At 72.6% G+C, this 54,137-nt stretch carries 58 protein-coding genes and 1 tRNA gene (1 of these 59 only partly in view); 31 read left to right on the forward strand and 28 right to left on the reverse strand.

All coding sequences use genetic code 11. From position 1 onward, the window contains the following. Positions 1-539 precede the first annotated feature (539 nt). Together ACIRPX_RS37210 and ACIRPX_RS37215 are read left to right on the forward strand one after the other, a co-directional pair. A complete protein-coding gene (locus ACIRPX_RS37210) occupies positions 540-1,205 on the forward strand; it encodes a GAF and ANTAR domain-containing protein (protein WP_404203787.1) in 666 nt (221 codons plus the stop codon). A 229-nt stretch (positions 1,206-1,434) separates the two neighbouring features. After that, positions 1,435-1,944, forward strand: coding sequence for a cupin domain-containing protein (locus ACIRPX_RS37215; protein WP_404203673.1), 510 nt, complete (start codon positions 1,435-1,437; stop codon positions 1,942-1,944). A gap of 458 nt (positions 1,945-2,402) precedes the next feature. On the opposite strand, the gene ACIRPX_RS37220 is transcribed toward ACIRPX_RS37215, so the two are convergent. Continuing rightward, entirely contained in the window at positions 2,403-3,605 is a 1,203-nt protein-coding gene (locus ACIRPX_RS37220) for a flotillin family protein (protein ID WP_404203674.1), read from the reverse strand. 14 nt (positions 3,606-3,619) lie between these two features. After that, the gene (locus ACIRPX_RS37225) at positions 3,620-3,871 is read right to left on the reverse strand and encodes a hypothetical protein (protein WP_404203789.1); all 252 of its coding nucleotides are present in this window, start codon (positions 3,869-3,871) and stop codon (positions 3,620-3,622) included. 277 nt (positions 3,872-4,148) lie between these two features. Between ACIRPX_RS37225 and ACIRPX_RS37230 the strand changes: the two genes are divergently transcribed. Beyond that, the gene (locus ACIRPX_RS37230; protein ID WP_404203676.1) at positions 4,149-5,075 is read left to right on the forward strand and encodes an SGNH/GDSL hydrolase family protein; all 927 of its coding nucleotides are present in this window, start codon (positions 4,149-4,151) and stop codon (positions 5,073-5,075) included. A gap of 133 nt (positions 5,076-5,208) precedes the next feature. Then, on the forward strand, positions 5,209-6,357 hold the full coding sequence (locus ACIRPX_RS37235; RefSeq protein ID WP_404203679.1) for an acyltransferase family protein: 1,149 nt from the start codon (positions 5,209-5,211) through the stop codon (positions 6,355-6,357). A 27-nt stretch (positions 6,358-6,384) separates the two neighbouring features. On the opposite strand, the gene ACIRPX_RS37240 is transcribed toward ACIRPX_RS37235, so the two are convergent. Then, complete coding sequence (locus ACIRPX_RS37240; RefSeq protein ID WP_404203680.1) at positions 6,385-6,852, reverse strand: winged helix-turn-helix transcriptional regulator; 468 nt, start codon at positions 6,850-6,852, stop codon at positions 6,385-6,387. Positions 6,853-6,971: 119 nt separating this feature from the next. On the opposite strand from ACIRPX_RS37240, the gene ACIRPX_RS37245 reads away from it, so the two are divergent. Beyond that, a complete protein-coding gene (locus ACIRPX_RS37245; RefSeq protein ID WP_404203682.1) occupies positions 6,972-7,466 on the forward strand; it encodes a PaaI family thioesterase in 495 nt (164 codons plus the stop codon). Positions 7,467-7,525: 59 nt separating this feature from the next. Here the strand turns inward: ACIRPX_RS37245 and ACIRPX_RS37250 are convergent, their stop codons facing one another. Then, positions 7,526-8,305: a maleylpyruvate isomerase family mycothiol-dependent enzyme gene (locus ACIRPX_RS37250; protein WP_404203684.1), complete on the reverse strand. Its 780-nt coding sequence runs from the start codon at positions 8,303-8,305 to the stop codon at positions 7,526-7,528. Between the two features lie 65 nt (positions 8,306-8,370). On the opposite strand from ACIRPX_RS37250, the gene ACIRPX_RS37255 reads away from it, so the two are divergent. From ACIRPX_RS37255 to ACIRPX_RS37275, 5 genes are all read left to right on the forward strand, one after another. Further along, entirely contained in the window at positions 8,371-8,859 is a 489-nt protein-coding gene (locus ACIRPX_RS37255) for an HIT family protein (protein ID WP_404203686.1), read from the forward strand. A gap of 98 nt (positions 8,860-8,957) precedes the next feature. Next, entirely contained in the window at positions 8,958-11,690 is a 2,733-nt protein-coding gene (locus ACIRPX_RS37260; protein ID WP_404203688.1) for an MGH1-like glycoside hydrolase domain-containing protein, read from the forward strand. Then, a complete protein-coding gene (locus ACIRPX_RS37265) occupies positions 11,687-13,135 on the forward strand; it encodes an alpha-amylase family glycosyl hydrolase (RefSeq protein ID WP_404203690.1) in 1,449 nt (482 codons plus the stop codon). The genes ACIRPX_RS37260 and ACIRPX_RS37265 overlap by 4 nt, the downstream gene beginning before the upstream one ends. Before the next feature lie 69 nt (positions 13,136-13,204). After that, entirely contained in the window at positions 13,205-13,867 is a 663-nt protein-coding gene (locus ACIRPX_RS37270; protein WP_404203692.1) for an NUDIX domain-containing protein, read from the forward strand. Positions 13,868-13,966: 99 nt separating this feature from the next. Then, the gene (locus tag ACIRPX_RS37275; RefSeq protein ID WP_404203694.1) at positions 13,967-14,950 is read left to right on the forward strand and encodes an aldo/keto reductase; all 984 of its coding nucleotides are present in this window, start codon (positions 13,967-13,969) and stop codon (positions 14,948-14,950) included. Between the two features lie 42 nt (positions 14,951-14,992). Here the strand turns inward: ACIRPX_RS37275 and ACIRPX_RS37280 are convergent, their stop codons facing one another. Together ACIRPX_RS37280 and ACIRPX_RS37285 are read right to left on the reverse strand one after the other, a co-directional pair. After that, positions 14,993-15,550, reverse strand: a complete 558-nt coding sequence (locus tag ACIRPX_RS37280) for a dihydrofolate reductase family protein (protein WP_404203696.1) — start codon at positions 15,548-15,550, stop codon at positions 14,993-14,995. Positions 15,551-15,614: 64 nt separating this feature from the next. Continuing rightward, positions 15,615-16,616 (reverse strand): sigma-70 family RNA polymerase sigma factor, encoded by a 1,002-nt coding sequence (locus ACIRPX_RS37285; RefSeq protein WP_404203698.1) that lies wholly within the window; start codon positions 16,614-16,616, stop codon positions 15,615-15,617. Between ACIRPX_RS37285 and ACIRPX_RS37290 the strand changes: the two genes are divergently transcribed. Next, complete coding sequence (locus tag ACIRPX_RS37290; RefSeq protein WP_404203700.1) at positions 16,615-17,445, forward strand: DUF427 domain-containing protein; 831 nt, start codon at positions 16,615-16,617, stop codon at positions 17,443-17,445. The two genes, ACIRPX_RS37285 and ACIRPX_RS37290, sit on opposite strands and share 2 nt — an antisense overlap. Here ACIRPX_RS37290 and ACIRPX_RS37295 read toward each other — a convergent pair. From ACIRPX_RS37295 to ACIRPX_RS37315, 5 genes are all read right to left on the reverse strand, one after another. After that, on the reverse strand, positions 17,408-17,944 hold the full coding sequence (locus ACIRPX_RS37295; protein ID WP_404203702.1) for an NUDIX hydrolase family protein: 537 nt from the start codon (positions 17,942-17,944) through the stop codon (positions 17,408-17,410). The genes ACIRPX_RS37290 and ACIRPX_RS37295 overlap by 38 nt on opposite strands. Positions 17,945-17,959: 15 nt before the next feature. Then, entirely contained in the window at positions 17,960-19,087 is a 1,128-nt protein-coding gene (locus tag ACIRPX_RS37300) for an amidohydrolase family protein (RefSeq protein WP_404203704.1), read from the reverse strand. Between the two features lies 1 nt (position 19,088). Continuing rightward, a complete protein-coding gene (locus tag ACIRPX_RS37305) occupies positions 19,089-20,492 on the reverse strand; it encodes a glutamine synthetase (RefSeq protein ID WP_404203706.1) in 1,404 nt (467 codons plus the stop codon). Positions 20,493-20,531: 39 nt separating this feature from the next. Beyond that, on the reverse strand, positions 20,532-21,344 hold the full coding sequence (locus tag ACIRPX_RS37310) for an SAM-dependent methyltransferase (RefSeq protein ID WP_404203708.1): 813 nt from the start codon (positions 21,342-21,344) through the stop codon (positions 20,532-20,534). Between the two features lie 131 nt (positions 21,345-21,475). Further along, on the reverse strand, positions 21,476-22,345 hold the full coding sequence (locus ACIRPX_RS37315; RefSeq protein ID WP_404203711.1) for a hypothetical protein: 870 nt from the start codon (positions 22,343-22,345) through the stop codon (positions 21,476-21,478). A 190-nt stretch (positions 22,346-22,535) separates the two neighbouring features. Here ACIRPX_RS37315 and ACIRPX_RS37320 point away from each other — a divergent pair, with 190 nt between their 5' ends. The 9 genes from ACIRPX_RS37320 to ACIRPX_RS37360 all read left to right on the forward strand — a co-directional run bounded on the left by ACIRPX_RS37320 (position 22,536) and on the right by ACIRPX_RS37360 (position 31,027). Then, positions 22,536-23,003, forward strand: a complete 468-nt coding sequence (locus ACIRPX_RS37320; protein WP_404203791.1) for a potassium channel family protein — start codon at positions 22,536-22,538, stop codon at positions 23,001-23,003. Between the two features lie 143 nt (positions 23,004-23,146). After that, positions 23,147-24,007, forward strand: coding sequence for a Cof-type HAD-IIB family hydrolase (locus ACIRPX_RS37325; protein WP_404203713.1), 861 nt, complete (start codon positions 23,147-23,149; stop codon positions 24,005-24,007). Between the two features lie 90 nt (positions 24,008-24,097). Continuing rightward, positions 24,098-24,748 carry a helix-turn-helix domain-containing protein gene (locus ACIRPX_RS37330; RefSeq protein WP_404203715.1) on the forward strand — a complete coding sequence of 217 codons (651 nt, stop codon included), beginning with the start codon at positions 24,098-24,100 and terminating at the stop codon, positions 24,746-24,748. Positions 24,749-24,793: 45 nt separating this feature from the next. Next, positions 24,794-26,128: a M24 family metallopeptidase gene (locus tag ACIRPX_RS37335; protein WP_404203717.1), complete on the forward strand. Its 1,335-nt coding sequence runs from the start codon at positions 24,794-24,796 to the stop codon at positions 26,126-26,128. After that, positions 26,128-27,108 (forward strand): thiamine pyrophosphate-dependent dehydrogenase E1 component subunit alpha, encoded by a 981-nt coding sequence (locus tag ACIRPX_RS37340; RefSeq protein ID WP_404203719.1) that lies wholly within the window; start codon positions 26,128-26,130, stop codon positions 27,106-27,108. The genes ACIRPX_RS37335 and ACIRPX_RS37340 overlap by 1 nt, the downstream gene beginning before the upstream one ends. Further along, the gene (locus tag ACIRPX_RS37345) at positions 27,096-28,094 is read left to right on the forward strand and encodes an alpha-ketoacid dehydrogenase subunit beta (RefSeq protein WP_404203721.1); all 999 of its coding nucleotides are present in this window, start codon (positions 27,096-27,098) and stop codon (positions 28,092-28,094) included. Before ACIRPX_RS37340 ends, ACIRPX_RS37345 begins: the two co-directional genes overlap by 13 nt. A gap of 22 nt (positions 28,095-28,116) precedes the next feature. Then, positions 28,117-29,469, forward strand: a complete 1,353-nt coding sequence (locus tag ACIRPX_RS37350) for an amidohydrolase family protein (RefSeq protein ID WP_404203723.1) — start codon at positions 28,117-28,119, stop codon at positions 29,467-29,469. Next, positions 29,466-30,341, forward strand: coding sequence for a cupin domain-containing protein (locus ACIRPX_RS37355; RefSeq protein ID WP_404203726.1), 876 nt, complete (start codon positions 29,466-29,468; stop codon positions 30,339-30,341). Before ACIRPX_RS37350 ends, ACIRPX_RS37355 begins: the two co-directional genes overlap by 4 nt. Then, entirely contained in the window at positions 30,338-31,027 is a 690-nt protein-coding gene (locus ACIRPX_RS37360) for an SDR family NAD(P)-dependent oxidoreductase (protein WP_404203728.1), read from the forward strand. Before ACIRPX_RS37355 ends, ACIRPX_RS37360 begins: the two co-directional genes overlap by 4 nt. Positions 31,028-31,118: 91 nt before the next feature. On the opposite strand, the gene ACIRPX_RS37365 is transcribed toward ACIRPX_RS37360, so the two are convergent. The 4 genes from ACIRPX_RS37365 to ACIRPX_RS37380 form a co-directional block, all read right to left on the reverse strand. Further along, positions 31,119-31,766 carry an endonuclease gene (locus tag ACIRPX_RS37365; protein ID WP_404203730.1) on the reverse strand — a complete coding sequence of 216 codons (648 nt, stop codon included), beginning with the start codon at positions 31,764-31,766 and terminating at the stop codon, positions 31,119-31,121. Continuing rightward, complete coding sequence (locus ACIRPX_RS37370; RefSeq protein ID WP_404203732.1) at positions 31,763-32,095, reverse strand: DUF3140 domain-containing protein; 333 nt, start codon at positions 32,093-32,095, stop codon at positions 31,763-31,765. The genes ACIRPX_RS37365 and ACIRPX_RS37370 overlap by 4 nt, the downstream gene beginning before the upstream one ends. A 48-nt stretch (positions 32,096-32,143) precedes the next feature. Beyond that, on the reverse strand, positions 32,144-32,626 hold the full coding sequence (locus tag ACIRPX_RS37375) for a Dps family protein (protein WP_404203734.1): 483 nt from the start codon (positions 32,624-32,626) through the stop codon (positions 32,144-32,146). Between the two features lie 159 nt (positions 32,627-32,785). Beyond that, complete coding sequence (locus ACIRPX_RS37380; RefSeq protein WP_404203736.1) at positions 32,786-33,595, reverse strand: lysophospholipase; 810 nt, start codon at positions 33,593-33,595, stop codon at positions 32,786-32,788. A 145-nt stretch (positions 33,596-33,740) separates the two neighbouring features. Here ACIRPX_RS37380 and ACIRPX_RS37385 point away from each other — a divergent pair, with 145 nt between their 5' ends. The 4 genes from ACIRPX_RS37385 (at position 33,741) to ykgO (ending at position 35,232) form a co-directional block, all read left to right on the forward strand. Continuing rightward, a complete protein-coding gene (locus ACIRPX_RS37385; protein ID WP_404203737.1) occupies positions 33,741-34,514 on the forward strand; it encodes a sulfite exporter TauE/SafE family protein in 774 nt (257 codons plus the stop codon). Between the two features lie 114 nt (positions 34,515-34,628). After that, entirely contained in the window at positions 34,629-34,793 is a 165-nt protein-coding gene (gene rpmG / locus ACIRPX_RS37390; RefSeq protein ID WP_404203739.1) for a 50S ribosomal protein L33, read from the forward strand. A 46-nt stretch (positions 34,794-34,839) separates the two neighbouring features. Further along, positions 34,840-35,097, forward strand: coding sequence for a type B 50S ribosomal protein L31 (locus ACIRPX_RS37395; protein WP_404203741.1), 258 nt, complete (start codon positions 34,840-34,842; stop codon positions 35,095-35,097). A 12-nt stretch (positions 35,098-35,109) separates the two neighbouring features. Beyond that, complete coding sequence (gene ykgO, locus ACIRPX_RS37400; protein ID WP_265648257.1) at positions 35,110-35,232, forward strand: type B 50S ribosomal protein L36; 123 nt, start codon at positions 35,110-35,112, stop codon at positions 35,230-35,232. Positions 35,233-35,290: 58 nt separating this feature from the next. On the opposite strand, the gene ACIRPX_RS37405 is transcribed toward ykgO, so the two are convergent. Further along, positions 35,291-36,682 (reverse strand): hypothetical protein, encoded by a 1,392-nt coding sequence (locus ACIRPX_RS37405; protein WP_404203793.1) that lies wholly within the window; start codon positions 36,680-36,682, stop codon positions 35,291-35,293. A gap of 276 nt (positions 36,683-36,958) precedes the next feature. Between ACIRPX_RS37405 and ACIRPX_RS37410 the strand changes: the two genes are divergently transcribed. After that, positions 36,959-37,705 (forward strand): cobalt-precorrin-6A reductase, encoded by a 747-nt coding sequence (locus tag ACIRPX_RS37410; protein ID WP_404203743.1) that lies wholly within the window; start codon positions 36,959-36,961, stop codon positions 37,703-37,705. Positions 37,706-37,846: 141 nt separating this feature from the next. Here ACIRPX_RS37410 and cobF read toward each other — a convergent pair whose 3' ends face one another. Continuing rightward, positions 37,847-38,620 (reverse strand): precorrin-6A synthase (deacetylating), encoded by a 774-nt coding sequence (gene cobF, locus ACIRPX_RS37415; RefSeq protein ID WP_404203745.1) that lies wholly within the window; start codon positions 38,618-38,620, stop codon positions 37,847-37,849. A gap of 36 nt (positions 38,621-38,656) precedes the next feature. After that, positions 38,657-39,193 carry a DUF309 domain-containing protein gene (locus ACIRPX_RS37420; protein ID WP_404203747.1) on the reverse strand — a complete coding sequence of 179 codons (537 nt, stop codon included), beginning with the start codon at positions 39,191-39,193 and terminating at the stop codon, positions 38,657-38,659. A gap of 102 nt (positions 39,194-39,295) precedes the next feature. Here ACIRPX_RS37420 and ACIRPX_RS37425 point away from each other — a divergent pair. Then, a tRNA-Pro gene (locus ACIRPX_RS37425) sits at positions 39,296-39,372 on the forward strand. Here the strand turns inward: ACIRPX_RS37425 and ACIRPX_RS37430 are convergent. Continuing rightward, positions 39,335-40,336: a tyrosine-type recombinase/integrase gene (locus tag ACIRPX_RS37430; RefSeq protein WP_404203749.1), complete on the reverse strand. Its 1,002-nt coding sequence runs from the start codon at positions 40,334-40,336 to the stop codon at positions 39,335-39,337. The two genes, ACIRPX_RS37425 and ACIRPX_RS37430, sit on opposite strands and share 38 nt — an antisense overlap. Positions 40,337-40,811: 475 nt before the next feature. Here ACIRPX_RS37430 and ACIRPX_RS37435 point away from each other — a divergent pair, with 475 nt between their 5' ends. Both ACIRPX_RS37435 and ACIRPX_RS37440 read left to right on the forward strand, forming a co-directional pair. Further along, positions 40,812-41,030 carry a hypothetical protein gene (locus tag ACIRPX_RS37435; RefSeq protein ID WP_210589781.1) on the forward strand — a complete coding sequence of 73 codons (219 nt, stop codon included), beginning with the start codon at positions 40,812-40,814 and terminating at the stop codon, positions 41,028-41,030. Continuing rightward, complete coding sequence (locus tag ACIRPX_RS37440) at positions 41,027-41,428, forward strand: type II toxin-antitoxin system VapC family toxin (RefSeq protein WP_404203751.1); 402 nt, start codon at positions 41,027-41,029, stop codon at positions 41,426-41,428. Before ACIRPX_RS37435 ends, ACIRPX_RS37440 begins: the two co-directional genes overlap by 4 nt. 43 nt (positions 41,429-41,471) lie before the next feature. Here ACIRPX_RS37440 and ACIRPX_RS37445 read toward each other — a convergent pair whose 3' ends face one another. Then, the gene (locus tag ACIRPX_RS37445; protein WP_404203753.1) at positions 41,472-42,602 is read right to left on the reverse strand and encodes a hypothetical protein; all 1,131 of its coding nucleotides are present in this window, start codon (positions 42,600-42,602) and stop codon (positions 41,472-41,474) included. 345 nt (positions 42,603-42,947) lie between these two features. Between ACIRPX_RS37445 and ACIRPX_RS37450 the strand changes: the two genes are divergently transcribed. Further along, the gene (locus ACIRPX_RS37450; protein ID WP_404203755.1) at positions 42,948-43,652 is read left to right on the forward strand and encodes a UPF0158 family protein; all 705 of its coding nucleotides are present in this window, start codon (positions 42,948-42,950) and stop codon (positions 43,650-43,652) included. Here the strand turns inward: ACIRPX_RS37450 and ACIRPX_RS37455 are convergent. From ACIRPX_RS37455 to ACIRPX_RS37480, 6 genes are all read right to left on the reverse strand, one after another. Next, positions 43,622-43,978: a hypothetical protein gene (locus tag ACIRPX_RS37455; protein WP_404203757.1), complete on the reverse strand. Its 357-nt coding sequence runs from the start codon at positions 43,976-43,978 to the stop codon at positions 43,622-43,624. The two genes, ACIRPX_RS37450 and ACIRPX_RS37455, sit on opposite strands and share 31 nt — an antisense overlap. A 940-nt stretch (positions 43,979-44,918) precedes the next feature. Then, positions 44,919-46,790 carry an ABC transporter ATP-binding protein gene (locus ACIRPX_RS37460; protein ID WP_404203759.1) on the reverse strand — a complete coding sequence of 624 codons (1,872 nt, stop codon included), beginning with the start codon at positions 46,788-46,790 and terminating at the stop codon, positions 44,919-44,921. Further along, complete coding sequence (locus ACIRPX_RS37465) at positions 46,787-47,224, reverse strand: lasso peptide biosynthesis B2 protein (protein ID WP_404203761.1); 438 nt, start codon at positions 47,222-47,224, stop codon at positions 46,787-46,789. Before ACIRPX_RS37465 ends, ACIRPX_RS37460 begins: the two co-directional genes overlap by 4 nt. Beyond that, positions 47,221-47,475 carry a lasso peptide biosynthesis PqqD family chaperone gene (locus ACIRPX_RS37470; protein ID WP_404203763.1) on the reverse strand — a complete coding sequence of 85 codons (255 nt, stop codon included), beginning with the start codon at positions 47,473-47,475 and terminating at the stop codon, positions 47,221-47,223. Before ACIRPX_RS37470 ends, ACIRPX_RS37465 begins: the two co-directional genes overlap by 4 nt. 48 nt (positions 47,476-47,523) lie before the next feature. Further along, positions 47,524-49,374, reverse strand: coding sequence for a lasso peptide isopeptide bond-forming cyclase (locus ACIRPX_RS37475; RefSeq protein WP_404203765.1), 1,851 nt, complete (start codon positions 49,372-49,374; stop codon positions 47,524-47,526). 26 nt (positions 49,375-49,400) lie between these two features. Further along, a complete protein-coding gene (locus ACIRPX_RS37480) occupies positions 49,401-49,511 on the reverse strand; it encodes a keywimysin-related RiPP (protein WP_107047813.1) in 111 nt (36 codons plus the stop codon). Between the two features lie 859 nt (positions 49,512-50,370). Between ACIRPX_RS37480 and ACIRPX_RS37485 the strand changes: the two genes are divergently transcribed. Beyond that, a complete protein-coding gene (locus tag ACIRPX_RS37485) occupies positions 50,371-52,275 on the forward strand; it encodes an ABC transporter ATP-binding protein (RefSeq protein ID WP_404203767.1) in 1,905 nt (634 codons plus the stop codon). Between the two features lie 15 nt (positions 52,276-52,290). Here ACIRPX_RS37485 and ACIRPX_RS37490 read toward each other — a convergent pair whose 3' ends face one another. After that, entirely contained in the window at positions 52,291-52,830 is a 540-nt protein-coding gene (locus tag ACIRPX_RS37490) for a YceI family protein (RefSeq protein WP_404203768.1), read from the reverse strand. A gap of 117 nt (positions 52,831-52,947) precedes the next feature. Between ACIRPX_RS37490 and sigJ the strand changes: the two genes are divergently transcribed. Beyond that, a complete protein-coding gene (gene sigJ, locus ACIRPX_RS37495) occupies positions 52,948-53,886 on the forward strand; it encodes an RNA polymerase sigma factor SigJ (protein ID WP_404203770.1) in 939 nt (312 codons plus the stop codon). A gap of 151 nt (positions 53,887-54,037) precedes the next feature. On the opposite strand, the gene ACIRPX_RS37500 is transcribed toward sigJ, so the two are convergent. Continuing rightward, on the reverse strand, positions 54,038-54,137 hold the 3' portion of the coding sequence (locus ACIRPX_RS37500) for a GntR family transcriptional regulator (RefSeq protein ID WP_404203772.1). 683 nt of this gene lie beyond the right edge of the window; 100 of the gene's 783 nt are visible here — the last part of the coding sequence; its start codon lies beyond the right edge, outside the window; the stop codon is at positions 54,038-54,040.

Below are 54,137 nucleotides of genomic sequence, written 5' to 3' on the forward strand. Positions count from 1 at the left end.
GGTGGCCGTCGACGCGCGGCGGGCTGCCGTATCCCCGGTGAGGCTGCGCCCGGTGGCCGTCGACGCGCGGCGGGCTGCCGTATCCCCGGTGAGGCTGCGCCCGGTGGCCGTCGACGCGCGGCGGGCTGCCGTATCCCCGGTGAGGCCGCGCCCGGTGGCCGTCGACGCGCGGCGGGCCGCCGTATCCCCGGTGAGGCCGCGCCCCGCGCCCGTCCACGTGCGGCAGACGCCGGGGGGACGCCCGGGTACGTCTCGTGCGGGCGGCGCGGCGGCAGGAGGGTGTGGCCGCCGGGCGCCGCCCTGGGCGGCCCCGACGCGGTGGCGGCCGCGGACGCCGCGCGGCTCGGAGCGTGGCGGCGGGGCCGGCGGGCAGGTGCGGGCGGGCCGCTGCGGGCGGGCCGTACGGTGGCGCGCCCGGCGTGCTCGCCCGCACCTGCCCGCATCAGGTCCGCCAGGACGGGGCCGTCTCGGCTACGGTGGCGGCACAAGGGTGATCGAGGCAGGTGGTGGCTGTGGAGTGGCGTGAATACGCCGAGCAGATGGCGGTGCTCGCGCGGAAGCTGCTGGAACAGGAGTCGGTGCAGGCGACGCTCGACGAGATCGCGGCGGCGGCCGTGGAGCTCGTGGAGGGCTGTGACGCGGCCGGCATCCTCGCGGTGCGCAAGGGGCGGGCCGTCACCCTCGCCGCCTGCGGAAACATGGTCTCCGACTCCGACCGCCTGCAGGGCAAGCTGGGGGAGGGGCCCTGCTTCGACCTGGCCCGGCGCAAGGACGGCGCCCGCGTCTACCGCATCGCGGACATGACCCGGCCCCAGCCGACCTGGGAGCGCTTCGCGGCGGCGGCCCGCGAGCTGGGCGTCGGCAGCATGACCGGGGTGCTGCTCTACACCGACAACGACGACTTCGGGGCGCTGAACCTCTACTCGAGCCGCCGCGGCGCCTTCGGCGAGGACATAGAGACCGCCGGCTGGCTGCTGGCGTCCCATGCCGCCGTCGCCCTGGCCGACGCCCGCACCATCGACCAGCTCCAGCACGGCATGGAGACGCGGCACGCCATCGGCGAAGCCATGGGCATCCTCATGGAACGCCACGGCCTGAGCGAGGACGACGCGTTCGGCGTGCTCCGCCAGATCTCCCAGAACCACAACGTCAAGCTGCGCGACGTCGCCCAGCGGGTCCGCTCCGAGCACACCGGCCCGAGCTGATCCCCAGGACCGGCGACACGGCGGCGCAGGCGGCCGCCGCCGGGACTCGCCGACTGGTCCGGTGACGACCGCCTGGCTCCAACTTGGCCTGTTCCGGGGCGAGTTGACAAGAAGACCGGCCAGTTCCGTCGGGGTGCGCCACTGAGGCGCCGGTCAGGCACCCGTCCCTCTCCCCGGGCGGCGGCGCTCGCGTTGACATCCTCTTCGGCGTGGTTCTAGCGTCCCCGTCATGAGCGAGCCGCAGACCACCACCCCGGGTGAAGGTTTCCACCCCCGTCTCGCCGCCGCGGCCGAGGAGCCGGCGACTCCCCTGCGCACGCGACTTCACCACGTCCGCGCCGGGGCGCTCGACGCTGACACCGCCCAGTCCGGAGGCATGCGCCGGTTCGCCGCGATCAGCGGGAAGACGGTCGGGTCGGAGAAGCTGTGGATGGGCCAGACCCATGTCGCCCCCGCCACCTCCTCCTCCGACCACCACCACGGCGAGTCCGAGACCGCGATCCACGTCGTCAGCGGCCACCCCGAGTTCGTCTTCCTCGACGACTCGGGCTCCGGGGCGGAAGAGGTGCGGCTGCGCACCGGTCCCGGCGACTACGTCTTCGTCCCCCCGTTCGTGCCGCACCGCGAGGAGAACCCCGACCCCTCCGAGGAGGCGGTCGTCGTCATCGCCCGCAGCACCCAGGAGGCGATCGTGGTGAATCTCCCGCATCTGTACGTACTGGGCAAGCAGCACGACTGACCGGGTCCGCAGACGCACCCGCCGCAGGATCCACCCCGTTCCCGGGACACCCCCGGCCCCCCGCCCCGACCGCCACCGGCAGCCGGTCCCCGGCCGGGGTAGGTCCAGGAGCAGGGGGCAGACGCCCGGCCCCTGCCCGGCGCCACGGCGGCCATGTGTACGGTACGATTGATCACGAGCTGGTCGCCGCGACTGCGGATGGCTGGTGCTGCGTTGGTGGTCCAAGGAAAGACGCCCCGCTTCCTGCGGGGAAATGCAGGTGCAAGGCCTGCCCGGCGCTCGAACACGGAGCCCGTCCGCGCGTGCAGCGCGGACGGGCTCCGTTCGTGGTGCGCGGACGGTCCCCGTCCGGCGCCCGCCCCGACACGGCTCAGGCAAGGCGCCCGCACACCGGCGGGGCCCCGGACGCCGAAGGCATCCCGGGGCCCCGGCAGCGCCGACCGGGCGCCGCGCACGTCCTAGTCCACGTCGACCGGACCGTCGTCGGACTTCTTCTCCCTGCCCGAGCGCAGCTGCAGCAGACCACCGCCGCCGCTGCCGCCGTCGGCCCCGTCCCCGGCACGGGGGTTGTCCGTGGAGTCCTGGCCACTGAGGTTCTGGCGGACCGAGTCGAGGATGGTCAAGCCCTGGGAGACCAGGCCGGCGGCGATCTCGCCCAGGCCGTCCGCGCCGTTGAGGACGTTGACGTTGGCGCCGGCCAGGCCGCCCGCGGCCTCCTTCACGATCTGCGGAAGCTGGTCGATCAGCATCCGGTCGAGCGCGACGCGGTCGTAGGAGGCGGCCGCCTCGGCCTGGATCTTCATACGCTGCGCCTCGGCGGCGGCGAGGATGCGGACGCGCTCGGCCTCCGCCTCGGCCGGCTTCACGACCTCGGCGACCAGCTGCTGCTGGCGCAGCTTCGCCTGCCGCTGGGCCAGTTCGGTCTGCGCGGCGAGCACCTCCTGCTGCGCGTGGGCCTGCGCGAGCGGCCCGGCCTGGCCGGCCTGCGCCTGGGCGCGGTCCACCTCGGCCGAGTACTCCGCCTTGACGACGGCGGTCTGCCGGGCGTACTCGGCCTGCTTGCGGTCCGCCTCCTGCTGCGCCTCCGCCGCCGTCTGCGTGGCCTGCGCCTGCGCGATCTGGGCCTGGCGCTGGATGGCAGCCCGGTGCGGTGCGGACATCGCGTCGATGTACCCGGCGTCGCCGTCGTCGATGGACTGGATCTGCAGCGAGTCGACGATCAGACCGATCTTGGCCATCTCCGTCTTGGAGGTGTCCAGCACCTCGGCGGCCAGCTTCTGCCGTTCGGTGACGATCTCCTCGACCGTCATCGAGCCGATGATGGCGCGCAGGTGGCCCGCGAAGATCCGCCCGGTCAGCACCGACATCTGTTCCTGGTCGGAGAGGAACCGCTGGCCCGCGTTGATGATGCTCTCGTTGTCGTTGCCGACCTTGAAGGCGATGACGGCGCGTACGCTGAGCGCGATGCCCTGCCGGGTCACACAGGTCTCGGTGACCTCCGCCTCGTTCATCGAGAGGGTCAGGAAGCGGGTCTTGCGGAAGAACGGCACCACGAACTTGCCGTGCCCGGTCACGACTCGGAACGGCGCGCCCCCCAGACCCCGCCGGCCCCCCGAGATCAGCATCGCCTCGTCGGGAGCCGGAACGCGGTATCCGAACATTTCTTGTCTACTCCTCAGCCGGCGCCGGCGGTGTCACCGCCGAGCGCGTCCAATGGATCCGCCCACTCGATGACGCCGACCTCTCGACATCCACGCGACTCGATCACGAGTACCGTCGCCCCCGTAGGCAGTGGTTCTTCGGACCAGGCGAGGAAGGTCTCGGAGCCGCCTCGGACGCGCACCAGGACTTCGCCGGGCCCCGCGGATCCGCGTGTTCCGATGAGCACCTGCCCGGTGCAGCCGATGACGGCCTCGTCCTGCGGCATCACGCCCGCTCTCCTCTTTCCCGACCCATGATTCAGACGATAGACCCACCCGGGTCGGGGACCCAACGGGCATGGCGCCCAAGGTTCCGCGGCTGTGACGTGGCGACTCCCGCGGTGTCGCCCGGCCGCTGCCGCCGTGCCGCACCGACTGCCTCCCGCCTCTATCCGCGGACACATACCGAGCGGTATACAGACTCCGTCGCGTGTGACGCCGGCACCCTGTGTGCCGGTTCCGCGCGACGTCCACGTCTTCGGGGCGGATCTGGGGGAGGAACGCATGACGGACGGATCACGTTCGGGCAGAGCGGCGAGACGGCGGCAGGGGATCGCGGTGGGGGTGGCGCTCGGCAGCTGCGCCCTGGTGGCGATGTCGACGTCGCCGGCCGCCGCGCACGGCGGCGGGCGCGGCGGTGGGCACGGCCACGGCATCAGCTACGCGGCGCTCGGGGACTCGTACACCGCGGGCCCCGTCATCCCGACGCAGGTGGACGCGAACTGTGCGCGCTCGGACCACAACTACCCCTCGCTCGTCGCGGCGGCACGCGGGATCGGCGCGTTCAAGGACGTCAGCTGCAGCGGTGCGACGACCGAGGAGATGTGGAAGCCGCAGGGCACCAACGGCCCGCAGCTGGACGCGGTGAACCGGAACACCGACCTCGTGACGGTGCAGATCGGCGGCAACGACATCGGCTTCGGCTCCATCATCGGCACCTGCGCCAGGCTCGCGCCCACCGATCCGTCCGGCGACCCGTGCCGCCGGTACTACTCCTCGTCCGGCTACGACCAGCTGTCGGTCACCATCCTGAAGACCGTGCCGAAGGTGGACGCGGTGCTGCGGGCCGTGCACGCGAGGGCACCGCACGCCCGGGTGCTCGTCGTCGGCTATCCGGACCTGCTGCCCGACGACGGCAGCGGCTGCTACCCGTCGGTGCCGTTCGCGGCCGGGGACTTCCCCTATCTGCGCGACACCGGCAAGCGGCTGAATCTGATGCTCCGGCTGGTGGCCGGGGCGAACCGTGCGGAGTACGTCGACACCTACGGGCCCACCCGCGGCCACGACATGTGCACGGCGCCGGACGTCCGCTGGATCGAGCCGCTCCAGCCGGCCTCGCCCGCCGCCCCCGCGCACCCGAACGCCAAGGGCGAGCAGGCGATGGCGCGTGCTGTCCTCGAACGCCTGGGCAAGGGGCGCGGCCGGCACTGAGCGGGGCGCGCCCGATGTTCCTGGCATTGGTGTGACGTCCGGTACGGGACTGAATGAACGGGGCTGAACGGGCAACGTTCCCCTTCATGCCCCTTTTCATGCCCCGCGCGCACAGCCCCCGGCAGGTGATTCGATGACGACGGCGACCAGGGCGACCAGGACGCCCCCCGCCACCTCGGCCACCGCCCTCGCCACGAGCTCCAGGCCCGCCCCACCTCCCGCGCTGCCCTCGCTCACCGGGCTGCGCTGGGTCGCCGCGCTGCTGGTCTTCGGACTGCACGTGAACAACTTCCGCTACTTCGACGGCACCGGCGGTCGGGTCGTCACCTGGGCGTTCGGGGCCGGCGCCACGGGCGTGTCGTTCTTCTTCGTGCTCTCCGGGTTCGTCCTGACCTGGTCCGCCCGGCCGGGCGACGGCGCCCCCGCCTTCTGGCGGCGGCGTGTCGCCCGCATCCTGCCGGTGCACCTGGTGACCGCCGCGATCGCGCTGCTCATGGCCTGCACGCTGGAGCACCAGTCGATGCCGTCGGTGCGCCAGGGGCTGGCCAACGTGCTGCTGGTGCACTCCTGGTGGCGCCCGTGGTGGCAGACCCTGGACCCGGTCAGCTGGTCCCTGGCCTGCGAGGCCTTCTTCTACGCCCTCTTCCCGCTGCTGGCGCTGGGGCTGCGCCGCGTCGGCGCCCGGGGCGCGGCCGTCGCGACCGGTCTGTCGCTGCTCGCGGTCCTCGCCGTGGCCTGGGTGAACGCGCAGCACTGGCTGAGCCAGCCGATCGACTCCCTGCCGCTCGCGCGGCTGCCCGAGTTCGTCCTCGGCATCGCCGTCGCCCGCCTGGTGCTGCTCGACCGATGGCGCGGCCCCGGCCTGGAAGCCTCCCTCGCGCTGGCGGTCATCGGGTACTTCCTGGTCCCGCAGGTCACCACCGACTACCGGGCCACCACCTGCACCGTCCTCGGCTTCGCCCTGCTCATCCCGGCGGCGGCCGTCGCGGACCTGCGCGGCCTGCCGTCCCTGTGGCGCGGCCGGCGGATGGTCAGACTCGGCGAGCTCTCCTTCGCCTTCTACATGGTCCACCTGCTGGTGCTGCGCGCCGGGACCAACGTCGTCGGCGTGAAGCCCCGCTTCGGCCTGACGCAGGGGCTCGCGGTCACCGCCGCCGCCTTCGCCGTCTCCCTCGGACTGTCCTGGCTGCTCCATGTGACGGTGGAGGGCCCCGCACGGCGACTGCTGCTGCGCGGGCGCCGCTTCGGGCGCGCCCGGCCGCCGGTCGGGCAGCCGGCGTAGCGCGGGAGGCGGCCGGCCCCGGGGCGGTCAGGCGCGCGGGCGGGCGGCCGGTCCCGGCCGGACCGTGACCTCGGCCGGGGAGAGCGCGGTGTGCTCGTCGGGGCACTCGACCACGACCCGCACCGCCGCGCCGCAGTCACGGTGGCGGATGTCCAGGACCGGGCCCTCGGGATCGCCGACGTACGTCTCGCCCCACTGCCGCAGTGCCACCAGGACGGGCCACAGGTCGCGGCCCTTGGGCGTGAGGCGGTATTCGTTGCGGGTGCGGCTGCCCTGCTCCCGGTAGGGGACGGCGGCGAGGATCCCGGCGCCGACCAGCTTGCGCAGCCGGTCGGCGAGGACCGCCTCGGAGAGACCCACATGGCGCCGGAAGTCGTCGAAGCGGCGCACCCCGTTGAAGGCGTCGCGCAGCAGCAGCAGCGTCCATTTCTCGCCGACCAGGTCGAGGGTGCGCTGGACCGTGCAGTTCTCGGTGCTCGTCTCGAGCCACTTCATGCCGCCATCGTAGGGCCCTGGCTTCGTCATTGACAGTCAGCCGAGGGGAGGGCTAGCTTCGAGAAACAGAGTCAGAGGGGTCGCGAGGAAGCTCGGGGCCGAGGAGGAAGCGCCGCCGCATGGAACGCTCTCGTACGTACGACTGGGACGACCCCGCCATCTCCGCGGCCGTCGTCGGGCAGGACTCCGGGCTCCACTTCCTGCGCGAGATGCTCGCCGGGCGGCTGCCCTCCCCGCCGATCGCCGCCACGCTGGGCATGTCGCTCGAAGAGGTCGACCACGGCCACGCGGTGTTCTCCCTGGAGCCCGGCGAGGAGCACTACAACCCCATCGGCAGCGTCCACGGCGGGATCTACGCCACGATGCTCGACTCGGCGGCCGGCTGCGCGGTGCAGTCGACCCTGCCGCGGGGTGTCGGCTACACCTCGGTCGACCTGACCGTGAAGTTCCTGCGCCCGATCAGCGCCGACTCGGGCAAGGTCCGTGCCGTCGGCCGCGTCCTCAGCAGCGGCCGGCGCACCGCACTGGCCGAGGCGCAGCTCCTCGATCCGGCCGGCCGCCTCCTCGCCCACGCCACCAGCACCTGCATGCTCTTCCCGGTGGCGGGTGCCTGAGAGCCGGCTCCCCTCCCGCGCGGTCCGGTCGCCGCGGAGGGCACTTTCGAAAGCACGCCCTAGTCTTCCGGCTCCCACTCCTGGAGCCGGGTGAAGAGGCGTCGCTCGCCGTCGAGCTTCAGGGAGTCGACCGGGATACGGCCGTACAGGGCGAGGACCAGCTCGCCGGCCGTGCCCCGGGCCGAGGCGGTGGCCGCGTGCGCGCTGCCCGAGGCGGGGACGGGGGATGTCCGGGCGCCGTCGGCGTCGAGCGTGAGACGCCAGGAGCGGCCCTCGGTGGCGTGGTAGTCGACGGTGGCGGGCTCGTGCGGCCAGGCGCTCGTCGTGGCGCAGCAGGTGGCCAGGAACTCGTCGACGCCGTCCAGCGCCACCTCCTCGGGCAGCGGCCGCGGGGCACCCGCGGTGAGCTGGGCGTCGTAGGCGTGCACCGCGGCCTCCTGGACCTGGTGCCGGGCGACGGCACCCGACGTCTGCGGCGACTCCGAGGCACTCCACCACGTCCAGCAGCCGCGATCCGGGCCCGCCGCGCGCAGCGCGCTCAGCAGCCGCTCCGTCGATCGCGCCGACCAGGCCGCCAGCGCCTCGCGCTCCCGGGGCGCGGCCTCGGCCGCCTCCGGGGCGGTCCCGGTCGGCCGGGTGGCGGCCGGCCCTTCGGCGACGACGCCGGCCCACCGGCGGTGCACCAGGCCCAGATGCTGCACCAGGTCGAACAGCGTCCAGGCGGGGCAGGTCGGCACCTGCACGTCGAGGCCGGGAGCCGAGGCCACCGCGGCGCGGAACGCGGCGGACCGCTCGTCGATCAGCCGCAGGAGGACGGGGAACTCAGGTGTCTTCGCCACGGGGGCTGTCTATCACCGTGCTGTGGTCGCCGCCTTCGAATTTCCTGTGCGAGCATGGTCGCACCATGATCGACGACTGGCGGACGGACCGGATCGGCGCCGCTCTGCGGGGTGAGAACCCGACCGTGCTGCGGCGGCTGGACTCCGGCTTCGCGGTGATCGGCGACGTCCAGTTCCTCCCCGGTTACTCGGTCCTGCTCACGGACCGGCCGGGAGTCCAGCGGCTGTCCGAGCTGCCGAAGGCCGAGCGCCTGTCGTTCCTGGCCGGCATGGACCGGCTCGGAGAAGCGGTCGAGCGGGCCTGCCGCAGGCTCGACCCCGCCTTCCGCCGGGTCAACCTGGAGATCCTCGGCAACACGGACCCCTTCCTGCACGCCCACGTCTGGCCCCGGTACGCGTGGGAGCCGGCCGGGCTCGTGGGCAGGCCGGTGTGGCTGTATCCGCCGGACCGGTGGAGCGACGAGAGGTCCCGGCTCGGCGCGCGGCACGACGCGCTGCGGGATGCGATCGGCGGTGAGCTGGACCGGCTGCGTCCGGAGGCGTCCACCGCGTGACGCGATGCGGACGTCCCCCTTCCGTCCCCCAGCCATTGCGGCCAAGTCCGGCACGCCCGAGTCTGAGGGCAATGCCGGTTTGGTGAGGGAGGCGGACCATGGTGAGGGGCGACGCGAAGGGGGCCGAGCGGCAGCGGCTCGCCGAGGCCGACGCGGGACGGGTGGCCTGGCGTCGCTGGGGCTCCTACCTGAGCGAGCGGCAGTGGGGCACCGTGCGGGAGGACTACAGCGCCGACGGCGACGCCTGGGCGTACTTCACCCATGACCAGGCCCGCTCGCGCGCCTACCGCTGGGGCGAGGACGGCATCGCCGGCGTCAGCGACGACAAGCAGCGGCTGTGCTTCGCGCTCGCCCTGTGGAACGGCCGCGACCCCATCCTCAAGGAACGGATGTTCGGACTGACCAACCAGGAGGGCAACCACGGCGAGGACGTCAAGGAGTACTACTTCCACCTCGACAACACGCCCACCCACTCGTACATGAAGTACCTGTACAAGTACCCCCAGGGCGAGTTCCCCTACGCCGACCTCGTCGCCACCAACAAGGCGCGGGGGCGCGCCGACCTCGAGTACGAGCTGCTCGACACCGGCATCTTCGACGAGGACCGCTACTTCGACGTCTTCGCCGAGTACGCCAAGGCCGGGCCCGATGACCTGCTGATCGAGATCACCGCGCACAACCGGGGGCCCGACGAGGCGACCCTCCACCTGCTGCCGACGCTCTGGTTCCGGCACACCTGGTCCTGGGCCGGCGGCGCCGCCGTGCCGACGCTGCGCCGCACCGGCGCCGCCGTCCGCGCCGACCACGACGAACTCGGCCCCCGCTGGCTCTACTTCGACCCCGGCGCCCCCGTCCTGTTCACCGAGAACGACACGAACGACGAGCGCATCTTCGGCAGCGCCAACACCACGCCGTACGTCAAGGACGGCATCGACCGCTACGTCGTCCAGGGCGAGCGGGCGGCCATCAACCCGGCGCAGACCGGAACCAAGGCCGCCGTGCACCACACCCTCGTCATCCCCGCCGGGCGCAGCGCCACCGTGCGGCTACGGCTGTCCGACACCGAACTCGCCGATCCCTGGGGCGAGTTCGCCGCCGTCCTCGACGCCCGCCGCAGCGAGGCCGACGCCTTCTACGAGGACGTCGTCGCCGACGGCATGGGCGAGGACGAGCGACGGCTCGTGCGGCAGGCGCTCGCCGGGATGCTGTGGAGCAAGCAGTACTACTACCTCGACGTCGAACGCTGGCTGGCCGAGCACGGCGTCGATCCGCTCGCCGCGGACCCCGGCGTCCGCAACAGCGCCTGGTACCACATGATCAACGACGAGATCATGTCGATGCCGGACACCTGGGAGTACCCGTGGTTCGCGGCCTGGGACCTCGCCTTCCACACCCTCGCCCTGTCGATGATCGACATCGGCTTCGCCAAGTCGCAGCTGGAACTGCTGCTGCGCCGCCTGTATCTCCACCCCAACGGCCAGATCCCCGCCTACGAATGGAACTTCGGCGACGTCAACCCGCCCGTGCACGCCTGGGCGGTCCTCTTCGTCTACGAGCTGGAGAAGCACCGCACCGGCCACGCGGACCGCGCCTTCCTGGAGAACGCCTTCCAGAAGCTGACGAAGAACTTCACCTGGTGGCTCAACCGCAAGGACGCCGACGGCAACAACGTCTTCCAGGGCGGCTTCCTCGGCCTGGACAACATCGGTGTCTTCGACCGCAGCGCACCCCTGCCCACCGGCGGTCACCTCGACCAGGCCGACGGCACGGCCTGGATGGCGCTGTACTGCCAGAACCTCTTCGACATCGCGCTCGAACTCGCCGTGGACAACCCGGTCTACGTCGAGCAGGCCCAGATGCTCTTCGAGCACTTCGCCTGGATCGCGGTCGCCATGAACCGTATGGGCAAGGACAACGCCGCCCTGTGGGACGAGGAGGACGGCTTCTTCTACGACGTCCTGCGCCGGCCCGACGGCAGCGCCACGCGGCTGAAGGTGCGCTCCCTGGTCGGCCTGCTGCCGCTGGCGGCGACCAGCGTGATCGGCAGCGCGGCAGCCGCGAACTTCCCGCAACTCGTACGGGGGGCACAGGAGTTCATCAAGCGGCACCCGGCGGTCGAGGCCGTCGTCGCGCAGCGGGTCCCCGCCGACCCGGAGCACCGCGGCCGCTTCCTGTTCGCCCTGTTCGGCGAGGACCGGCTGCGCCGCGTGCTGGCCCGGATGCTCGACGAGCGGGAGTTCCTCGGCCCGCACGGCATCCGCTCCCTCTCCCGCCACCACGCCGAACACCCGTACCACTTCGACGTGAACGGGCAGGAGTACGGCGTCGGCTATCTGCCCGCGGAGTCCGACTCCGGCATGTTCGGCGGCAACTCCAACTGGCGCGGCCCGGTGTGGTTCCCGATGAACCTCCTCCTCATCCGCGCCCTGCTGAACCTGTACGGCTACCACGGCCCCGGCTTCACGGTGGAGTGCCCGACCGGCTCCGGCCGGCAGCTGAACCTCTACGAGGTCGCCCGCGACATCTCCGACCGGCTCACCTCGACCTTCCTGGTCGGCGAGGACGGCCACCGCCCGGTGCACGGTGCCCAGTCCAAGTTCGCCAAGGACCCCCACTGGAAGGACCTGATCCTCTTCTACGAGTACTTCCACGGCGACAACGGCGCGGGCCTCGGCGCCTCCCATCAGACCGGCTGGACCGGACTGGTGGCGGCCACCGCCATCCTCTTCCACACGATCAGCGCCGAGGACGTGGAGCGCGGCGGCCGGGAGGCCCTGCGGCCCGAGGACGAGCGGTTCATGGGCGCGAGCGACGAGGAGCCTCTGTCATGACCGTGATCCACGAGATCAACACCCTCGTGTGGCTCGGCGAGTTGAGCCGCCGCCACGGGCGGCGCGTCACCCTGGGCGACGTACCCGCCGACGCCTGGGACGAGGTGGCGCGCACCGGCATCGACACCGTCTGGCTGATGGGAGTCTGGCGGCGCAGCCCGGCCGGCCTCGCGATCGCCCTGCGCGACGAGTCCCTGGGCGCCTCCTTCCGCGACGCCCTGCCCGACCTCACCGAGGCGGACATCGCCGGATCGCCCTACTGCGTACGCGACTACGTCGTCGACGACGCCCTCGGCGGCCCGGCCGCCCTCGCCGAGGCCCGCTCCCGACTCGCCGAGCGCGGGCTGCGGCTGATCCTCGACCACGTCCCCAACCACGTCGCCCCCGACCACCCCTGGCTCACCGGGCGCCCCGGCTGCCTGATCCACGGCACACCGGACGACCTGGCCGCCGCGCCCGGCGCCTTCGTCGAGGCCGCCGGGCAGATCTACGCCCGCGGCCGCGACCCGTACTTCGCCCCCTGGCCCGACGTCGTGCAACTGAACGCCTTCAGCGGCGAGTTGCGGGACGCCACCGTGGACACGCTGGTCTCCATCGGCGACCAGGCGGACGGCGTGCGCTGCGACATGGCGATGCTGATGATGAACGACGTCTTCGCCAAGACCTGGGGCGACCGGGCCGGAGCCCAGCCGGCCGAGGACTTCTGGCCGTACGTGATCGAGCGGGTCCGGGCCCGCCACCCCGATCTCCTCTTCGTCGCGGAGGCGTACTGGGACCTCGAATGGGCCCTGCAGCAGCAGGGCTTCGACCACTGCTACGACAAGCGGCTCTACGACCGGCTGGTGCACGAGGACGCCGGATCGGTGCGCGCGCACCTGCGGGCCGGCCTCGCCTACCAGCGCGGCCTGGTCCGCTTCCTGGAGAACCACGACGAACCGCGGGCCGCCGCCGCCCTCCCGGGCGAACGGGAGCTCGCCGCCGCCGTCACCGTCGCCACCCTGCCCGGCGCGACGCTCTGGCACGAGGGCCAGTTCGAGGGCCGCACGGTGCGCCTGCCGGTGTTCCTCTCACGCGGACCGCAGGAGCCGCCCGACGAGCGGCTGCGATCGTTCCACGACAGCCTGCTCCCGGCCGCGGCCGCCGTACGCGACGGCGAGTGGCAGCTGCTGGACACCGCCGGATGGCCGGACAACGACAGCCACCTGAACCTGCTCGCCTGGAGCTGGACCGGCACCGGCACCCGCCATCTCGTGATCGTCAACTACTCCGCCGGCCGGGCCCAGGGGCAGGTCCCGCTGCCCTGGCCCGACCTGGCGGGCCGCGCCGCCCGGCTGACCGACCTGCTGACGGGGCGGACGTACGACCGCGAGGGCGGCGGACTGCTCGCGCCCGGCCTCTACGTCGACCTGCCGCCCTGGCACTCCCACGTCCTGTCCCTGACCTGAACGGCCCCCGTGGTAGAAGCGGACCATGAACAACTTCTGCACGGCACCGAGCCGGAACGGCGGTGCCCGATGACCGCCGGCATCGACACCCCCGACCGCCGCGGCCGCACCGGCCTGGACCGCACCGGCCTGGACCTGACCGGCAACCCGCGCGTGAAGGTCCGGGAGGTGAAACTGCTCTCCAGCCACTGGTACGTCGAGCGCGCCACCACCTTCGACTTCCAGAACGCCGACGGCAGCTGGAGCAGGCAGCAGCGCGAGACGCACGACCGCGGCAACGGCGCCACCATGCTGCTGTACGACACCGAACGCGAAACCGTCCTGCTCACACGGCAGTTCCGCTTCCCCGTGTACGTCAACGGGCACCCCGACGGCATGCTGGTCGAGACCCCCGGAGGGCTCCTCGACGACGAGGACGAGCACCCCGAACTCGCCGTCCGGCGCGAGGTGGTGGAGGAGACCGGGCACACCATCGGCGCCGTGCAGCACGTCTTCGACGTCTACATGAGCCCCGGCTCGGTCACCGAACGCGTCAGCTTCTACGCCGCCGCGTACGGGCCCTCGACCCGCACCCACGCGGGCGGCGGCCTCGACGAGGAGGGCGAGGACATCGAGATCGTCGAACTGCCCTTCCGCCGCGCCCTGGAGATGATCCGCACCGGCGCGATCAACGACGCCAAGACCATCATGCTGCTGCAGTGGGCGGCGCTGGAGGGCCCGTTCGCCGGATAGGACCGGCCCCGCGAGCCGGACCTCTTGACCTGGAGAGCACTCCAGGCTGAAGACTCCCGTTCGTGCCCGGAACCCCGGACACGAACGGGAGGGACACCCATGAAGTACCGCACGATCGGCAGCGACCCGGCCCACCGCCGTGAGGTGAGCGTGATCGCCCTCGGGGCCATGCTCATGGGCTCACGCACGGACGAGGAGACGTCCTTCGCCGTCCTCGACCGCTACGTCGAGGCCGGCGGCACCTTCGTCGACACCTCCGACAACTACGCCTTCTGGGAGGACGGCGGCCAGGGCGGGCAGAGCGAGGAACTCCTCGGCCGGTGGCGGCGCAGCCGCGGCATCGGTGACGAGATCGTCGTCGCGACCAAGCTCGGCGCCCGCCCGCTGGCCCCCGGAACCGGCTACGTCGACAACCCGGAGGGCCTGTCCGCGAAGGTGATCCGCGCGTCCGCCGAGCGCAGCCGGCAACGGCTCGGCATGGACAGGCTGGACCTCCTCTACGCCCACATCGACGACCCCACGGTCCCGCAGCGCGAGACGGTCGGGGCCTTCGCGGAACTCGTCGCCGAGGGCACGGTCGGCCTGCTCGGCGTGAGCAACCAGTCCGCCTGGCGGGTGGAGCGGGCCCGCGCCCTCGCCGCCGCGGGCGGGCTGCCCGGCTACGAGGTCCTCCAGTACGCCCACAGCTACCTGCGCCCGCGTACCGACGTGGCCGACGACATGTTCCCCGACGGCAGCCTCGGCCACGTCGGCCCCGACCTCCGCACCTACCTGCGTGCCGAGCCCGGCCTCACCCTGGTCGCCTACTCACCCCTCCTCAAGGGCGCCTACACGCACCCGGACCGGCTCCCCGCCGACTTCGACCACCCGGGTACCCCGCCCCGCCTCGCCGCCCTGCACGACGTGGCCCGGGAAACCGGAGCGACGCCCAACCAGGTCGTCCTGTCCTGGCAGCTGGGCGGCGACCTCCCGGTCATCCCGCTGGTCGGCGCCTCCTCGGTGGCCCAGCTGGAGGAGAACCTGGCGGCGGCGGACCTGGAACTGACCCCGGACCAGCGGGCGCGCCTGGACGCGGTTCACTGAGCGGCGGCACGGTTCGTCCATGCCCGGAGAGGAGCCGGGCGGTCACCGCCCGGCCCTCCGGTAGCACGTGAAGACCGTCCGGCCGGTCTGCTCGGCCGACACGCACTCCAGGTCCACGGGCGTGCCGCTCCCGGGGAACAGGCGGTCGCCGGTGCCCACGACGGTGGGGAAGGTGATCAGGCGGTACTCGTCGACCAGGTCCTCGGCCATCAGGGCGCGGACCACGCTCAGGCTGCCCGTGACGATCACGTCGCGCCGCTCCTGCCCGACCGCGTCCACCAGGTCGCCGTCCACGACCCGCGAGTTCGCCCAGGCGGAGACGTCGGTGCGGGTGCGGGTGGCGACGAGTTTCGCCGCGGCGTTCATCCGCGCGGCGAAGGCGTCCTCGCGGCCCGGCCACAGCCGGGAGAACTGCTCCCAGGTGGTGCGGCCCAGCAGCAGGATCCCCTCGTCCAGGGTGGCCCCGAGCCGGAACTTGTCCCCGGCGACCGCCTCGGGGCCCTGGCGGAACATCCAGCCGCCCCCGGGCGTGCCGGCGCGGCCGTCGGGGTCGGAGACGATTCCGTCCAGTGTGGTGAAGGCGATGACGATGACGCTCATGGCGATGTCCTCCCGGAGGTCTCGATCGGTGCTCACCGGTATGTACCGGCGCCACCGCCCGGACTCATCGCCCGCTCTCGAACTCCTTCGCGGCCATGTCCCCGGGCAGGCCGAAGGCCGCGAACACCCGCGGATCCGCGAACACCACGTTGCCCGCGATCCGCCCGCCGGCGACGGTGAAGACCTGCAGCGTGTGCAGCCGGTGCCCGCCCTCCGGTGCGGCCGCGTACGCGGCCAGCGCCGGCTGCCCGCCCGCGGTGAGCGGCCGGGTGCGCCAGTCCGTCCCGCGCAGCGCGAACACGCGCTCCATGAACAGGCCGTAGTCGCGGCGCCCGCGGTACCACAGCGGCACCGGCGGCATCTCCAGCACGGCCGCCTCGGTCAGCAGCCGCACCAGGGCGGGCACGTCGGCCGCCTCGAAGGCCCGCGCGTACCGCTGCACGACCTCCCGTGCCCCTGCGTCGTCCGGTTCGGCCACTTCGCCGGGACCGCCCACCCCGGCGACGGCCGCCCGGGCCCGCTGCAGCGCACTGTTGACGGCCGCGACCGTCGTGCCCAGCTGCTCGGCGACCTCCGCGGCACTGAACTCCAGCACCTCCCGCAGCACCAGCACGGCCCGCTGCCGCGCGGGCAGCACCTGCAACGCGGCCACCAGCGCCAGCCGCAGATCGGCCCGTACCTCCACGTCGTAGCGGGCATCCGGGAACGGCTGCAGCCACAGGATGTCGAAGGCCGGCGTGAGCGGCGCCCCCGGGTCCTCGCTCGGCGCGCCCAGCCCGGACGGCAGCGGCCGCCGCGCCCGCCCCTCCAGCGCCGTCAGGCACACGTTCGTCGCGATCCGGTACAGCCAGGTGCGCACCGACGCGCGGGAGGCGTCGTAGCGCTCCCTGGCCTTCCACGCCCGCAGCATCGTCTCCTGCACCAGGTCCTCGGCCTCGTGGAAGGAGCCCAGCATCCGGTAGCAGTACGCCACCAGCTCGCCCCGGTACGGCTCAAGGTCCATGGGCACATCATGGCGCACACCACCCCTGGCAGGTCTCTGCCCGCTGTGCGTGACTTGAGGCATGAGCCCACTCCCGACCGAGCGATCCCTGCGCACCACCCCGGAAGGCCTGCTCTGGGAGCCCAGCGAGCGCTGGGTGCGCGGCGTCAAGGGCGACGTCACCGTCGTCGACAGCCGCCGCCCCGTCCTCGTCTGGGAACCCGAGCTGCCCGTCCCGCAGTACGCCTTCCCCCGCGCCGACGTCCGCGAAGACCTCCTGCGCCCCGCCAAGAACCCGCACACCGGCACCCACACCGGCGCACAGATCTTCTACGACCTGGAGGTGGGCGACGAGCGGGTGGCGAACGCCGCCTGGACCTTCCCCTCCGCCGACCTGGCCGACCACGTCGCCTTCGAGTGGTTCCGGCGTCCCGGCCGGGGCCTGGACCACTGGTACGAGGAGGAGGAAGAGATCTTCATCCACCCCCGGGACCCGCACAAACGCGTCGACGCGATGCCCAGCAGCCGACATGTCCGGATCGAGATCGACGGCACGCTCGTCGCGGACACCCGCCGCCCGGTCCTGCTGTTCGAGACCGGGCTGCCGACCCGCTACTACATCCCGCGCCAGGACGTCCGCCTCGACCTGCTCACACCCACCGAGCACCACACCGGCTGCCCCTACAAGGGCACCGCCGAGTACTGGTCCTGGCGCGGCGAGGCCGACGTGCCGCCCAACCTGGTCTGGAGCTACCCGGAACCGCTGCCGGCGGTCGGCCCGATCCGCGGGCTGCTCGCCTTCTTCGACGAGGCCGTCGACGTCGTCGTGGACGGCGAGCGTCAGGAGCGCCCGGTCACGCCGTTCAGCGCGATGCTCACACCGAGCAGCCCACGTGGGCCAGAGCCTGCTTGAGCAGCACCCCGTGCCCGCCGGGCATCTCGCTCTGCACCGCCTCCGACACGGCCTCCTGCGGGCTGAACCAGACCAGGTCCAGGGCGTCCTGACGGGGCCGGCAGTCGCCCGAGACCGGGACGACGTAGGCCAGGGACACCGCGTGCTGGCGCGGGTCGTGGAACGGTGTGATGCCCTGCGTCGGGAAGTACTCCGCGACCGTGAAGGGCTGCAGGGACGCCGGGATTCGGGGCAGTGCCACCGGGCCGAGGTCCTTCTCCAGGTGGCGCAGCAGCGCGTCCCGCACCCGCTCGTGGTGCAGGACCCGCCCGGAGACCAGGGTCCGGCTGACCGTGCCGTCCGGGCCGATGCGCAGCAGCACGCCGACACTGGTGACTTCGCCGCTGTCGTCGACGCGCACGGGCACGGCCTCGACGTACAGGATCGGCATACGGGCACGTGCCGATTCGAGGTCGTCGGCGCTCAGCCAGCCCGGCGTGGTTTCGGTCATGTCAGACATTGCTTGATCATACTTTCAGGAGGGGCCGGAAAAGCGGTAGACCCGAGAGGCGTTGTGTGCTCCTGCCCACTCCGCGATCCGCAGCGCGTCGGGCAGGCTCAGCTCGTCGGCGTCCACCCGGTCCTGCAGCAGAGCGGCCAGACCGTGGCGGAAGGCGAGCGCGCCGAGACGGTAGAACTCCGCCACACCATAGGCGTCGGAGCTGTACAGCAGCTTGTGGAACGGCGTGATCTCCAGCGCCTCCGCCAGGACCGCCCGGGCGCGCGCCGGGCCCACGTGGTGCAGGGTGAGGCCGACGTCCAGGTACACGTGCTCGAACACCGCGGCCAGATAGGCGGCCTGGCGCTGGTACGGCCAGCAGTGCAGCAGCAGCACCGGGATCGCGCCGCCGGTCAGATGCAGCCAGTCGGTGAGGTGGGTGGGGTCGACCCGGTGCATGCGGATGTCGGCGTCGCCGAAGCCGGTGTGCAGTTGCAGCGGCAGGCCGAGGCCGACCGCCGTCCACAGCAGGTGCCGTACGAGGACGGGATCGTCCAGTCGGCCGCCGCGCGCCAGCCAGCGCCGGGCCGCCTGCGTCACCTCGGTCCGGGACGGGCGGGCCGGGTCGAGGTCGAAGCCGGTGCGGTAGGCGGCCACGGACTTCACCCCGACCACACCCGGCCGCCCCACCGCCTCGTGCGCGGCCCGCCGGAAGGCGTCGCCGTAGTCGCCGGCCTCGACCCCGCGCGCGGCCACCGCCTCGGCGACGTTCTCCAGCCGTACGATCTCGTAGGCCGTCCCGCCGGCCGTGCCGGCCAGCTCCGCCGGTGTGGTCGGCGCGTCCGGCGCGAATCCCGTGTCCACGCAGAACACGCTCGTCCCCGAGGCGGCGAGGAAGCGGCGGTGCACCTCCGCCGCGCCCAGTTCGGCGCGGCGCGCGAGGTACTCGTCGGGCGGCGCGTGCCGCGGCAGGTCCAGCAGCGGCGCGCAGTGGCGGCGGACCGCCACGCCGACGGGGCTGTCGAAGGTGGAGGTCCCGGGCCAGGCGCCGCCCTCGGTCAGCAGCTCCTCGAAGTCGCCCCGGCGCAGGTCGCGGGTGACCAGGCCGTGGCAGTGGTGGTCCACCAGCGGCAGCGCGTCGAGGGCCTCCCGGACCGCGCCCACCTCAGTACTTCCAGCGGTACGCCGCCGCCACCCGCTCGTCGTCCAGGCCGTCGACCGCCGCGATCTCCCCCTGCCGTACGGCGATCACGGCGTCCGCGAGGACCGGTCCGAGCGCGGTCCGCAGCCGGTCGTCCTTGCGGAACTCCGCGACGGAGTCGGCGAGCGAGGTCGGCAGGCGCCGGACGCCGCGGGCCGCCGCGTCCGCCGCGTCGAGGCGGGCCGGATCGCCGGTGATCTCCTCGGGCAGGGTGGCGGAGGAGGTCAGGCCGTCGAGGCCGGCCGCGATCAGGCAGGTGAGGGCCAGGTACGGGTTGGCGGCCAGGTCGACCGGTTTGACCTCCAGGTTGGCGGCCTGGTCGCGCAGGCCCGCGGTGCCCGTGACGACGCGCACCGCGGCCTCGCGGGTCTCCCGGCCCCAGCAGGTGAACACCCCGGCCCACTGCGAGGGCCTGAGCCGCAGATGGCTCGCCGGGCTGGGCGCGGTGACGGCGGTGAGGGCCGGGAGACGGCCGAGCACACCGGCCGCGAAGGACTCGGCGTCGGCCGTCATGCCGTAGCGGCCCTTGCCGCCGGAGTGCAGGTTGCGGCCGTGGCGCCAGGCGGAGAGGTGGATGTGGCCGCCGTTGCCGACGCCCTGGGCGAAGACGGCCGGGGAGAAGGAGACCACGAGTCCGTGGCGCCGGGCCACGGCCCGGATCGTCTGCCGCACCAGCACGCTGCGGTCGGCCGCCGCCACCGGGTCGAGGGCGCCGACCGAGACCTCGAACTGACCGGCCGCGTACTCGGGGTGCAGCTGCTCGACGTCCACCCCCTGCGCGGCGAAGGCGGCCAGCAGGTCGGCGGTGTAGTCACCGGCTTCGATCTGCCGCGTGGCGCTGTACGCGGGCCCGGTGGTGGCGGGCACGAACTCCCCGCCCTCCGCGGGGCCCCGGCCGATCGCCCACTCCACCTCGACGGCGGCCCGGAAGGCCAGGCCGTGCCGCTCGGCGGCCTCGGAGACGATCCGGCGCAGCGCCGTGCGGCCGCAGCCGGGGTGCGGCTCGCCCTCCTGGGTGATGCGGTCGACGGGCGCCCAGGCCCAGCCGGGCTGCCCGGCCAGGACGGTCAGCTGGTCGAGGTCGGGGTAGAGGCGCAGATCGCCGTCCGGGGAGCCCAGCACGTCGGTGGAGACGATGGAGTCGTTCGCCAGGAACGTGTCGAACACCGGCGACATCCCGACGCCCCAGGCCGCCGTGGAGGCGAGCCTGGCCGTCGGGATCGTCTTGATCCGGCCCACGCCCGAGGTGTCGACGTAGGACAGCACGATGCCGTGCACGCCTCGGCCCGACAGCTCGCCGCCGAGCGCGGTGGCCCGTTCCACGTCGCCGGGGCGCCCGCCGGGGACGGGATCGGCAAGGGTGGTCATACGTCCTCCACGGGTACGTCCTCCAGATGCGGCACGTCGTCAGGGTTTCACGGCCACCGCGCCGAACTGCGGTACCACGGGGGGCGTTTCGGGCTCGGCGCGCCAGCGCGAGCACGACACCAGTCCCGGTTCGAGCAGGTCCAGGCCCTCGAAGAAGGCGGCGATGTCCGCGCCGCTGCGCGCGGTGATCGGCGGGGTGGCGTTCTCGTTCCAGAACGTCATCGCCGGGATCTGGCCGGCCCCGCCGAGGTCCTCGTCGAAGGTCGGGTGGGTGAGGACCAGGAAGCTGCCGGAGGGCGTCTGGGCCATGACCCGGCGGACGATGTCGCGGGCCTCCCCGGTGTCCAGCACGAAGTTGAGGATGCCCAGCATCATCACCGCGACCGGCTCGCCGAAGTCGAGCGTCCCGGCGGCCTGCCGCAGGATCGCGGCCGGGTCGCGCACGTCCGCGTCGATGTAGTCGGTGACGCCCTCGGCGGTGCCGTTGAGCAGGGCGCGGGCGTGGGTGAGGACGATGGGGTCGTTGTCGACGTAGACGATCCGGGCCCCGGGGGTGACGCGCTGGGCGATCTGGTGGGTGTTGTCCCCGGTGGGCAGGCCCGTGCCGATGTCCAGGAACTGCCGCACCCCGCGTTCCTCGGCGAGGAAGCGCACCGCCCGGCCCAGGAACCAGCGGTCGGCGCGGGCGATGTCGCGGATGACCGGGAACATCCCCGCGACGTGCTCGCCGACCTGCTGGTCGACCTCGTAGTTGTCCTTGCCGCCGATCCAGTAGTTCCACACGCGCGCGTTGTGCGCCACGCCGGTGTTGAGCACCGGCGACCCGCCCGAGGGGGTGTGGCTGTCCGTCACGACTCAGCTCCTTCTCGCACGCCTGCGGCCATCGTGGCCATTGTGCCGCCCGATGATCACGGTGTCCCGTGAACGCCGGGGAATCGGCCGATCGGTGTGCGGAACCGGACGTCGTGGCCGAATCGGTGCGGTCAGCGGGAGCGGGCCGGACCGGCTGCCGGTGTCTTCCCGGACAGCACGTCCTTCAGGCGCTGCGTGCCCTTGGTCACGGCCTGCCCGGCGGACTGCGCCTCGGCGCCGTCGAGGCCGCCCGCCGTGACGGTGATCGCGTCGTCGCCGACCCGGACGACGGCCACGTCCAGGGTGAGCGTGGCGGGCTCGCCGTTCGCGGTGCCCCGCACCACCACGCGCAGGTCCTGCCGGGAGTCGCCCACGGCGGGCACCGAGCCCGTGGTGACCTCGACCGTGCGCTTGCCGCCCTGGGAGTCGGTCGCCGTGAACCGGTCGCACTTGACCGGCAGCGTCTTCAGCCACGCCTGCGCGTCGCTCAGCTCGGCGGAGCCGTAGGCGGCCACCTGGTGGAGCAGGCGTGAGTTCCCCTGCTCGAAGCCGCGCAGCGCGGAGGCGCCGGACGGCTTGCCCAGCAGGTCGTCGTCGTAGAGGGAGTCGAGCAGCTTCTGGCAGTCGGCGGCGTTGGACTTGGCGGTGAGGAAGTCGGCGACGTCGACCTTGCCGATCAGGAGCGAGTCGTCCCACTTGGCGGCGTCCTTGACCTGGTTCCAGCCGTCCTCGATGTTGCCCTCGTCGATCAGCGCGGCCTGCGCGCCGGCCTTGGTCAGACGGGGCGGGGCCGAGGTGGCGGCCGCCCGCGCCGACGCCGCCTCCGCGGCCTCGGCGAGGGGGGAGGCGGCGACGTCGGAGGCCCGGGAACCGGAGCCGCCGCCGGAGCAGGCCGCGGTGGCCAGCAGCGCGGTCGTGGCCAGCGCGCAGGCGAGCGCACGGACGGCGGGGGCACCTGCCATGCCCTTCGGGCCATGGGGCGGGGACGGACGTCGGGACATGGCGGGTGCCTCCAGAGGAACCGCGACAGCAGGGGCTCTGCTCAGCGCACCACCGGCGGCGGCGGGTCACCAGCGCACCGGTCCGTTCGGGGGAGTGCGCCCCGCGGCAACCCGAACGCCGCCTCCGGCATGCCCGCACGTCCGCCCGCGGTGACACTGGCACCATGCCGGAGTGACCCGAGGAGTGACCATGCTGCCCGGATTCCTCGCCAGGGCGCTCGAGTTGCTGCGCGGCCGGGAGGGCCGCTCGCTGCACGTGAAGGCGGCCGGTGCGGCGACGGCCGTCCTGGGCGTGGTGATGCTGCTCGGCGCGTGGGCCGTCGTCGCGGCCGAACACGGCGCCCCGCGCGCCAACTTGAGGACCTATCCGCAGGCGCTGTGGTGGGCCGTGGAGACGGCGACGACCGTCGGCTACGGCGACTTCTTCCCCGTGACCTTCGGCGGCCGCGTCGTCGCGACGGTCGTGATGGTCGCCGGGATCACCACCTACGGCATGGTGACGGCGGCCCTCGCCACCTGGTTCGTCGGGCGGGAACAGCGGCGCCGCCACCGTCTCGGCCACCACGCACGCGAGCTGAGCGAGGAGACCGTCCACGCCCTGCACGAGCGCTTCGACCGGCTGGAGCGGATGGTGTCCGCAGGCGGCGGGCGGGAGTGACGCCCGGCGGCCCTCCCGGCCGCGGGCGCCGTGCCGCGGGCCCTGCCCGGTCCGGAAACCGGCCGTTCACGCGGTTCGCATAGGGTGACGGGACCGCCGCAGGCCCTCCGGCGGCCCGTCGCGCCCGTATCCGGAAGCAGGTCATGTCCTCCGCCTCCTCGCCTCTGCTCACCGCCGCCGGCCCCTCCGCGGCCCGCGCCGGCATCCGGCTGATCGTCACCGACATGGACGGCACGCTCCTGGACGACGCCAAGCGGCTGCCGCCGGGGCTGTGGGGGACGCTGGCCGAGCTGCGCCGCCGCGGCGTGCTGTTCAGCCCGGCCAGCGGACGCCAGTACGCCACGCTGGCACGGGAGTTCGCCGAGGTGGCCGAGGGCATGGTGTTCATCGCGGAGAACGGCACCTATGTGGTGCGCGACGGCGAGGAGCTGAGCTCGGATCCGCTGGAGCCGGGCGCCGCCGCCGGTGTCGTCCGGGCGGTGCGGCGGCTGGCGGCCGGCGGCGTGGACGTGGGCGCCGTCGTCTGCGGCAAGCGCTCCGCCTATGTCGAGCGCGGCGACGAGGCGTTCCTGGCCGAGGTGCGCAGGTACTACGTCGAGCACCGCGTCGTCGAGGACGCCACCGCCGTCGACGACGACGTCATCAAGATCGCCCTCTTCGACTTCGGCTCCGCCGAGCACACCACCGCCCCCGCGCTGGCGCCCTTCGCCGCCACCCACCAGGTCGTCGTCTCCGGCGAGCACTGGGTCGACGTCATGAACCGCACCGCCGGCAAGGGCGCCGCGCTGCGCCGGCTCCAGGACGAGCTCGGCATCACCCCCGCGCAGACCATGGTCTTCGGCGACTACCTCAACGACCTGGAGATGCTGGACGCCGCCGACTGGTCCTTCGCCATGGCCAACGCCCACCCGGACGTCGTCGCCCGGGCCCGCCACCTGGCCCCCTCCAACAACGACAACGGCGTGCTGCGCACCATCGCGCGGGTGCTCGGCCTGGAACCCTGACGTACGGCGGGCTCCACCTGCGGCTCTGGCGCCCCGGCCGACCCCGGCTGTTCAATGGTGCTGCACATCCCGCACCGGAGAGGAGCCGCCGTGACTCCCGCCGCCGTGCCGCCCGTCGGCGCGCGCATCCGCCGGGCGCGCCTGGCGAAAGGAGTGAGCCTGCGCGCGCTCGCACGGGACGTCGGCGTCTCCGCGAGCCTGGTCTCCCAGATCGAGACCGGCAAGAGCCAGCCGTCGGTGAGCACGCTGTACGCCATCACGACCGTCCTCGGGATCTCCGTCGAGTCGCTCTTCGACGCCGTGGAGACCGCCGCCGTCCCCCCGGCCGCCGCCGCGGCCCCAGCGGCGCGGGCGCCCGTCCTGCACGCGCTCGCCGCCTTCGCCGCCGACCCGGGCCGCCGTATCGGCCCGGTCGTCACCCCCGGCGAGCGGGAGGTGCTGGAGCTGGACTCGGGGGTGGTGTGGGAGCGGCTCGGACACGTGCCCGGCACGGACGTCGACTTCCTCCAGGTGACCTACCGGCCGGGCGGCGCCTCCTCCGGCGCCGGCGGCCTGATGCGGCACGCGGGCACCGAGTACGGCTGCCTGACCTCGGGCGAGCTGATCCTCACCCTCGGTTTCGAGGAGTACACGCTGCGCCCCGGCGACGCGGTGTGCTTCGAGTCGACGACCCCCCACCGCTACCGCAACGACGGCGCGGAACCGGCCGTCGGCGTGTGGTTCGTGTTCAGTGACACTTGACACCCGTGCCGCGTGGTCGTTCACTCCGAAGTGGGGGTGGTCGCCATGGCGATCCGCACGTACGGCCCCAACGCCGTCGACTGGGAAGAGCGCATCGACCTGGACCGGCTGCGCACGGAGCGCCTGTCCCGGCTGAACGAGACGCTGGACGGCTCGTCGCTCGGCGCCGTGCTCACCTTCGACTTCGCCAACATCCGCTACATGACCGCCACGCACATCGGCACCTGGGCGATGGACAAGCTGATCCGCTTCGCCCTGCTGGTGCGCGGTGGTGAACCCGTCGTCTGGGACTTCGGCTCCGCCGCCCGCCACCACCAGCTCTACAACCCCTGGCTGGACCACGGCGACGGGAAGGACGGCGAGCCCACCGGCGCCCGGGCCGGGATCTCCACCCTGCGCGGCGCCTTCCACCCGGACGCGGGCATCGCCGAGGACGTGGCCCGCAAGATCGCCGGCGAGCTGCGCGAGCACGGCCTCGCGGACGAGCCGCTCGGCATCGACGTCGCCGAGATGCCGATCCTCGCCGCCCTGCGCGCCGAGGGCATCGACGTCGTCGACGGCCAGCAGGTCTTCCTGGAGGCCCGCCGCACCAAGACCCGCGACGAGATCGCGCTGCTCACCCAGGCGTGCGCGATGGTCGACGCGGCGTACGAGGAGCTGTACGGGTACCTGCGCCCCGGAGTGCGCGAGAACGAGTGCGTCGGCCTGGTCAGCAAGGTCCTCTACGACCTCGGCAGCGAGTACGTCGAAGGCGTCAACGCCATCTCCGGCGAACGCTGTTCACCCCACCCGCACGTCTACAGCGACCGCCTGATCCGCCCTGGCGACCCCGCCTTCTTCGACATCCTGCACAGCCACCTCGGCTACCGCACCTGCTACTACCGCACCTTCGCCGTCGGCAGCGCCTCCCGCGCCCAGCGCGACGCCTACGTCCGCTGCCGTGCGTACATGGACCAGGCGATCGCCCTCGTCCGCCCCGGCGCCACCACCGCAGACGTCGTCCAGGTCTGGCCCCGCGCGCAGGAGTTCGGCTTCGCCGACGAGACCGCCGCCTTCGCCCTGCAGTACGGCCACGGGGTCGGCCTGTCGATCTGGGAGAAGCCCATCTTCAGCCGCCTGGTCTCCCTCGACCATCCCGAAGTCCTCGAAGAGGGCATGGTGTTCGCCCTGGAGACCTACTGGCCGGCCGCCGACGGCTGGTCCGCCGCCCGTATCGAGGAGGAACTGGTCGTCACGGCCGACGGCTGCGAGGTCATCACCAAGTTCCCGGCCGAGGAACTGCTGGTCGCGGGCCGCAAGTACTGGACCGTCGGCGGCGAGCTCGACACCCGCCGCGAGTCCCAGTCCCACCTCAACACCCGGGGCGACGGGAGCGCCTGATGGCAGACCCCGACGAACTCCTCGCCCTGTACGAGCAGATGGCCGTCATCCGCCGTACGGAGAAGGCCGCGCACGACCTGTTCCTGTCCGGCCTGGTCAAGGGGACCACCCATCTCGCCGCGGGCCACGAGGCGATCGCCGTCGGCGCGAGCGCCGCGCTGCGCCCCGACGACTACGTCTTCGCCACCTACCGCGGCCACCACCACGCCATGGCCCGCGGTGCCACCCCCGAGGAGTGCCTCGCCGAACTCATGAGCCGCGCCACCGGGTTGTGCCGGGCCAAGGGCGGCTCCATGCACCTGACCAAGGCGTCCGCGAACATGCTCGGCTCCTACGCCATCGTCGGCGCGCACCTCCCGATGGCGGTCGGCGCCGCCTGGTCGGCCCGGCTGCGCGGCACCGGGCAGCTCGCGGTCGCCTTCTTCGGCGACGGCGCCACCAACATCGGCGCCTTCCACGAGGCGCTCAACCTGGCCGCCGTATGGAAACTGCCGGTCCTGTTCGTGTGCGAGAACAACCTGTACATGGAGTACACGCCCATCGCCGACGTCACGGCCGTCGCCCGGCCCGCCGCCGACCGCGCCGCCTCCTACGGCATCCCGGGCCAGGTCGTCGACGGCAACGACGTCGTCGCCGTACGGGAGGCGGTGACCGGTCTGGCCCGGCGGGCCCGGGCGGGAGACGGGCCCGCCCTGCTGGAGGCCGAGACCTACCGCCACTTCGGGCACAGCCGCGCCGATCCGGCCGCCTACCGCCCGGCCGAGGAGGTCGAACGCTGGCTCAAGCACGACCCGTTGGACGTCGCCCGCGGACGGCTCGCCGAGCTGGGCGTGCCCGAGGAGACGCTCACCGCGGCCGACGAGCGCGCCCGTGACCTCGTGCGGAAGGCCGTCGAGGCGGCGAAGGACGCGCCGCCGCCCGACCCGGACCAGGCCCTGACCGACGTGTGGGCGGACGGAGGTGCGGCATGGCGGACGTGAGGACGGACCGTGACGTCATCACCTACCGGGAGGCGGTCGCCGAGGGCCTCGCGCGGGAGATGCGGCGCGACGCGGCCGTCGTGTGCCTGGGGGAGGACATCGGCGCGGCCGGCGGGGTGTTCAAGACCACCGTCGGCCTGCTCAAGGAGTTCGGCCCCGAGCGGGTGTGGGACACGCCCATCTCCGAACAGGCCATCGTGGGCGCGGCGATGGGCGCCGCGATGACCGGCATGCGGCCGGTCGCCGAGATCATGTTCTCCGACTTCCTCGCCTGCTGCTGGGACTACCTCGCCAACGAGATCCCCAAGGTCCGTTACATGACGGGTGGTCAGGTCACCGTGCCGCTCGTCGTGCGCACCGCCAACGGCGGCGGTCTCGGCTTCGGCGCCCAGCACTCGCAGGCCACCGAGAACTGGGCGCTGACCGTACCGGGGCTGAAGATCGCCGCCCCCGCCACGCCCGCCGACGTCATCGGCATGATGGCGGCCGCGGTCCGCAGCGACGACCCCGTCGTCTTCTTCGAGCACAAGGGACTGCTGGCGGGCAAGGGCGCCCCGCCGCCCCCGGGCCACGTGGTCGAACTCGGCCGTGCCGCCGTCGTCCGCGAGGGCGCCGACGTGACGCTGGTGGCGCTCGCCGCCATGGTGCCGGTGGCGCTCAGGGCCGCGGCGCTGCTCGCCGAGGAGGGCGTCGACGCGGAGGTCGTGGACCTGCGCAGCCTCGTGCCGCTGGACACCGCCACCGTCCTCGCCTCCCTCGCCAGGACCTCGCGGCTGGTGACCGTCGAGGAGAACCCCTACCAGGGCGGCTGGGGCGCCACCCTGGTCTCGGTCGTCGCCGACGAGGGGTTCTCCCTGCTGGACGCGCCCGTGCGCCGGGTGGCGGGCGAGTGCGTCCCGCTGCCGTTCGCCGACGCGCTCGAGGAGCGGGTCATCCCCACCGCGGACAAGGTCGTGGCGGCCGTCCGGAACCTCGCCGCGTACTGAACACCCCTGAGGAGGAAGCGCGATGACCGATCGGAAACTCCTTCGCGCCGGACACGTGATCTCCATGGACGCCACCGTCGGGGACCTCCCGAAGGGCGACGTCCTCATCGAGGACGGACGGATCGTGGCGGTGCGGCCGGAGATCAGCGCGGACGCCGAGGTCCTCGACATGAGCGGGCGCATCGTGATCCCCGGCTTCGTCGACACCCACCGCCACACCTGGGAGGCCTCGATCCGCGGCGTCGCCCCCGACGCCACCCTCGACGACTACTTCGTCGACATCCTCGACACCTTCGCGCCGCTCTACACGCCCGAGGACGTCTACGCGGCCAACCTCGCCGGCGCCCTGGAGTGCATCGACGCCGGCATCACCACGCTCGTCGACTGGTCCCACATCAACAACACCCCCGACCACCCGGACGCCGCGATCCAGGCGCTCGGCGACAGCGGCATCCGCGCCCAGTACGCCTACGGCAGCGCCAACACCTCCCTCGCCGACTACTGGTTCGAGAGCAAGATCGCGATCCCCGGGGACGACGTACGCCGGATCCGCGCCAAGTACTTCGGCTCCGACGACGGCCTGCTGACCATGGCGCTGGCCACCCGCGGCCCGGGCTTCTGCCTGGCCGACGTCGTCACCTCCGAATGGGCGCTCGCCCGCGAACTGGACCTCCCCATCACCGTGCACGTGGCCATGGGACGGCTCGCCGGCCGCTTCGGCATGGTCGAGCAGCTGCACGGGATGGGCCTCCTCGGATCCGACACCACGTACATCCACTGCTGCCACCTCAGTGAGGACGAGTGGCGGATGGTCGCCGACAGCGGCGGTACGGTCTCGATCGCACCGCAGGTGGAGACCCAGATGGGGCACGGCTGGCCGCCCGTGATGAAGGCCGTCGAGCACGGTCTGCGGCCCAGCCTGAGCATCGACGTCGTCACCACCGTGCCCGGCGACATGTTCACCCAGATCCGCGCGGCCTTCGCCGCCGAGCGGGCCCGGGTCAACGCCGAGTGCTGGCAGGCCGACGTGCCCGTCCCCGAAACGATGCTGACGGCACGCCGGATGCTGGAGTGCGCCACGGTCAACGGCGCGCATGTCGCGGGACTGGAGCACCGCACCGGTTCCCTGACCCCCGGCAAGCGCGCCGACGTCGTCGCCCTCGACGCCACCGCGCTGAACATGACGCCGGTGCACGACGCGGCCGCCGCGGTCACGCTGTGCGCGGACGTCTCCAACGTCGAGACGGTCATCGTCGACGGCGAGATCCGCAAGCGCGGCGGAAAGCTGCTGGCCGACGTCGCGCGGGCCCGCCGGCTCGTCGAGGAGTCCCGCGACCGCCTGCTGGCGGCGAAGGAGGCGAAGCGGACGGCATGACCCGGCATCTGGTGCGACGGGCCGCGCGGGTGCCCGAACCGTCCTACGACCGACTCGGCTTTCGGCGGCGGGAGTTGGTCGGCGAGGGCGACGGCAGCGTGCACACCGGCTTCGGTGTGTGCGAACTGCTGCCGCACGGGCGGGTGCCGGCGCACGTGCACTCCTACGAGGAGAGCTTCCACCTCCTCGACGGAGCGGTGGTTCTCGACGCGCCGGACGGCTCCTACCTCCTCCGGGCGGGCGACTACGGCATCCTGCCCACGGGCGTACCGCACGCCTGGCGGGGCACCGGCGACACCGCCGCACGCTGGGCGGACATGCTCGCGCCCGTGCCGCGGGCCCGCTACGGGCACGACACGCAGGCGGTGCACGACCTGCCCGCGCACCACCCCGCGCGCCCCGACGTCCGCGACCCGCGCACCCGCTCGTTCGGACACTTCGAGCCCGCCCAGATGGACCCGGGCCGGCAGTCACAGGACCTGCTGGCCGTCTCCGCGAGCATGCGCACCGCGCTGCTCGTCTACAGCGGGATCACGGTCAAGATGATGGTCGACGGCGACCTCGGCGCGGTCGCCTCGACGATGTTCATGGTCCAGTACGCGCCCGACGGCGTCGCGGGCACGCACGACCACCCCTTCGAGGAGACGTACTACTTCCTGGAAGGCGAGGCGGACGCGGTCTTCGACGGCGAGCGCCACCGGCTCGGGCCCGGCGACTGCGCCTGGGCGGGCGCCGGCTGCGTGCACGGCTTCGCCAACGCCGGTCAGGGGCCGCTGCGCTGGCTGGAGACACAGGCGCCGCAGCCGCCGTCGCGCCACTCGTACCGGTTCACCCGCGACTGGGAGTACCTGAGGGAGGCGCTGGAGCCATGAGCAGCCTGGTGGTCGTCGGCGGCACGTCCGGCATCGGCCGCGAGCTGGCACGCGTGCGCGCGCGACGCGGCGACGAGGTCGTCCTCACCGGCCGCGACGCCGGCCGCGCCGACGCCGTCGCCCGGGAGATCGGCGCCCGCGGCCTCGCCCTGGACCTGTCGCGGCCGCGTGAACTCGCCGGGCCGCTCTCGGACCTCGGACGCGTCGACCACCTCGTCCTCGCGGGCATCTCCCGCGACGAGAACCGCGCCACGGAGTACGACATCACCGCCGCGCTGCGCCTGGTGACCCTCAAGCTCGTCGGCTACACCGAGGTCGTCCACCGCCTGCGCCCCCGGATGCACGACGGCAGCGCGATCGTCCTGTTCGGCGGCCAGGCCAAGGAACGCCCCTACCCCGGCGCCACCACGGTCGCGACGGTCAACGCGGGCGTACGGGGCCTGGTGAACACCCTCGCGGTCGAACTCGCCCCGGTGCGGGTCAACGCCGTCCACCCGGGCGTCGTCGGCGACAGCCCCTACTGGCGGGACAAGCCGCGGGAGGTGCTGGCCGCGCTGCGGGCGCGGACCCCGACCGGACGCCTCGCCACGATGGCGGACGTCGTGGACGCCGTGGACTTCCTGCTGCGCAACGGGTCCGTCAACGCGGTGGAGCTGAACGTGGACGGCGGGTGGCTGCTGGGGTGAGCACCACCGGGACCGGCGACGGGAAGCGGGGCGGGGCGCGGTTCCTGCGGGGTGGCGGGCGCGCCCGACCCCCGGGCAGGCGCGCCCGCGGTCACGAGGCGCGGCGCAGGCTGTCCTCCACCACGTCCTTGTCGAGCGCCGCACGCACCAGCGCGGCGGCGAGCACGGCCGGTTCGGTGTCGCCCGCGAGTTCCACGATCCGGGCGGGGTCCTTCGGCAGGCCCAGCCGCTGTGCCCCGTCGAGGGCCTTGGCGTCCAGGTAGGGCCCGAACTCGGGCCAGACCCGCTGGGCCTCGCGCACGAAGATGCCGGCGCCGGCCGGCCCGATGCCCGGCACCTCCTGCAGCAGGGCGCGCAGGGCGCCGACGTCGCCGTCCGCCTCCTCGCGCATCCGGCGCAGGTCGCCGCCCCACCGGGCGCTCACCAGCTCCGCGCCGTCGCCGAGTTGGGTGGCGGTGCGCTCGTCGTAGCGCCGGTAGCCGCCGCGGCCCAGCGCGTCCACGCGCTCCTGCCAGTCGGCGGCGGCCATACGGCGCGGGTCGCGCAGCCCCGCGTCGTACAGCTCACGGGCCGAGCGGACGGCGACGGACCCACGGATGCGGGCGCTGAGCAGCAGCGCGAGGACGAGCAGCTGGTACAGCGGCTGGGGCGTGTCCCTGAGCCTGATGCCGGCCTCTTCGGCGTACGTCCGCCCGTGCGCCCCGACGAGCTCGCGCACCACGTCCGTCCGGCCGGTCATGGCTTCAGCGGGTCGTGGCCGATCGTCATCAGCCGGTGCCTGCGGCCGGCGTCGCCGGCCTCGGGCTCGTTCTCCGGACCTGCCTGCTCGGTCACTGTGTCGACCACCTCGTACATCACCCGGACGTCGTCGTCGGTGAGGTCGGTGCGCCGCTTCTGCAGGATCGCGAGGACGTGCTGTCCGGTCGGCGGCCCCGCCTGGTCGGGCAGCGGCTCGGTGCTCTCGCCGGCGTCGCTCACCCGCAGCCAGGCGGCCAGCTCCTGCGAGGTCATGTTCACCACGCGGTGGAAGTCCGCCCACAGCGCGTCCAGTTCGAGGGCGTCGGTCATCGGGCTCCCCTTTCCGTCGGTGTGCTCTGCGGTCCGCCGGCGTCCCGGTCAGCCCTCGCGCGGCCAGTTCTCGGCGTCGAACATCCATCGCTGCTTCTCCAGCTCGGCGGTGAGGGAGATCAGCAGGTCCTGGGTGACCGGATCCGGCTCGCCGGTCGCGGCGATGCGCTCGCGCAGCCGCCCGATCGCCGCCTCCAGAGCGTCCACGACCACCTGGACGACCTCCGTGTCGCGCAGCCAGCCCGCTTTCGGGCCGGGCAGCGTGTAGCCCGTGGCGACCGTCTCGGGCCGCCCGTCCGGCGGCACGCCCAGGGCGGCGGCGCGCTCGGCCACCGTGTCGGCGTAGGTGCGCGCCGTGTCCACCACCTCGTCGAGCTGGAGATGGATCGAGCGGAAGCGCGGGCCCACGATGTTCCAGTGCGCCTGCTTCCCGATCAGGGAGAGCCCGAGAAGATCCACGAGAGTGCCCTGCAGAGCCTCGCCGGCGACCTTGCGGGCCGGCTCCGGAAGCGTGCTCTTCACCACGGTCATAGGGTCCTTCTCCTTCTGGCGTAGTGCCTGCCGCTGGGGAGCGGTGCGGCGTGTGCCGCCGCGCGGGTCGCACCGCGCAACCGCTCCATGCGCCGCGAGTGCCCAGGTCCAGGGGGTGCAAACACCGCGCCGGGGCGCCCGCGCCGTCCCGGTGGTGTCTCAGCCGGTGAGCACGCCGTCCAGGAAGTGGACGAGGTCCTTGAAGGCCTCCGCCTTGTTCGTCTCCTGGAAGACCTCGTGCCGTGCGCCGGCGTAGACCCGCTCGGTGAGGTGGTCGCCGCGCAGCCGTGCCACGCCGGGGCGGCTGCCGGCGAGCGGGACCAGCCGGTCGTCCTCGCCGTGCACCCACAGCAGCGGGAGCCGGCCGATGCCGCCGCCCAGCGCGACGGTCTCCAGCGTCCGCTCGAACGCCTGGAGCGTCGGCCGCTTCATCGGGCCGTGCCAGACCAGCGGATCGCCGGCGTACGCCGCTCCCACCGCGGGGTCCCGGGAGAGCGCGGCCGGGCTGACGGGCGTGTCGGGGATCTCGTCGAGCGCCAGCAGCCGCCCCGGCAGCTCCCACGCGCCGATCACCGGCCCGGACAGCACGAGCGCGGCGAGCTCGTCGCCGTATCGCTGGGCGTAGCGGGCGGCGATCAGGCCGCCCATGGAGTGCCCGATCAGCACGACCGGTACGCCCGGGTGCGCCGAGCGGGCCAGCGCGGCCACGGCGTGGACGTCGGTGACCACGTCCTCGAAGTCCTCGATCACCACCCGCTCACCCGCCGACCTGCCGTGACCCATGTGGTCGGGTCCGTACACGGCCGCGCCGTGCTCGCGCAGCACCCCGGCCAGTTCCGCGTACCGGCCGACGTGCTCGCCGTAGCCGTGCACCACGAGAGCGACGTACCGCGGCCGTTCCCGGGGCCATTCGCGTACGGCGAGTGTGCCCCGGGTGCCGGTCAGGACGTGCTCGCGGGCGTCGGCCATCTCTCTCCTCCAGCTGCGTCGGTGAACGGTGGTGCCGCGGTGGCGCGAGCCCCCCGGCATCGTCCGGACTCCTCCGAGGGGAAAGGGCCACCAGGCGAGACGGTACTGACCGGACCGTATGTCTGCACATACCATCGGTCCTCGCATGAACACGATGACGCTCTGGCACATATCCGGCTGGGAGTTCGCCGCCCTCGCCTTCGCCGCGCTCCTGGTCGGCTTCTCCAAGACCGCCGTGAGCGGGGCCAACACGGTCAGCCTCGCCATCTTCGCGGCGGTCCTGCCCGCCCGCGCCTCCACGGGCGTGCTCCTGCCGATCCTGATCGTCGGCGACGTCCTGGCGGTCCTCACCTATCGCCGGCACGCCCACTGGCCGACCCTGTGGCGGCTGTTCCCGGCCGTCGCCGCGGGCGTGGTCCTCGGCACGCTGTTCCTGGTGTGGGCCGACGACGCCGTCGTCCGCACGTCGATCGGCGCGATCCTGCTGCTGATGGCGGGCGTGACGATCTGGCGGCGCCGCACGGCGGAGGCCGAGCAGGAGCCGGACCAGGTGGCCACGCGCTCCGGCCGCGCCAAGGCCCGCTCCTACGGCGTCCTCGGCGGCTTCACCACGATGGTCGCCAACGCAGGCGGCCCCGTGATGTCGATGTACCTGCTGTCGGCGGGCTTCCGGAAGCTCGGCTTCCTCGGCACGTCGGCGTTCTTCTTCCTCATCGTGAACGTGTCCAAGGTCCCCTTCAGCGCCGGCCTCGGCCTCATCGACGGCTCGTCGCTGCTGCTCGACCTCGCCCTCGCCGCGTTCGTCGTACCCGGTGCGTTCCTCGGCAAGTGGGCCGTGAACCGCATCAACCAGCGCCTTTTCGAACAGCTCGTCATCGCGGCGACGATCGTGGGCGGCCTCCAGCTCCTGCTGCGCTGAGTCCGCGGCACGCCGTCGCGGGGGCGGGAATGCGGCGGGGGGTGGCCGCGTTACAGCCACTGTGATTGGCATGCTCGGATCAAAGATCCAGGGCGTGGGCGAAGGGAGGACCTCATGGCACGCAGCACCGCGCGCCCCGTCGTCACGTTGAAGTCGACCGCCGGTACCGGTGTCACCTACGTGACCCGCAAGAACCGCCGCAGCCACCCCGACCGGCTGGTCCTGCGCAAGTACGACCCGGTGGCCGGCGAGCACGTCGCGTTCCGCGAGGAGCGCTGAACCCGGCCGCACGGCTCGACGCACAGGACACCGAGGAGGTAACCCCATGAAGCCCCGCATCCATCCCGGCTCCCGGCTCGTGGTCTTCCGCGACCGCGCCGCGGACGCCACGTTCCTGACCCGTTCCACCGCCGACTCCGACAGGACGGTCGAGTGGGAGGACGGGAACACCTACCCGCTCATCGACGTCGAGATCTCGTCGGCGAGCCACCCCTTCTACACCGGGACGTCGCGGGTCCTGGACACCGCGGGCCGGGTGGAGCGCTTCGAGCGCCGCTACGGCCGCACCGCGACGCGACACTAGGAGAGCAGAACCATGAAGGTGCGCAATTCGCTGCGCTCACTGAAGTCCAGGCCCGGGGCCCAGGTGGTCCGCCGCCGCGGTGTGGTCTTCGTGATCAACAAGAAGGACCCGCGTTTCAAGGCCCGCCAGGGCTGACGGTCCGCGCGAGGGCGGCCTCCCGGAAGGGGGGCCGCCCTCGGCCGTGTCCGGACCGTCAGGGCGCGATCCCGACCCCGTCGATCCTGCTCCACGCCCTCTCCTGCGCCGCCGTCATCGCGGGCCAGCGCAGCCCGCCCGGCCGCGGCCGCACCCGCGTCGCGTAGGCGGAAGGACGGAAGCCGGGCTCGTAGAAACAGCCCGTGCCGTACGTCCGGTCGAAGGCGCCGCACGCGTCGGCGAGCGAGCGGGGCGTCGGCCTCCGGCCGGTGCGCACCCAGCGGTCGAGCGCCCTGACCGAGTTGGCGTACTCCGCCCGGCTCAGCTCGCTGTGCTCGTGCTCGTCGGTGAAGGACTGCACGAGATACCGGTCCCGGTGCGCGCCCGCGAGCGTGGCCCGGTAGGCCGCCTCGTGCTCGACGAACGCCGTCGGATCGTCGATCGCGTGCAGCGTGAGCACCGGGATCGACACCTTGCCGGTGAGATCGCTGTCGTAGGACAGGTCGCGTACGGCGGTCGGATCGGCCGAGAACCGCTCGACACCGGCGTTGAGCGCCTTGTCGTCGTGCGAACCGGAGTACCGCACACCCTGGTTCGAGAACGGATTGCGGCCGCCGAGCCGGTCGCGCACGATGTCCCGGAACGTGAAGGTCGCGAACCGCAGATGCGACTCCAGCGTGCGCTCGGGGACACGGGTGACGGCCAGGATGTCGTCGAGGTTGCGCTGCTGCAGCGCGGTGCGCTCCCCGGGAGGCGAGGCGTAGCCCGTGCACTGCTGAAGCCGGGAGCGCAGCCCTGCCGTCGTCATGGTCGAGTCGGCGCGCAGCCCCTGCCAGAGCGGGTACTGGGGCTCGGTCGGGCGGGGATGGTTGCGGCAGTAGTACTGATAGACGACGCGCAGGTCCACCCGGTAGTCGTATCCCCGGGACCCGCCGCCCAGAACGCCGCTGGTGAGCAGCGCCCCGTCGTAGGGACCGTTCTCGCGGCCGTACGTCTCCACGACCTTGGCGGCCACGTTCCCGCCCCAGGACTGGCCGTGCACATACGTCCGCCTCGGCGTGCCGAACCGCTTCACGAACAGCCGGCGCACGTTCTCGGTGTCCTGCGCGGCCATCCGCGTGCCGTAGCCGCCCCGGCGGTAGGACGAGCCGGCCCACGCGTACCCCTGGTCGACCATCACCGACCAGCGGGCCAGGTCGTCGACACTGCGCTGCGGGTCCGAGCCGGCGCCGAGGCCGGGGCCGCCGTGGGCGTGCACGACCAGGGAGCCGTTCCAGTGCTTCGGGACGGCGATGGCGTAGGCCGCGCCGTTGGCGTCCTGGCCGGTGTAGCAGGTGGCCTGCGCGCCGAGTTCGCCCGGACACGCCACGGCCGCCGGCGACGCCGTGCCCGCCCGTGCGGCGGGGGCGCCGGCCAGCGTGGCGGCCACCGCGGCCAGACAGGCGAGCACCCCCCTGCGCTGGCGCCGGCTCGCTTCGCGGATCAGTGCGCGCGTTCTCGTCGTCTCCAAGACGCTGCTCCTCGTCCTCGTCGGCGCCGCGTCGCGCCGTCGGCGGCGATGCTAGGGAGGGGGGACGGGCGGGAACCACGCTCTGATCGTTGTGTTCATAGTGTTCGGGGTGGGGGCGCGGTGACCGCCCTCGGACGGCGGCCGCACCGACGCCGAGGCGGTCCCCGGTCTGCCCTGCCCGCGCAGCCGCCCGTCCCGGCCTCGTACGCTCACCCCATGTCCCCCCACGTGCTGATCCTCGGCGGCACCACCGAGGCCCGTGAGCTGGCCGCCGTGCTCGCGGCGCGTCCCGGTGTGCGCGTCACCACCTCCCTCGCGGGGCGCGTGACCCGGCCGGGCGCGCTGGCGGGGGACGTACGCGTCGGAGGCTTCGGCGGGGCACAGGGCCTCGCCGACTGGCTGCGCGAACAGCGGGTGGACGCCCTCGTCGACGCCACGCACCCCTTCGCCGAGGGCATCACCCGCAACGCCGTCCGGGCCGCGGCGGCCGGCGGCGTGACCGCGGTCGTGCTGCGCCGCCCGGGCTGGCGGCCCGGCCCCGGGGACCGCTGGCACCCGGTCCCGTCGCTCGCCGCGGCGGCGGACCTGCTGCCCCGCTTCGGCCCCCGCGCCTTCCTGACCACCGGCCGCCTGGGTCTCGCCGCCTTCGCGCACCTCACGGACCGGCACTTCGTCGTACGGTCGGTCGAGCCCCCCGAGCCGCCGATGCCCCCGCACACCGAAGTCCTGCTCGCCCGAGGGCCGTTCACGGTCGCCGACGAGACCACCCTGCTGCGCGCGTACCTGATCGACGTCCTGGTCACGAAGGACAGCGGGGGAGAGGCGACGGCCGCCAAGCTCACGGCCGCACGCCACCTCGGACTGCCGGTGGTGCTGGTGCGCCGGCCGCCGCTGCCGGAAGGCGTGAGCGCGGTACCGGACGTGGTGGGGGTCCTGGCCCGGCTCGGGCTGAACCAGCCCTAGCCAGGGAGGTGACGCGCCACGGTGGCCGGTCCGTCAGACCGCCGCCCCGCTCGGCGTCAACTCCCTCCGCCGCTTGGGCAGCCCGGCCGTCAGGTCCTCGACCAGAAGGCGCTTCGCGACCGTGTCCACCGCCGCGCCGGCTCACTTCCCGGGGTGCCGCCGCAGCAGATACGTGTCCATGATCCAGCCCTTGCGCTCCCGCGCCTCGGCCCGCACCCGCTCGATCTCCGGGCCAGCCTCCGCGATCGGCCCGGAGACGAGGATCTCGTCCGGGGTGCCGATGTACGCCCCCCAGTAGATGTCGATGTCCTCGCCGGCGTAGCGCCGGAACGACTGGTGCGCGTCCAGCATCACCACCACGTCGTCGACCCCCTCCGGGAAGCCCTCGGACAGCCGCCGCCCGGTGGTGATCTGCACGGGCCGGGCGACGCGGTTGAGTCCCGTACGGTGCCGCGCGACGAGCGCCGAGACGCTGCTGATGCCGGGCACGACGTCGTAGGTGAAGCCGACGCCGCCGCGCTCGCGCACCTCCTGGAGAATCCCGAGGGTGCTGTCGTAGAGCGCGGGATCACCCCACACCAGGAAGGCGCCGCTCTCCTCCTCGCCCAGCTCCTCGGCGATCAGCCGCTCGTAGATGTCCGCACGGGCGCTGCGCCAGTCCCCGACGGCGGGGGAGTAGGCCGCACCCCCGGCCGCGCGGTCCCGCTCCGGGTCACGCGCCTCGACCAGGCGGTAGGACGCCGGGTCCGGCAGGTGCGCGGCGAGCATGTCCCGGCGGATCCGGGTCAGGTCGTCCTTCACCTCGCCCTTGTCGAGCAGGAAGAACACGTCGGTGCTCCGCAGCGCCTTGACCGCCTGCAGGGTCAGCTGGTCGGGGTTGCCGGCGCCGATACCGATGACATGAATCTTTCGCACACCCCGAGTCTGCCGTACGCCACCGACAGGGACGGCCTACGGGGTCCGCCCGCGCAGCCGGGGTGCCCGGGCCGCGGCGTCGACGGGTCGGCCCTCCGCCTCCACCTCGGCGGCCAGCTTCCGCGCCCAGCCGGCGACCCCCGCCAGATCCATCCCGTGGACCCGCCGCCGCCCCGCCTCGGCGGCCCACGCGTCGACGGCCCCGGCACCGCGCCGCAGCAGCCGGGCGCCACCGGTGACGTTGCCCCGGGCGGAGTGCGTCAGCCCCACGGCGATCTGCGCCAGGCCCCGCCACAGGGCCCGCTCCTCCTCGGGGCCCGACTTCCAGGCGTCCTCGAACACCTCGTGCGCGTGGAAGGGCTTCCCCGCGTCCAGCAGCTCCTGCGCCTCGGCCACGGTCCGCTCCGGGGTCCGCACGACGCCCTCCGGCTGCCGCGCGACCCCCTGCGCGCCGTACGGCAGCGGCCGCCCGAGCCCGTCCCGGGGCCGCGCATTGCGCGCCCGCCCGGCACCGTCCCGGTCGCGCGCGACCACCGGCCGTCCTGCGTCCTGCGAGGATGCGCTGCTGTCCATGGCACCGATTGTCCCGCGCCCCGCGGCCCGCTTCGAGAGCGGTCCCCCACGTGGGGTAAAGTACTGACCGCGCGATCACGTGGTGCACCATGTGAAGCGCACCGGGACGTGGCGCAGCTTGGTAGCGCACTTGACTGGGGGTCAAGGGGTCGCAGGTTCAAATCCTGTCGTCCCGACCAGCTTTGATGCAGGTCGGAGGCCGTTCTCTCGTTTGCGGGAGGGCGGCCTTTCGCGTTCCCGGGGGGCTGGTGGTCGCAGTGTGGTCGCAGGCCGGGTTCGGGACTCGTTCGCGACGGCGCAGAAGGACGGCGGGGCGGGGGAGCGGAGCCGGTGGAGGGCTTCGCGGAGCCGCCGGATGTGGTCGCGTGGTGGTCGCAGCTGCTTCGGTCGGGCCTGCCGGTCGGCTCTCTGTTCGGCCAGTGTGAGGGTGTGCTCGATGGTGTCGACGGCTTCGCGGGCGGCCTGCTGGGTGAGGTGGCTGTAGATGTTGGCCGTGGTGGACAGGGTGGAGTGGCGCAGGGTCTTGGAGACCACGGTGAGCGGCACGCCGGCGGTGATGGTGACGGTGGCGGCCAGGTGGCGCAGATCGTGAACGGTCACCCGGGGAACACCCGCTTCGTCGGAGAGTTCCCGGAGCCGGTTCAGAACGGCGCTGGGCCGCAGTGGCCGGCCGTCGCGCCGGCAGAAGACCAGCCCAGTGAAGGGGGCGCTTGGGTTGCTGTGGGTGCGGCCGCGGCCGGCGGCGAGTTGGCTGGAGACGAAGGCGCTGATGTGCCGGTGCCTGAGATCGTCCAGGTGGAGGCTGCCGAAGGCGGGGACGAGATCGTTGTGCACGTAGTCGCGGTAGCGGGCCATGGTCGTCGGCTTGAGCACCAGCGCTTTGGCCGTCAGCCAGGCGTGCAGGTAGTCGGCGACGGTCTGGTTCGGGTCGGCGTTGAATCCGCCTGCCTCGCCTTCCAGGAAGGTCCGCAGGGCGGCCTGGGCGGCGTCGTGGCTGGTGAAGCCGCCTCGCCGGACGGTCGTCCGCCGGTGGTGTGGGGCGGGGATGTCGACGGCGAAGGTCCACGTCCCGTGGTGATGGTCGGTGAGCAGGCGGGGCAGCGTGCTCCGAGTTGGCGGCGGTGGCTGTCGCGGCAGCCGCACCTGCGGTAGACGCGGCCGCGGTCGGCGGTGGTGCGCATGAGGATCGCCTCCAGGAGGCGGAGGAAGGGCCGACACTCCCAGTCTGGTGGGACCACCTGCGACCACCACGCCCGCGATGCCTGCCGTGACCAGCGCGTTTCCCTTGGCCGAGCACCAAGGGCGGCGGCCCGGAACGACGGAGTGACCCGCCCTCGGGCATCGGCATCAGCGGCGACGACCGACGCTCGCCGGACAAGAGGATCTTGGTTCGGGGAGGAGAGTCGGCTGAGGAAGACGAGAGCGACGGTTCAGGGGAGCAAGACGCCGTCAGTGGTACCGCAGAGCGCGAGGCAGACGCGGACCCGGATGTCGCGGACGTGGCAGAGCTCTCGGCGGAACCCGACCCGGACGATGTACCTGGAGCCTGCTGACATGGTCACGGGCATGGGAGGCCAACGCTATCGTGGACGTACGGCGCGGTGGAGAGGAAGCGGCCATGACCTCGGCGTACGACTACAGAGAGCTGCATGAGCTCATTGATCGCCTGGAGCCCGAGCAGGCGGAGGAGCTGCGTCGTCACGCTCTGCGTCTGGTGAAACCCGCGCCGAGTCGGTTCCGGATACTGCGGAGCTTCGATGGCCCGGCGACCGATCTCGGCGCCCGGGCGAAGGACATCGCGCGGGCGGAGATCGGCGAGGACGATGCTGATCGTTGACACCGGACCGCTTGTCGCCGTCCTCAACCGCAAACGACCCTGATCACGAGCAGTGCGCCGAGCTGCTGGAGTCGTACGACGGCGATCTTGTCGTCACTCCGTATGTGCTGACCGAATGCTGTTATCTGGTCGGGAAGTATCTGGGTGCCGAGGCTGAGGTCAACCTGGTGGAGTCTGTGGTCGGCGGTGATCTGGTGCAGGTGTTTCCCGGTGATCGGGACATGGCCCGGATCGCTGAGCTGATGCACCGCTACCGTGGCTTTCCGCTGGGCGTCGCGGACGCTTCAGTCGTTGCGGTCGCCGAACGGCTGAAGCTGACGGATGTCGCGACGCTCGACCACCGGCACTTCCGGGCGCTTGTGCCCGAGCACGTTCCTGCGTTCACTCTGCTTCCCTGAGGAGCTCTGCCCGGGCTTCCTCGGCCCCGTGGTGGTGGGGGCGTTACCGGAGCCTGTGGCGGTCGAGGCGGTGGATGAGGCCGGGGCGGCGTTGGTAGTCCTCGCGCAGACGGGTCAGGCGCTGGTGGAAGTCGGTGCCGCGTCCGGTGTGGGCGTAGGCGTCGCGCAGTTCCGCGAGGAGAGCGACGGCCTGGTCGTAGGCGGTGGTCTTCTTGGTGGCGATGTGTGCCTCGATCATTTGCCAGGCGGACTCGGCCTCGCGCGCGAGGGCGGTCAGGTGCCGGGCGCGGGCTTCGGCTCGCTCGTGTTCGGCGTGCTGTCGGCGTTCGGTGCGCAGGGTGTGGGCGGCGTCCAGGAGGTGGGCGGCGGAACGGCGCCCGGGGATCGCAGTGGGGGCGGTGGTGCCGCGCAGGCGGTGCAGGAGTTCGGTACGAAGCTGCGGTTCCGGGCCGAGGACGAGCCGCAGGAGCAGGGCGTCTTTCTCCTTCTCCGGGAGGGCGGCGATCAGTGGCGCGAGTTCCTTCTTCGTGGGTTTGGCCGACTTCCTGGGGCCCGGTGGGCTGGCCTGGGCCGCGGCCGCGAGCAGATCGGCGTCCACACGCAGGAAGTCCGCGAGCGCCCTTTGCGGGGCGGTCAATTCGCCGAGTCCGGCCGGGACGGGTGGTTCGGGGCAGGACAAGTACTCCTCTTCTTCGTCGTCTTCGAGTTCCCAGGCGGCGAGCGCGGAGAGCCAGGCGAGGTAGAGGGGGCGCAGGTCGCCGGCGGCGAGTTCGTCGCGTACGCCGATGAGGGCGGCCAGTGAGTCGTCGGCGCCCTCGATCCAGTCGCCGCCCTCGTCCTCGCTGGTGAGGTCGAGCAGGAGGTGGGTGCGGGTGGTCCAGGCGTCGATGTGGTCGTCGAGGCAGTACGGCTTCACCGTGGGCAGGGCCAGGGCCTGCCTGGGCAGGCGGAGCATCAGGCGGTGGGTGCCCCAGTTGGTGACGTACAGGTGGGCGTCGAAGTAGCGCTCGACCATGCGGCGTGGATTTCCGCGCAGGTCACCCCAGTTGTAGGTGTTGGTGAAGCTGGTGGCGGTGATCCGGGCCCGGCTGGAGAGGGCCCGCAACTGGTCCTGTTCCTCGCGGTTGAGCGGCTGGTCGAGGGCCTGGAACTCGTAGTACTGGTACTCGCTCACACGGCGGACCCTATCGCCGCCGCTGGTGGGAGGGCTCGGACGGAGAGCGTGCAAGACAGAGGGAGCTGACCGGACGTCACACTCAAGCGTCCTAGGGTGAGCGGAGGCGAGCGGTTCCGGGGAGGCGTGGACTATGACGGCGGTGTGGACCGAGCGGGCCAGGGAGTACGGGGCGCGAGCGGAGCTCCTGGCGGTGCTGCAGTTGGCCGCCGCGGGCAGGCTGCGGTGCAGTGGTAGGACGAAGCGGCCCCTCCGCAGCCACGATCCGAGCGCTGGGCGAGGTCCTCACTGGCGGTGATTTTCGGTCGAGCACAGCCGACAACTTGGGGTAGTAGCCTCGCGGGCATGACCGAGGCATGGACCGATCGCGCGCTGAAGGCACTCCGCGTCGCGTGTCACACCGCCGACGGCCCGTCCCTGCTCGCGCTGCTGCGTACGCATGACCCCGCCGGCGTGCTGCAGCACTGCGGGGACGCACTCACCGCGGCCGTTTCCCGGGCTGTGCCCGGCGCTCAGGAGACAGCGACCGCCTGCACCACCACCCTGCGCGAACGGGGCTGGCCCGGCGACGAGGTTCTCGCCCGGCAACTCGACACGGCGGGCGGCGGTGCCGACTGCGTGCTGCGGCCGCTGTCGGTCGATCTGGAGGAGCTCTCCGGTCTGCTCGAAGGCGACCCGGCCTGGGGCGGTGGCCGCATCGACCTGGACAGCGGCGAGTGCCGACCTGCCCTCGCGGACACCGATGAGTCATGGGACGAGGACGAACCGGAAGACACCGAGCGGTGGCTCCATGTCCCGTGCGAGGGATCACGCGATGCCTACCGTGACATGGAGGACTTCATCACCACCCTCGACGACCAGGACCTTGCCCACTACCTCGGCATCGCGATCCAGGGCCCAGGAGCGTTCCGCCGTTTCAAGGACATGCTGGCCACCTCACCGGCGCAGCTGCAGCGGTACTGGCTGTTCTCCGAGGAACGGCAGTACGGCCGGGCCCGGGCCTGGCTCGCCGATCAGGGCTACCGGGCGGTACCGCCGACCGGCCACTGACCCGGGCGCTCTTGAGGCCCCCAGTGCCGGTAGGCCTCGATCCACTCGGCTCCCTCGGGCGCCGGATCCGGCAACGGAAGGTCGACAATGCCGATCGCCTGCCGGTGCCTGCCTCGCGTACAGACCGCCACGATCTGGCTCCCGGGCAGCAGGTCCACCTTCTTCACGGTGACCTCCACCCCGAGAACGACCGACTTGAACGGGACGACCAGATGCTCTGCGAGCATCCTGTAGAGGCCCGTGAGCTGCTCCTCGTCGTCGTAGGCGTCCACGGTGGCCTGCTCGACCAGCTCATCGAGCTCCGCGTCACTCAGCTGTCCGGCCACAGGCAACACGGTACCGGCGGAGCCAGCAGCTCCCCTCGCTCGGTCAACCACCGGCCGCTCCACCCTGAGCCACAACGGTCGTTCCTCCCGCCCCACACCTGAGAATCCATCAGTTCCTTGCGGGCGGGTGTGGGGGAGCTGTAGCAGGCCCCAAGGAGGCAGGTCGGCCACGGACGGCACCGAGTGCAAGGGCCGTTCCCCTCCGCTGACTTGCCTGCTCTCGGCTGAGGAGTGACGATGGAAGCGTCAGAGTTCGAAGTGGCTTCCTCGATCAGTGGAAGAAGGTTCGGGAAGCGACGAGGCTGCCCGACGGGGCCCTGAAAACACAGACTCCTCTACTCGGCCGAGTACGCTGAACACTGACCTCGAAGAACGCCCGCGTCCCCCCGTCGCACGCCGCTCAGGGGCTCCGCAACTGGGGGTCAAGGGGTCGCAGGTTCAAATCCTGTCGTCCCGACTTTGCGAAGTCGTAGGTCAGGGGTCGTTTCAGAGGAGATCTGAAGCGGCCCCTTGATCGTTCTCGGGGACCGCTCGGGGACAAGTGCACCGTGAAGGGGCTGTGGCGCGGGTACGTGGTCTGACCTGTGCCTTTCTGGTGTGTCCCGGACAGACGGTGGCGGGGCGCGTCTCGTGGATTGGCCGTCGGCACACCACTCCAGCAGCCGCGTCAGCTCACCTTGCCGAGGAACCACAGATCCCCCTCGCAGCAGCTGCTTGACACAGGGGCAAGGAGACGTGACCCGTCCTTTCCCCCGCCCCGTGAGCCCGCAAGTTGCCGGCCCGAGTTTCCCGTTCGTGCCGCGACATGCGACGGGGAGGCCAGTCGATCCCAGGCGCCGCCGTAGACACGGTGAGTGACTGGCGCAGCCAGGGCAGAACTCTGCCGATGGTCCGTGCGTGGTCCGGTTCTCGGCCTGCTGGGTCGCGGGGAGGGAATTTTTCAACCGTCCGTCCGCCCTCGCTTGCCGATCCCGGGTTCCCCGCCCGCCCGGAGCATCTGGCTCGCGGCGAGCTCGCGATAGAGGGCACTGCTGACCAGTAGTTCCTCGTGGCGTCCGCCGGCGGCCGTGCGGCCGTCCTGGAGCACCACGATGTGGTCGGCGTGCTGCACGGTGGACAGACGGTGGGCGATGACCAGCAGGGCGCACTCCTGGGCGATGTCCTTCATGACGGTGGTGAGCGCCGATTCGTTGATCGCGTCGAGGTGGGAGGTGGGCTCGTCCAGGAGGAGCAGCGCGGGGCCGGCCAGCAACGCGCGGGCGAGGGCGACACGTTGACGTTCGCCGCCGGAGAGGTTGCCGCCGCGTTCACCGATGACGGCGGCAAGGCCCCCGGGCAGCCGCTCGGCGACCTCTTCGAGCCGGGCCAGTTCGACGACGCGACGGATCTCCGCTTCGGTGGCGTCGGGTACGGCGTAGGTGATGTTGTCGCGCAGGGTGCCGTGGACGACATGGGTGTTCTGGTCGACCACGGCGATGCCTCGGCGACAGGCGCCACGGGTGAGTTCGGTCGCGGGCCGCCCGTCGAAGAGCAAGGTGCCCGCATCCGGCTCGTAGAACCTCGCGACCAGGGCGAACACCGTGCTCTTGCCGGCGCCGGACCGGCCCACCAGGGCCACGTGCCGGCGCTGCGGGACGGCGAACGAGACACCGCGCAGGACCGGCCGCTCCGGGTCGTAGCCGAAGTGGACGTCGCGCAGGTCGAGGACGGGCTGTTCGCGGGTGCCGGACGGCCCGGTCGGCCGCGGTGCGGGCGCCGGGTCCTTCGGGTTCTGGGGCGCGGTGGGCTCCACAGGGAGGCGGAGCACCTCGTCGATGCGCTGGTAGGCGCCCATCCCGCGTTGGACGAGGCCCATGGCGCGGAAGACGGAGGACAGCGGCAGGACGAGGTAGGAGGCGTACAGCAGGAACGCGACGAGGTCACCGAGGGAGCCCGAATGACCGCCTACGCGCAGGCCGCCGACGACCAGGACGATGAGGAAGGATCCCTGGACGGCAAGTTCGACGGCGGAGCTCATCACGGAGGCGAGCTTCGCGGTGCGCACTCCCGCGCCGTAGGCCGCGTCCACGCGGGCGCCGATGCCGGCCGCTTCGCGCTCCTCGGCGCGGTGCACGCGGACCATCGGCAGGGCGCTCAGAGCGCGTTCCATGTCGGCGGCGACGGCGCCGACCGAGCCCTGCATGTGTTCGGACGCGTTCCTGATGCCGGTGAGCAGCGAGGCGACCACCACGGCCGCCGCTGCCACGGTGACGGCGACCAGGAGCAGCAGCAGAAGGTCCAGCCACGCCATGAGGGCGATCGCCCCGGCGGCGACCAGGCTTCCCGTCACGAGATCGACCAGGGCCTGCGAGACGACCTCCCGCAGCAAGGTGGTGTCGGCCGTCACCCGGGAGATGAGGTCGCCGCCCTGGTGACGGCTGTACTCCCTCATCTCCAGCCGGAGCAGCCGACCCACCAGCCCGTGCCGGAGTTGCCGCACGACCCCTTCGCCCATCCGTTCCAGAAGGAAGCGTCCTGCTGCCCCCGCCGCCGCCTCGACGGCGAACAGCGTGCCCAGGAGTACCAGCAGCGGCCAGATGAGCTGTCCGCGGCCGCTCGCGTCCACGACCTGCTTGGCGACGAGCGGCTGGGCCAGCCCCAGGGCGGAGCCCACGAGGGTCAGCAAGCTGGCGACGGCGATGGCGTTCCGGTGCCCGGCGGTGAGCCGGTACATCGTGGCCACCGCCGCCAGGGTGGACTGGCCGGCTTCGGGCACGGCTTCGGCATCGGCGACCGCGGACCGGCCGCCGTGCGACGCCGTCGCGCCGGTCATCGGTCAGTGGGCCGTGGCACCGGGGCGACGGCCACCAGCCGGGCGAAATAGCCCTGCGGGACCCCCTCGCCGACGGGACGGCCTTCGGCCTCGATCCAGGCGTGCGCGGTGAAGGGCGGGGTGACCCGGACGCCGGTGCACCAGGTCGGCCATGTTCCGCCGAGCCGGCACAGCAGTGCCGCTCCCAGGGAGCGCGGCAGGCACCCCTTCGGTCCGGCGCAGCGCAGGCTGGCGGCGCACATGGCGTCGCGTGCGTTCTGGGCCTGCGCGGTGGTCGCCGGCGCGGCGCCGCGCCGCAGGATGCCGAGCACGGTGCGGATGTGGCGGGGCGGCAGCAGGGCGAGGGCAAGGGCGGGGAGCAGGACGAGGCGGGCGGTCAGGCGTCGGGCCAGGGGCACACCGGTGGGCCGCTCCAGCGCGCTGGGCGTGGTCATGAGGCGAGCCCCGAGCCGCGCAGCTCCCGTACGAGCGTCTCGACGTCCCGCAGGGCCTGCGCCCGATCGATGTCGAACTCCTGGACCAGGGCGGCGGCCGCGTCCGCCTCCTCACCACCCTCCAGCAGGGTCCGCACCGCCAAGGTGGCCGTCGGGTTCAACTCCCAGTAGGCGCCGGCCTGTTCGTCCAGCAGCACCGTGCCGTAGTCGGTCTCGGCCGTGGAGACGTTGTCGCCGAACCGCAGGGGCATGTGAGGGCCTTTCTGACGTGTTTGACAGGGGTGCAGTCAGGGGCGCAGTCAGGGGTGTGGAACACGGGTGCGGCCGTGGGCAAGTCCGCGCAGCCACACCTCCGCGGCGATCGTGGAGTAGAGGATGGCGTCGGAGAGCCCGGGGGAGGCGGGCCGCCGGGCGAGGCGGCGCAGCTCGGCGCCGTCCACCAGGCCCAGCTCCGCCAGCCGTGAGTCCTCCCACAGGGCCAGCAGGTCGGCGCGGTGTTCCCGCAGTCCGTTGGAGGCGTCCATGGAGGCCGTGGCCTTGTTGCTGCGTCGCAGGCACTCCTCGGGCACGATTCCGCGCATCGCGGTGCTCAGGACGGGCTTGTAGCGCCAGGGCGTGACGCGCTCGCTGGGGCGTACGGCGAGACACGCCTCGATGACGCGGTCGTCGAGGAAGGGAGAGGCCATCGGCAGGCCGGCGCGGGCCGCCATCCGGTCCCACTGCCGGATGACGCGGGTGCACGAGCGGATCTGCTCCAGGTCGGTGTGGAGTCCACGGTCCGGATGCAGCGGGGAGGCCGTCGCCGCGGCGTCGAGCAGGGCCCGGCGGGCCATCCGCTCGGCCTCGGGGGTCACCCAGTCGAACAGACGCGGGGCCATGCCCCAGCCGAGACCCGTCGTGACAGACGGGGGCAGCGGGCCACGTAGGCCACCGGCGGCGTCGGCGAGCCACTTCCCGTACGGCCGGGAGTCGGCGAGAGCGCGGAGTGTGCCGCCGAGCGGCCATTGCCACAGCGCCCGGAACCCGCGCAACTGGCTCAGGGCGAACAGCGGACGGGTGCGCAGCAGCCGGTGGTAGTACGCCTCGGAGCACCACGCCACGTGGTCGCCGCCGATGCCGGTCAGATGCAACCGGCTGCCGCGTGCGGCGAGGCCGGGCAGGTGGTGCAGGACCCGGGAGCGGTCCATGACGCCGATGGTGGGTTCGTCGAGGAGGTCGTCGATGCCGAGCAGGTCCTCGTAGACCAGTGGCGAGGCGTCGGCGTCCCAGACCACGTGCTCGACGTCCGGCAGGTACCCCATCGCCCGCTTCGCCCAGGACAGGTCGTTGTCCGCCGGGTCCCGTCCCGGCCAGGTACTGGCCACCACACGGGCGGGGGAGCGGTCGGCCAGGAAGCAGACGGAGGTGGAGTCCAGGCCCCCGGACAGGTCGCAGCTCAGCACGCCGCCCTGACGGGTACGTGCGCCGACGGCCTCCTCCAGCGCCGTCCGGATCAGGGGCGCCGCTTCGGCGAGCGGCAGGATCGGCTCCGGCGGCGTCCACCACCGAGTGTGCCGTACGGTGCGTCCGTCCGCGGCGACGACGACGGCGTCCTGCGGAGGAACGGCGGTGACCGCACGCCACATCGATGTCTCGAACAGCGGGTACGGGGCGGGCCACAGCAGCCTTACGGCCAGTTCCTCCACGTCGGGGTCCAGGCCCAGGACGGCGGCCAGGGTGTCGGCGCGGGTGGCGGCCACCCGCACGCCGTCGATCTCCGCATGGAAGACGAGTCGCAGTCCGGAGGCGGTGCCCTGCACCCTGATCCGTCCGTCGAGGGCGCCGACGAGGTGGAAACTGCCCGGGAGGGATCGGGCCAGTGCGTCGAGTTCCGCGAGATCACGCAAGTGTGCGGCCCGGCGCCGCAGTTCGGCGGCGTCGATCGGGCAGCAGCCGACGACGGCGAGGGAGGCGCCGCCGACGCTCGCCGTGACGACCTCGTCGTCGTGCCAGTGGCCGACCAGCCAGGGCCGGTCCGACGCATGCGCGAGGGTCCGGCTTCCAGGACGGGCGAAGGAGCGGGCCGCGGCGGCCGCGTCCGCACGGTCCGTGAAGACCGCGAAGTGCGCGTCGCCGGGGCCCGTCCCCGCACTTTCGTGCAGTTCAGTCATGACGTCGGGTCAGAGACCGTCGGTCGTCAGTTCTTGCTCAGGATCAGCCGGTCGTTGCCGGAGCGCTGAAGGAGCCCCGTCTCCTTCCGGAAGGTACCGAGCCGGACGAGCGTCGGCGCCTCGTACGCCTTCTTCATGGCCACTCCTCACTGCAGGATTGCCGGCCACCTCCTTGACCGACGGCCCAGGGGACTGAGCCCGTGTGCTGTCGGTCGGCACAGGGCTCATCGGGAACCCGGGCCGGGAAGTGGACGCAGCAATAGCTAGCTGCAGAGCGTGGGATCACGGCAAGAGCCCTTGCGAAGCTCGGATAATATGCAAATCTTGAACGCCCTGGGTTGTGCGCCCGCTCTCGTTCTGGTTGTCATCGGCGCAGTATTGTCGTGCGACCCGGGTGTACGCATGCTCGAATGAACGTTTTGACATGCGTCCCGGCAATTGCCCGCCGCACCTGCCAGGACATGTCCGACGGCGGCCACGGGTGGGCGCCGCCGGGGCGCGATCCATGCGCGCGACGTGCTCCTTTTCCCGTCCCCGCGCTCCGAATCGGTCACCAGGGACCCGGCTGCGTCAGCACCATCCGCCCCGGTCAGCCATGGGGTCATGGCCTCCCGGAGGGCATCGAGCGCTCGCATCCTCCCGGCGTGGCTGATGTAGGACCGGTCCTGGGGACCAGTTGGGGACCGCACGGCATGCGCGACGGCACACGACGGAGCCTCACACGCACAACTCGCGCCCCAATCACATCTGGTATACGCAGAAAATACCCCCGACCCTCACTCCTGGGGGTCAAGGGGTCGCAGGTTCAAATCCTGTCGTCCCGATGTACCGGCCGCGCGCGAGCGACGTCACGGTCCGGTGGGGCGGCCGTACCCGCTCCTGCCGCCCCCCTCGCCCGCGCCGCCGGGGCGCGAAAACGCATGGACTCCGCAGCCGTCGTCGCGGGACACTCCCATCCTTGTCTGCCCGGAATGGCCACGATCGGACAGGATCGGGATGGGATTACCTGAATCGCGTGAGGTTCCTCCGCGCAGGGGCTCCGTGCTCCTGGCACTGCGTCACTACGGACGGGAGCTGGCCCGGCTGCGGCGGCTGACGGCGCCCGCCATGCTGCTGCCGGCGGCCGGCAACATCGGGATCAACTACGTCGCACCGCTGGTCGTCGCCAAGCTCGTCAGCCGTATCGCCGCGGACGGCGGCACCGGCGTCCGCTCCGCCCTGCCCTACGTCCTCGGCTTCGCCGGCATCCTGCTGCTGGCCGAGGTGCTCTGGCGCATCGGCCTGCACTGCCTGAACCGCCTCGACGCCCTTGGCGTCGAGCATCTGTACGTGATCGGGATGGACGAACTGTTCGCCAAGGACGCCGCGTTCTTCCACGACAACTTCGCCGGGGCGCTCACCAAACGGGTGCTGAGCTTCGCCTCGCGCTTCGAGGACTTCGCCGACACGCTGACGTTCAACGTGCTGGGCAGCGTCGTCCCGCTCGCGTTCGGGTCCGTGGTGCTGTGGCGGTACGACCCCCTGCTCGTGGCCGGCCTGCTGGCGATGATCGCGCTGACCGCGGTGTGCGTGGCGCCGCTCATCCGGCGCCGTCAGGCGCTCGTCGACCAGCGCGAGGAAGCCATCGCCCGGGTGTCGGGGCATGTCGCCGACAGCCTGATGAACATGGACACGGTGCGCGCGTTCGCCGCCGAGCCGACGGAGGCCGCCGAGCACCGCCGCCGCGTCGCGCACTCGCGCCGGCTCATGCTGAAGTCGTGGGACTACGGCAACCTGCGCATCGACACGCTGGTCGCGCCGATGTCCGTCCTGACCAACGTGCTGGGCCTGCTGCTCGCCGTCGCGCTGAGCGGGGGCGGACACGGTGTGGAGGCCGTCGTCGTCGCCTTCACCTACTACACCAACGCGACGAAGATCATGTTCGACTTCAACCAGATCTACCGCCGCCTGGAGAGCTCGATGACGGAGGCCGCGCAGTTCACCGAGCTGCTGCTGGCCAGGCCGACCGTCGTCGACCCGGCCGAGCCGGAGCCGCTGCTGCCGGGGCCCGCCGACGTCCGCTTCGAGCGCGTGACCTTCGCCCACGGGGGAGGGGACCCGCTCTTCCGGGACCTGGAGCTGGCCGTGCCCAGCGGGACGAAGATCGGCCTCGTCGGCCGGTCCGGCGGCGGCAAGACCACCCTCACCCGGCTGCTGCTGCGGATGACCGACGTGCAGGGCGGCCGGATCCTGATCGGCGGCCAGGACATCAGCACGCTGCGCCAGGCCGACCTGCGCGGCCTGATCGCCTACGTGCCCCAGGACCCGGCGATGTTCCACCGCACCCTGCGCGACAACATCGCCTTCGCCCGGCCCGGCGCCACCGACGCCGAGATCCGCCGCGCGGCCGAGGCGGCGCATGTCACGGAGTTCGCCGACGCCCTGCCGGACGGCTTCGGCACGATGGTCGGCGAGCGCGGGATCAAACTCTCCGGCGGCCAGCGCCAGCGGGTCGCGCTGGCCCGGGCGATCCTGCGCGACGCACCGGTCCTGCTGCTCGACGAGGCGACCAGCGCCCTCGACTCGGAGAGCGAGATCCTCGTCCAGGCGGCGCTGTGGCGGCTCATGGAGGGGCGCACGGCACTGGTGGTGGCGCACCGGCTGAGCACGGTCGCCACCATGGACCGGCTCGTGGTCCTGGACCGCGGCCGGATCGTGGAACAGGGCAGCCACCAGGAGCTGCTCGCGGCCGAGGGCGCGTACGCCAAGCTGTGGCGGCACCAGTCGGGCGGCTTCCTCGCCGAAGGCCCCTCGGACGAAGGTCCCACGGACGAAGGCCCCGCGGACGGCCGCGTCGCCGGTGAACGGCCGGTCACCGGCCGCCCGCTGGGCGAGCGTCCCGCCGGCGCGAACCTGCACTGAGCCCGCGCCGGCCGGCTACCGCCGCCTCGCCGCGACCTCGAACTCCAGCGCCACCTTCCGGCCGACCACACCCCTGCCCCAGCTGATCCCCCACTCGGTGCGGTCGATCGTCGCCCGGCCCGTGAAGCCGACGCGGCAGCGGCCCGGCCCATCGATCTCGGCGCCGGTCAGCCGGAGCCGCACGGTGACGGGTCTGGTGACGCCGCGGACGCTCAGGTCGCCGGTGACCGCGAACTCGGTCGGGGCGGTACGCTCCACGCCCGTCGACGCGAAGGCGATCACCGGGTGGGCGTCCGCCGCGAGGAAGTCGCCGCTGCGCAGATGGTCGTCGCGCTTGCGGTGGCGCGTCTGGACGCTCCGAGCCTGGATCGTGAGCCGCGCGCCGGAGCGCGACGGGTCGTCGCCGTCCAGGTGCGCACGGCCCTCGAAGTCGTCGAAGTGGCCGCGCACCTTGACGAGCAGCGCGGCCCGGCCGGTGAAGGCGAGCCGCGTGCGGGTGGTGTCGAGAACATAGTCGCCGGTCAGCTCGGTGCCGGCGGGGATCGTGGTCGTCATGGTGGGTACGACGGGACGGCGTCCCGGAATGTGAGGGGGGGACAATGCGGCTCACATGTGACCGCGCTGCGTCGTCGAACCTGTGAGGACCGATCCGACCGAGGGAGCCGCCGCACCATGACCAGCCAGTCCGGGCCCGCAGACGGCCCACCCGACCCGAGTCTGACCGCGGTCATGAGCGAGCGCCGGCAGCTGATCAATCTCGCCTACCGGCTGCTCGGCTCGCTGGCGGACGCCGAGGACGTGGTGCAGGAGACCTACGCCCGCTGGTACGCCATGACCGGACGGGAACGGCAGGCCGTCGCGTCCCCCGGCGCCTGGCTGACCAAGGTCGCCGGCCGCGTCTGCCTCGACCTGCTGCGCTCGGCCCGGGTCCGGCGGGAGAGCTACGTCGGCGAGTGGATTCCGGAGCCGCTGCCCGGCCGCACGGAGTGGATCACCGGATGGTCGGGCGGCACCGGCGCGGACCCGGCCGACCGGGTCACCCTCGACGAGTCGCTCAGCATGGCCTTCCTCGTCGTGCTCGAGTCGATGACCCCGGCGCAGCGCGTCGCGTTCATCCTGCACGACGTCTTCCGCTACCCCTTCGCCGACGTCGCCGAGATCGTCGGCCGGACACCCGCCGCCTGCCGCCAGCTGGCCACCTCGGCCCGGCGCAGGATCGGCGCCGCGCAGGCGTCCGCGGCTCCGGCCGCCGCGCGCCCGGACGTCGTCAGGGCCTTCAAGGAGGCATGGGAGGCCAAGGACATCGAGGCCCTCGTCGGCGTCCTCGACCCCGACGCCACGGCGGTCGGTGACGGCGGCGGCCTCGTCAGCGCCGAGCTCCACCCGGTGCGGGGCAGCGGCCGCATCGCCCGCTATCTGGTCGAACTGCGCGACCTTGCACCGGACCTGACGTTCCAGGAGCGGACGGTGAACGGGCAGCCCGGCCTGGTGGCGTACCAGGACGACACGATCGTGGTGGTGATGGCGTTCGGTCTCGCGGGCGACCGGATCAGCCGCATCTGGGCGGTGCGCAACCCCGAGAAGCTCCGGCCCTGGACGACGGCGGGCTGACGCCCGCGGGCCGCCTGTCAGCCGCCGCCGTCGCGAGGTCGTCGCGGTGCCGCGGCACCCGCGGATCGTGCCCGTCGAGCATCATCCCGTACCGCCGTCCCCGCGCCCGGTCGGAGGGCCGGTGCAGGATCATCGCCGGCCGGCCGCCGCATCACCGGCTGACCAGCAGCTGGAAGTCGAACGCGTAGCGCGACGCCCGGTAGATGTGGGTTCCGTACTCGACCGGGCGGCCCGTGTCGTCGTACGCCGTG

This window comes from Streptomyces sp. NPDC101225, from assembly GCF_044767585.1.
In the GTDB taxonomy this organism is placed as follows: domain Bacteria; phylum Actinomycetota; class Actinomycetes; order Streptomycetales; family Streptomycetaceae; genus Streptomyces.

Bases quoted from the DNA above. Each gene is read 5' to 3' on its own strand.
- ACIRPX_RS37210 (WP_404203787.1), top strand. From the start codon at position 540: ATGGCGGTGCTCGCGCGGAAGCTGCTGGAACAGGAGTCGGTGCAGGCG.
- ACIRPX_RS37215 (WP_404203673.1), top strand. From the start codon at position 1,435: ATGAGCGAGCCGCAGACCACCACCCCGGGTGAAGGTTTCCACCCCCGT.
- ACIRPX_RS37220 (WP_404203674.1), bottom strand. From the start codon at position 3,605: ATGTTCGGATACCGCGTTCCGGCTCCCGACGAGGCGATGCTGATCTCG.
- ACIRPX_RS37225 (WP_404203789.1), bottom strand. From the start codon at position 3,871: ATGCCGCAGGACGAGGCCGTCATCGGCTGCACCGGGCAGGTGCTCATC.
- ACIRPX_RS37230 (WP_404203676.1), top strand. From the start codon at position 4,149: ATGACGGACGGATCACGTTCGGGCAGAGCGGCGAGACGGCGGCAGGGG.
- ACIRPX_RS37235 (WP_404203679.1), top strand. From the start codon at position 5,209: ATGACGACGGCGACCAGGGCGACCAGGACGCCCCCCGCCACCTCGGCC.
- ACIRPX_RS37240 (WP_404203680.1), bottom strand. From the start codon at position 6,852: ATGAAGTGGCTCGAGACGAGCACCGAGAACTGCACGGTCCAGCGCACC.
- ACIRPX_RS37245 (WP_404203682.1), top strand. From the start codon at position 6,972: ATGGAACGCTCTCGTACGTACGACTGGGACGACCCCGCCATCTCCGCG.
- ACIRPX_RS37255 (WP_404203686.1), top strand. From the start codon at position 8,371: ATGATCGACGACTGGCGGACGGACCGGATCGGCGCCGCTCTGCGGGGT.
- ACIRPX_RS37260 (WP_404203688.1), top strand. From the start codon at position 8,958: ATGGTGAGGGGCGACGCGAAGGGGGCCGAGCGGCAGCGGCTCGCCGAG.
- ACIRPX_RS37265 (WP_404203690.1), top strand. From the start codon at position 11,687: ATGACCGTGATCCACGAGATCAACACCCTCGTGTGGCTCGGCGAGTTG.
- ACIRPX_RS37270 (WP_404203692.1), top strand. From the start codon at position 13,205: ATGACCGCCGGCATCGACACCCCCGACCGCCGCGGCCGCACCGGCCTG.
- ACIRPX_RS37275 (WP_404203694.1), top strand. From the start codon at position 13,967: ATGAAGTACCGCACGATCGGCAGCGACCCGGCCCACCGCCGTGAGGTG.
- ACIRPX_RS37280 (WP_404203696.1), bottom strand. From the start codon at position 15,550: ATGAGCGTCATCGTCATCGCCTTCACCACACTGGACGGAATCGTCTCC.
- ACIRPX_RS37290 (WP_404203700.1), top strand. From the start codon at position 16,615: ATGAGCCCACTCCCGACCGAGCGATCCCTGCGCACCACCCCGGAAGGC.
- ACIRPX_RS37285 (WP_404203698.1), bottom strand. From the start codon at position 16,616: ATGCCTCAAGTCACGCACAGCGGGCAGAGACCTGCCAGGGGTGGTGTG.
- ACIRPX_RS37295 (WP_404203702.1), bottom strand. From the start codon at position 17,944: ATGTCTGACATGACCGAAACCACGCCGGGCTGGCTGAGCGCCGACGAC.
- ACIRPX_RS37305 (WP_404203706.1), bottom strand. From the start codon at position 20,492: ATGACCACCCTTGCCGATCCCGTCCCCGGCGGGCGCCCCGGCGACGTG.
- ACIRPX_RS37315 (WP_404203711.1), bottom strand. From the start codon at position 22,345: ATGTCCCGACGTCCGTCCCCGCCCCATGGCCCGAAGGGCATGGCAGGT.
- ACIRPX_RS37320 (WP_404203791.1), top strand. From the start codon at position 22,536: ATGCTGCCCGGATTCCTCGCCAGGGCGCTCGAGTTGCTGCGCGGCCGG.
- ACIRPX_RS37325 (WP_404203713.1), top strand. From the start codon at position 23,147: ATGTCCTCCGCCTCCTCGCCTCTGCTCACCGCCGCCGGCCCCTCCGCG.
- ACIRPX_RS37335 (WP_404203717.1), top strand. From the start codon at position 24,794: ATGGCGATCCGCACGTACGGCCCCAACGCCGTCGACTGGGAAGAGCGC.
- ACIRPX_RS37340 (WP_404203719.1), top strand. From the start codon at position 26,128: ATGGCAGACCCCGACGAACTCCTCGCCCTGTACGAGCAGATGGCCGTC.
- ACIRPX_RS37345 (WP_404203721.1), top strand. From the start codon at position 27,096: ATGGCGGACGTGAGGACGGACCGTGACGTCATCACCTACCGGGAGGCG.
- ACIRPX_RS37350 (WP_404203723.1), top strand. From the start codon at position 28,117: ATGACCGATCGGAAACTCCTTCGCGCCGGACACGTGATCTCCATGGAC.
- ACIRPX_RS37355 (WP_404203726.1), top strand. From the start codon at position 29,466: ATGACCCGGCATCTGGTGCGACGGGCCGCGCGGGTGCCCGAACCGTCC.
- ACIRPX_RS37360 (WP_404203728.1), top strand. From the start codon at position 30,338: ATGAGCAGCCTGGTGGTCGTCGGCGGCACGTCCGGCATCGGCCGCGAG.
- ACIRPX_RS37365 (WP_404203730.1), bottom strand. From the start codon at position 31,766: ATGACCGGCCGGACGGACGTGGTGCGCGAGCTCGTCGGGGCGCACGGG.
- ACIRPX_RS37370 (WP_404203732.1), bottom strand. From the start codon at position 32,095: ATGACCGACGCCCTCGAACTGGACGCGCTGTGGGCGGACTTCCACCGC.
- ACIRPX_RS37375 (WP_404203734.1), bottom strand. From the start codon at position 32,626: ATGACCGTGGTGAAGAGCACGCTTCCGGAGCCGGCCCGCAAGGTCGCC.
- ACIRPX_RS37380 (WP_404203736.1), bottom strand. From the start codon at position 33,595: ATGGCCGACGCCCGCGAGCACGTCCTGACCGGCACCCGGGGCACACTC.
- ACIRPX_RS37385 (WP_404203737.1), top strand. From the start codon at position 33,741: ATGAACACGATGACGCTCTGGCACATATCCGGCTGGGAGTTCGCCGCC.
- rpmG (WP_404203739.1), top strand. From the start codon at position 34,629: ATGGCACGCAGCACCGCGCGCCCCGTCGTCACGTTGAAGTCGACCGCC.
- ACIRPX_RS37395 (WP_404203741.1), top strand. From the start codon at position 34,840: ATGAAGCCCCGCATCCATCCCGGCTCCCGGCTCGTGGTCTTCCGCGAC.
- ykgO (WP_265648257.1), top strand. From the start codon at position 35,110: ATGAAGGTGCGCAATTCGCTGCGCTCACTGAAGTCCAGGCCCGGGGCC.
- ACIRPX_RS37410 (WP_404203743.1), top strand. From the start codon at position 36,959: ATGTCCCCCCACGTGCTGATCCTCGGCGGCACCACCGAGGCCCGTGAG.
- ACIRPX_RS37420 (WP_404203747.1), bottom strand. From the start codon at position 39,193: ATGGACAGCAGCGCATCCTCGCAGGACGCAGGACGGCCGGTGGTCGCG.
- ACIRPX_RS37435 (WP_210589781.1), top strand. From the start codon at position 40,812: ATGACCTCGGCGTACGACTACAGAGAGCTGCATGAGCTCATTGATCGC.
- ACIRPX_RS37450 (WP_404203755.1), top strand. From the start codon at position 42,948: ATGACCGAGGCATGGACCGATCGCGCGCTGAAGGCACTCCGCGTCGCG.
- ACIRPX_RS37460 (WP_404203759.1), bottom strand. From the start codon at position 46,790: ATGACCGGCGCGACGGCGTCGCACGGCGGCCGGTCCGCGGTCGCCGAT.
- ACIRPX_RS37465 (WP_404203761.1), bottom strand. From the start codon at position 47,224: ATGACCACGCCCAGCGCGCTGGAGCGGCCCACCGGTGTGCCCCTGGCC.
- ACIRPX_RS37470 (WP_404203763.1), bottom strand. From the start codon at position 47,475: ATGCCCCTGCGGTTCGGCGACAACGTCTCCACGGCCGAGACCGACTAC.
- ACIRPX_RS37475 (WP_404203765.1), bottom strand. From the start codon at position 49,374: ATGACTGAACTGCACGAAAGTGCGGGGACGGGCCCCGGCGACGCGCAC.
- ACIRPX_RS37480 (WP_107047813.1), bottom strand. From the start codon at position 49,511: ATGAAGAAGGCGTACGAGGCGCCGACGCTCGTCCGGCTCGGTACCTTC.
- ACIRPX_RS37485 (WP_404203767.1), top strand. From the start codon at position 50,371: ATGGGATTACCTGAATCGCGTGAGGTTCCTCCGCGCAGGGGCTCCGTG.
- ACIRPX_RS37490 (WP_404203768.1), bottom strand. From the start codon at position 52,830: ATGACGACCACGATCCCCGCCGGCACCGAGCTGACCGGCGACTATGTT.
- sigJ (WP_404203770.1), top strand. From the start codon at position 52,948: ATGACCAGCCAGTCCGGGCCCGCAGACGGCCCACCCGACCCGAGTCTG.